The sequence below is a fragment of the Kribbella sp. NPDC003557 genome, assembly GCF_040610805.1.
Lineage (GTDB): Bacteria > Actinomycetota > Actinomycetes > Propionibacteriales > Kribbellaceae > Kribbella.
Map to the genome: position 1 here is coordinate 884,033 of NZ_JBEXMY010000002.1, position 55,240 is coordinate 939,272.

54 protein-coding genes and 1 riboswitch (1 of these 55 only partly in view) are annotated in these 55,240 nt (G+C 69.7%); of the genes, 26 read left to right on the forward strand and 28 right to left on the reverse strand.

Features of this window, described 5'->3' with window-relative positions:
* Window positions 1–382, reverse strand: partial view of a glycerophosphodiester phosphodiesterase family protein gene (locus ABZW60_RS10215; protein ID WP_355475426.1) — the start only. It extends 443 nt beyond the left edge of the window; 382 of the gene's 825 nt are visible here — the first part of the coding sequence; it begins with the start codon at window positions 380–382; the stop codon falls past the left edge of the window.
* Window positions 383–421: 39 nt separating this feature from the next.
* On the opposite strand from ABZW60_RS10215, the gene ABZW60_RS10220 reads away from it, so the two are divergent.
* The gene (locus tag ABZW60_RS10220; RefSeq protein WP_355475427.1) at window positions 422–1,399 is read left to right on the forward strand and encodes a zinc-binding alcohol dehydrogenase family protein; all 978 of its coding nucleotides are present in this window, start codon (window positions 422–424) and stop codon (window positions 1,397–1,399) included.
* A gap of 135 nt (window positions 1,400–1,534) precedes the next feature.
* On the opposite strand, the gene ABZW60_RS10225 is transcribed toward ABZW60_RS10220, so the two are convergent.
* Genes ABZW60_RS10225 through ABZW60_RS10245 form a run of 5 tightly spaced genes read right to left on the reverse strand, consistent with a single transcriptional unit; the run spans window position 1,535 to window position 6,017 of the window.
* Window positions 1,535–2,881 carry an LLM class flavin-dependent oxidoreductase gene (locus ABZW60_RS10225; protein ID WP_355475428.1) on the reverse strand — a complete coding sequence of 449 codons (1,347 nt, stop codon included), beginning with the start codon at window positions 2,879–2,881 and terminating at the stop codon, window positions 1,535–1,537.
* Window positions 2,878–3,588 (reverse strand): ABC transporter ATP-binding protein, encoded by a 711-nt coding sequence (locus ABZW60_RS10230; RefSeq protein ID WP_355475429.1) that lies wholly within the window; start codon window positions 3,586–3,588, stop codon window positions 2,878–2,880. Before ABZW60_RS10230 ends, ABZW60_RS10225 begins: the two co-directional genes overlap by 4 nt.
* Window positions 3,564–4,400 carry an ABC transporter permease gene (locus ABZW60_RS10235; RefSeq protein ID WP_355475430.1) on the reverse strand — a complete coding sequence of 279 codons (837 nt, stop codon included), beginning with the start codon at window positions 4,398–4,400 and terminating at the stop codon, window positions 3,564–3,566. The genes ABZW60_RS10230 and ABZW60_RS10235 overlap by 25 nt, the downstream gene beginning before the upstream one ends.
* Complete coding sequence (locus ABZW60_RS10240; RefSeq protein ID WP_355475431.1) at window positions 4,397–5,461, reverse strand: ABC transporter substrate-binding protein; 1,065 nt, start codon at window positions 5,459–5,461, stop codon at window positions 4,397–4,399. Before ABZW60_RS10240 ends, ABZW60_RS10235 begins: the two co-directional genes overlap by 4 nt.
* On the reverse strand, window positions 5,454–6,017 hold the full coding sequence (locus tag ABZW60_RS10245; protein WP_355475432.1) for a flavin reductase family protein: 564 nt from the start codon (window positions 6,015–6,017) through the stop codon (window positions 5,454–5,456). Before ABZW60_RS10245 ends, ABZW60_RS10240 begins: the two co-directional genes overlap by 8 nt.
* 253 nt (window positions 6,018–6,270) lie before the next feature.
* On the opposite strand from ABZW60_RS10245, the gene ABZW60_RS10250 reads away from it, so the two are divergent.
* Window positions 6,271–6,756 carry a sigma-70 family RNA polymerase sigma factor gene (locus ABZW60_RS10250; RefSeq protein ID WP_355475433.1) on the forward strand — a complete coding sequence of 162 codons (486 nt, stop codon included), beginning with the start codon at window positions 6,271–6,273 and terminating at the stop codon, window positions 6,754–6,756.
* Window positions 6,749–7,315, forward strand: a complete 567-nt coding sequence (locus tag ABZW60_RS10255) for a methylated-DNA--[protein]-cysteine S-methyltransferase (protein ID WP_355475434.1) — start codon at window positions 6,749–6,751, stop codon at window positions 7,313–7,315. Before ABZW60_RS10250 ends, ABZW60_RS10255 begins: the two co-directional genes overlap by 8 nt.
* Before the next feature lie 90 nt (window positions 7,316–7,405).
* Here the strand turns inward: ABZW60_RS10255 and ABZW60_RS10260 are convergent, their stop codons facing one another.
* Both ABZW60_RS10260 and ABZW60_RS10265 read right to left on the reverse strand, forming a co-directional pair.
* Window positions 7,406–8,089, reverse strand: coding sequence for a class I SAM-dependent methyltransferase (locus ABZW60_RS10260; RefSeq protein WP_355475435.1), 684 nt, complete (start codon window positions 8,087–8,089; stop codon window positions 7,406–7,408).
* A 26-nt stretch (window positions 8,090–8,115) separates the two neighbouring features.
* The gene (locus tag ABZW60_RS10265; protein ID WP_355475436.1) at window positions 8,116–8,724 is read right to left on the reverse strand and encodes a hypothetical protein; all 609 of its coding nucleotides are present in this window, start codon (window positions 8,722–8,724) and stop codon (window positions 8,116–8,118) included.
* Window positions 8,725–8,811: 87 nt separating this feature from the next.
* Here ABZW60_RS10265 and ABZW60_RS10270 point away from each other — a divergent pair, with 87 nt between their 5' ends.
* Genes ABZW60_RS10270 through ABZW60_RS10290 form a run of 5 tightly spaced genes read left to right on the forward strand, consistent with a single transcriptional unit; the run spans window position 8,812 to window position 13,606 of the window.
* Window positions 8,812–10,734 carry a thiamine pyrophosphate-binding protein gene (locus tag ABZW60_RS10270; RefSeq protein WP_355475437.1) on the forward strand — a complete coding sequence of 641 codons (1,923 nt, stop codon included), beginning with the start codon at window positions 8,812–8,814 and terminating at the stop codon, window positions 10,732–10,734.
* Between the two features lie 12 nt (window positions 10,735–10,746).
* Window positions 10,747–11,451 carry a flavodoxin family protein gene (locus ABZW60_RS10275; protein WP_355475438.1) on the forward strand — a complete coding sequence of 235 codons (705 nt, stop codon included), beginning with the start codon at window positions 10,747–10,749 and terminating at the stop codon, window positions 11,449–11,451.
* A gap of 29 nt (window positions 11,452–11,480) precedes the next feature.
* Window positions 11,481–12,119 carry a sigma-70 family RNA polymerase sigma factor gene (locus ABZW60_RS10280; protein WP_355475439.1) on the forward strand — a complete coding sequence of 213 codons (639 nt, stop codon included), beginning with the start codon at window positions 11,481–11,483 and terminating at the stop codon, window positions 12,117–12,119.
* The gene (locus tag ABZW60_RS10285) at window positions 12,116–12,346 is read left to right on the forward strand and encodes an anti-sigma factor (RefSeq protein ID WP_355475440.1); all 231 of its coding nucleotides are present in this window, start codon (window positions 12,116–12,118) and stop codon (window positions 12,344–12,346) included. Before ABZW60_RS10280 ends, ABZW60_RS10285 begins: the two co-directional genes overlap by 4 nt.
* Before the next feature lie 39 nt (window positions 12,347–12,385).
* Window positions 12,386–13,606: a cation:proton antiporter gene (locus tag ABZW60_RS10290; RefSeq protein ID WP_355475441.1), complete on the forward strand. Its 1,221-nt coding sequence runs from the start codon at window positions 12,386–12,388 to the stop codon at window positions 13,604–13,606.
* Here ABZW60_RS10290 and ABZW60_RS10295 read toward each other — a convergent pair.
* From ABZW60_RS10295 to ABZW60_RS10315, 5 genes are all read right to left on the reverse strand, one after another.
* Entirely contained in the window at window positions 13,545–14,870 is a 1,326-nt protein-coding gene (locus tag ABZW60_RS10295; protein WP_355475442.1) for a cytosine permease, read from the reverse strand. The two genes, ABZW60_RS10290 and ABZW60_RS10295, sit on opposite strands and share 62 nt — an antisense overlap.
* Window positions 14,866–14,983, reverse strand: a riboswitch (TPP riboswitch). It overlaps the preceding gene by 5 nt.
* Window positions 14,984–15,000: 17 nt before the next feature.
* Window positions 15,001–15,660: an alpha/beta hydrolase gene (locus ABZW60_RS10300; protein ID WP_355475443.1), complete on the reverse strand. Its 660-nt coding sequence runs from the start codon at window positions 15,658–15,660 to the stop codon at window positions 15,001–15,003.
* Entirely contained in the window at window positions 15,657–16,463 is an 807-nt protein-coding gene (locus ABZW60_RS10305; RefSeq protein ID WP_355475444.1) for a hypothetical protein, read from the reverse strand. The genes ABZW60_RS10300 and ABZW60_RS10305 overlap by 4 nt, the downstream gene beginning before the upstream one ends.
* Before the next feature lie 29 nt (window positions 16,464–16,492).
* Entirely contained in the window at window positions 16,493–17,350 is an 858-nt protein-coding gene (locus ABZW60_RS10310) for a DUF3152 domain-containing protein (protein WP_355475445.1), read from the reverse strand.
* Between the two features lie 843 nt (window positions 17,351–18,193).
* Window positions 18,194–19,387 (reverse strand): ATP-binding protein, encoded by a 1,194-nt coding sequence (locus ABZW60_RS10315; RefSeq protein ID WP_355475446.1) that lies wholly within the window; start codon window positions 19,385–19,387, stop codon window positions 18,194–18,196.
* Between the two features lie 149 nt (window positions 19,388–19,536).
* On the opposite strand from ABZW60_RS10315, the gene ABZW60_RS10320 reads away from it, so the two are divergent.
* Window positions 19,537–20,550, forward strand: coding sequence for a (p)ppGpp synthetase (locus ABZW60_RS10320; protein ID WP_355475447.1), 1,014 nt, complete (start codon window positions 19,537–19,539; stop codon window positions 20,548–20,550).
* Here the strand turns inward: ABZW60_RS10320 and ABZW60_RS10325 are convergent.
* The gene (locus tag ABZW60_RS10325) at window positions 20,537–21,946 is read right to left on the reverse strand and encodes an MFS transporter (protein WP_355475448.1); all 1,410 of its coding nucleotides are present in this window, start codon (window positions 21,944–21,946) and stop codon (window positions 20,537–20,539) included. The genes ABZW60_RS10320 and ABZW60_RS10325 overlap by 14 nt on opposite strands.
* Window positions 21,947–22,111: 165 nt before the next feature.
* Between ABZW60_RS10325 and ABZW60_RS10330 the strand changes: the two genes are divergently transcribed.
* From ABZW60_RS10330 to ABZW60_RS10340, 3 genes are all read left to right on the forward strand, one after another.
* Window positions 22,112–23,872 carry an ABC transporter ATP-binding protein gene (locus ABZW60_RS10330; RefSeq protein WP_355475449.1) on the forward strand — a complete coding sequence of 587 codons (1,761 nt, stop codon included), beginning with the start codon at window positions 22,112–22,114 and terminating at the stop codon, window positions 23,870–23,872.
* Window positions 23,869–25,647, forward strand: coding sequence for an ABC transporter ATP-binding protein (locus ABZW60_RS10335; RefSeq protein ID WP_355475450.1), 1,779 nt, complete (start codon window positions 23,869–23,871; stop codon window positions 25,645–25,647). The genes ABZW60_RS10330 and ABZW60_RS10335 overlap by 4 nt, the downstream gene beginning before the upstream one ends.
* Window positions 25,648–26,070: 423 nt before the next feature.
* Window positions 26,071–27,849, forward strand: a complete 1,779-nt coding sequence (locus tag ABZW60_RS10340; RefSeq protein ID WP_355475451.1) for a S9 family peptidase — start codon at window positions 26,071–26,073, stop codon at window positions 27,847–27,849.
* Here the strand turns inward: ABZW60_RS10340 and ABZW60_RS10345 are convergent.
* From ABZW60_RS10345 to ABZW60_RS10355, 3 genes are all read right to left on the reverse strand, one after another.
* Entirely contained in the window at window positions 27,821–28,729 is a 909-nt protein-coding gene (locus ABZW60_RS10345; protein ID WP_355475452.1) for an LD-carboxypeptidase, read from the reverse strand. The genes ABZW60_RS10340 and ABZW60_RS10345 overlap by 29 nt on opposite strands.
* 9 nt (window positions 28,730–28,738) lie before the next feature.
* Complete coding sequence (locus ABZW60_RS10350) at window positions 28,739–32,068, reverse strand: phosphodiester glycosidase family protein (RefSeq protein WP_355475453.1); 3,330 nt, start codon at window positions 32,066–32,068, stop codon at window positions 28,739–28,741.
* 143 nt (window positions 32,069–32,211) lie between these two features.
* Window positions 32,212–32,535 carry a rhodanese-like domain-containing protein gene (locus ABZW60_RS10355; RefSeq protein ID WP_355475454.1) on the reverse strand — a complete coding sequence of 108 codons (324 nt, stop codon included), beginning with the start codon at window positions 32,533–32,535 and terminating at the stop codon, window positions 32,212–32,214.
* A gap of 126 nt (window positions 32,536–32,661) precedes the next feature.
* Between ABZW60_RS10355 and ABZW60_RS10360 the strand changes: the two genes are divergently transcribed.
* On the forward strand, window positions 32,662–33,501 hold the full coding sequence (locus ABZW60_RS10360) for a hypothetical protein (protein WP_355475455.1): 840 nt from the start codon (window positions 32,662–32,664) through the stop codon (window positions 33,499–33,501).
* Between the two features lie 126 nt (window positions 33,502–33,627).
* Here ABZW60_RS10360 and ABZW60_RS10365 read toward each other — a convergent pair whose 3' ends face one another.
* Window positions 33,628–34,059, reverse strand: a complete 432-nt coding sequence (locus ABZW60_RS10365; protein WP_355475456.1) for a DUF2871 domain-containing protein — start codon at window positions 34,057–34,059, stop codon at window positions 33,628–33,630.
* Window positions 34,060–34,069: 10 nt separating this feature from the next.
* Window positions 34,070–34,927, reverse strand: coding sequence for a DNA-formamidopyrimidine glycosylase family protein (locus ABZW60_RS10370; protein WP_355475457.1), 858 nt, complete (start codon window positions 34,925–34,927; stop codon window positions 34,070–34,072).
* 102 nt (window positions 34,928–35,029) lie between these two features.
* Between ABZW60_RS10370 and ABZW60_RS10375 the strand changes: the two genes are divergently transcribed.
* Both ABZW60_RS10375 and ABZW60_RS10380 read left to right on the forward strand, forming a co-directional pair.
* The gene (locus ABZW60_RS10375) at window positions 35,030–35,170 is read left to right on the forward strand and encodes a hypothetical protein (RefSeq protein ID WP_355475458.1); all 141 of its coding nucleotides are present in this window, start codon (window positions 35,030–35,032) and stop codon (window positions 35,168–35,170) included.
* Between the two features lie 136 nt (window positions 35,171–35,306).
* Window positions 35,307–36,479 (forward strand): DUF418 domain-containing protein, encoded by a 1,173-nt coding sequence (locus ABZW60_RS10380; RefSeq protein WP_355475459.1) that lies wholly within the window; start codon window positions 35,307–35,309, stop codon window positions 36,477–36,479.
* Here the strand turns inward: ABZW60_RS10380 and ABZW60_RS10385 are convergent.
* Complete coding sequence (locus ABZW60_RS10385) at window positions 36,467–36,730, reverse strand: hypothetical protein (RefSeq protein ID WP_355475460.1); 264 nt, start codon at window positions 36,728–36,730, stop codon at window positions 36,467–36,469. The genes ABZW60_RS10380 and ABZW60_RS10385 overlap by 13 nt on opposite strands.
* Window positions 36,731–36,812: 82 nt before the next feature.
* On the opposite strand from ABZW60_RS10385, the gene ABZW60_RS10390 reads away from it, so the two are divergent.
* From ABZW60_RS10390 to ABZW60_RS10415, 6 genes are all read left to right on the forward strand, one after another.
* Entirely contained in the window at window positions 36,813–37,766 is a 954-nt protein-coding gene (locus ABZW60_RS10390; RefSeq protein WP_355475461.1) for a helix-turn-helix domain-containing protein, read from the forward strand.
* Window positions 37,766–38,197 carry a GNAT family N-acetyltransferase gene (locus ABZW60_RS10395; RefSeq protein WP_355475462.1) on the forward strand — a complete coding sequence of 144 codons (432 nt, stop codon included), beginning with the start codon at window positions 37,766–37,768 and terminating at the stop codon, window positions 38,195–38,197. Before ABZW60_RS10390 ends, ABZW60_RS10395 begins: the two co-directional genes overlap by 1 nt.
* An 89-nt stretch (window positions 38,198–38,286) precedes the next feature.
* Window positions 38,287–39,357: an acyltransferase gene (locus ABZW60_RS10400; protein WP_355475463.1), complete on the forward strand. Its 1,071-nt coding sequence runs from the start codon at window positions 38,287–38,289 to the stop codon at window positions 39,355–39,357.
* Between the two features lie 58 nt (window positions 39,358–39,415).
* Entirely contained in the window at window positions 39,416–40,111 is a 696-nt protein-coding gene (locus ABZW60_RS10405; protein ID WP_355475464.1) for a PadR family transcriptional regulator, read from the forward strand.
* Window positions 40,112–40,256: 145 nt separating this feature from the next.
* Entirely contained in the window at window positions 40,257–41,237 is a 981-nt protein-coding gene (locus ABZW60_RS10410; RefSeq protein WP_355475465.1) for an ATP-binding cassette domain-containing protein, read from the forward strand.
* Complete coding sequence (locus tag ABZW60_RS10415) at window positions 41,234–42,001, forward strand: ABC transporter permease (RefSeq protein WP_355475466.1); 768 nt, start codon at window positions 41,234–41,236, stop codon at window positions 41,999–42,001. The genes ABZW60_RS10410 and ABZW60_RS10415 overlap by 4 nt, the downstream gene beginning before the upstream one ends.
* On the opposite strand, the gene ABZW60_RS10420 is transcribed toward ABZW60_RS10415, so the two are convergent.
* Complete coding sequence (locus ABZW60_RS10420) at window positions 41,993–43,051, reverse strand: adenosine deaminase (RefSeq protein ID WP_355475467.1); 1,059 nt, start codon at window positions 43,049–43,051, stop codon at window positions 41,993–41,995. The two genes, ABZW60_RS10415 and ABZW60_RS10420, sit on opposite strands and share 9 nt — an antisense overlap.
* Window positions 43,052–43,116: 65 nt before the next feature.
* Between ABZW60_RS10420 and ABZW60_RS10425 the strand changes: the two genes are divergently transcribed.
* Window positions 43,117–44,913, forward strand: coding sequence for an ABC transporter ATP-binding protein (locus tag ABZW60_RS10425; RefSeq protein ID WP_355475468.1), 1,797 nt, complete (start codon window positions 43,117–43,119; stop codon window positions 44,911–44,913).
* Window positions 44,900–46,687, forward strand: a complete 1,788-nt coding sequence (locus ABZW60_RS10430) for an ABC transporter ATP-binding protein (protein ID WP_355475469.1) — start codon at window positions 44,900–44,902, stop codon at window positions 46,685–46,687. The genes ABZW60_RS10425 and ABZW60_RS10430 overlap by 14 nt, the downstream gene beginning before the upstream one ends.
* On the opposite strand, the gene ABZW60_RS10435 is transcribed toward ABZW60_RS10430, so the two are convergent.
* Window positions 46,684–47,151, reverse strand: coding sequence for a nitroreductase family deazaflavin-dependent oxidoreductase (locus ABZW60_RS10435; protein ID WP_355475470.1), 468 nt, complete (start codon window positions 47,149–47,151; stop codon window positions 46,684–46,686). The genes ABZW60_RS10430 and ABZW60_RS10435 overlap by 4 nt on opposite strands.
* 112 nt (window positions 47,152–47,263) lie before the next feature.
* Here ABZW60_RS10435 and ABZW60_RS10440 point away from each other — a divergent pair, with 112 nt between their 5' ends.
* Window positions 47,264–47,950 carry a TetR/AcrR family transcriptional regulator gene (locus tag ABZW60_RS10440; protein ID WP_355475471.1) on the forward strand — a complete coding sequence of 229 codons (687 nt, stop codon included), beginning with the start codon at window positions 47,264–47,266 and terminating at the stop codon, window positions 47,948–47,950.
* On the opposite strand, the gene aat is transcribed toward ABZW60_RS10440, so the two are convergent.
* A complete protein-coding gene (gene aat / locus ABZW60_RS10445; protein WP_355475472.1) occupies window positions 47,943–48,608 on the reverse strand; it encodes a leucyl/phenylalanyl-tRNA--protein transferase in 666 nt (221 codons plus the stop codon). The genes ABZW60_RS10440 and aat overlap by 8 nt on opposite strands.
* Window positions 48,609–48,890: 282 nt before the next feature.
* On the opposite strand from aat, the gene ABZW60_RS10450 reads away from it, so the two are divergent.
* Window positions 48,891–49,586: an EcsC family protein gene (locus tag ABZW60_RS10450; protein ID WP_355475473.1), complete on the forward strand. Its 696-nt coding sequence runs from the start codon at window positions 48,891–48,893 to the stop codon at window positions 49,584–49,586.
* Between the two features lie 30 nt (window positions 49,587–49,616).
* On the opposite strand, the gene ABZW60_RS10455 is transcribed toward ABZW60_RS10450, so the two are convergent.
* Window positions 49,617–50,462, reverse strand: a complete 846-nt coding sequence (locus ABZW60_RS10455; RefSeq protein WP_355475474.1) for a helix-turn-helix transcriptional regulator — start codon at window positions 50,460–50,462, stop codon at window positions 49,617–49,619.
* A 32-nt stretch (window positions 50,463–50,494) separates the two neighbouring features.
* Window positions 50,495–51,421, reverse strand: coding sequence for a hydroxymethylglutaryl-CoA lyase (locus ABZW60_RS10460; protein WP_355475475.1), 927 nt, complete (start codon window positions 51,419–51,421; stop codon window positions 50,495–50,497).
* Between the two features lie 64 nt (window positions 51,422–51,485).
* Here ABZW60_RS10460 and ABZW60_RS10465 point away from each other — a divergent pair, with 64 nt between their 5' ends.
* Entirely contained in the window at window positions 51,486–52,130 is a 645-nt protein-coding gene (locus ABZW60_RS10465) for a GNAT family N-acetyltransferase (protein ID WP_355475476.1), read from the forward strand.
* 72 nt (window positions 52,131–52,202) lie between these two features.
* Here ABZW60_RS10465 and ABZW60_RS10470 read toward each other — a convergent pair whose 3' ends face one another.
* From ABZW60_RS10470 to ABZW60_RS10480, 3 genes are read right to left on the reverse strand one after another with little or no spacing between them, the layout of a single operon-like run.
* Window positions 52,203–52,979 carry a metallophosphoesterase family protein gene (locus ABZW60_RS10470; protein ID WP_355475477.1) on the reverse strand — a complete coding sequence of 259 codons (777 nt, stop codon included), beginning with the start codon at window positions 52,977–52,979 and terminating at the stop codon, window positions 52,203–52,205.
* Between the two features lie 41 nt (window positions 52,980–53,020).
* Window positions 53,021–54,349: a type IV secretion system protein gene (locus tag ABZW60_RS10475; protein ID WP_355475478.1), complete on the reverse strand. Its 1,329-nt coding sequence runs from the start codon at window positions 54,347–54,349 to the stop codon at window positions 53,021–53,023.
* Window positions 54,350–54,378: 29 nt separating this feature from the next.
* On the reverse strand, window positions 54,379–55,167 hold the full coding sequence (locus ABZW60_RS10480; RefSeq protein ID WP_355475479.1) for a hypothetical protein: 789 nt from the start codon (window positions 55,165–55,167) through the stop codon (window positions 54,379–54,381).
* Between the last annotated feature and the right edge of the window lie 73 nt (window positions 55,168–55,240).

Sequence of the window (55,240 nt, forward strand, 5' to 3'; positions counted from 1 at the left end):
GCTTGGTCTCGATCGCCAGCTCGACCGGCCGGCCGGCGTCCCGGACGGTGGCGAGCAGCGTCTCGAGCGTGAGCACCTTCCGGACGTCGAGGCCGGGCAGCTCGGCCTCCTCGTCGAGGTCGGACCAGGGGTGCTTCCAGGAGCCCCAGTCGTAGGTCTCCAGCTCCTCGAGGCTCATCGTGGACAGCACGCCACGACCGTTCGAGGTGCGCTCGATGCGGCGGTCGTGGACGCACACCAGGTGCCCGTCGGCGGTCAGCCGGACGTCGCACTCGAGCCCGTCCGCGCCGACTTCGATCGCTCGCTGGTACGCCGCGAGAGTGTGCTCGGGATTGACGTCACTGGCGCCGCGATGAGCTACGACGCGCGGGAGCTTCCGCATGAAAGAAACTCTTTCACACCGTCGTGGAGGATTGGCGGCATGGACATGCGGGCGATCGTGGTGGACGGGCCGGTGGAGCCGGAGGGGCTGCGGGTGCGGCGGGTTCCGGTGCCCGAGCCGGGGGCCGGCTGGGTGCGGATCAAGGTGGAGGCGTTCGGGCTGAACCGCTCGGAGTACCACCTCCGCGCCGGCCTGGCGACGAACGCGCGGTTCCCGGTGATCCCCGGGATCGAGGCCGCGGGGACGGTCGACCTCGCGCCGGGTGGTGAATTCACCAGCGGGCAGCAGGTGGTCGCGATGATGGGCGGGATGGGCCGCGAGTACGACGGCGGGTACGCCGAGTACACCGTCGTGCCGGCGTCGTCGGTGATCCCGGTGGCGACCGATCTCGACTGGGCGACGCTCGGCGCGCTGCCGGAGATGCTGCAGACGGCGCACGGCTCGCTGTACACGGGCCTGGGGATCGAGCCGGGCCAGTCGCTGCTGGTCCGCGGCGGTACGTCGTCGGTCGGCGTCGCGGCGGCCGTGCTGGCGAAGGAGCACGGGCTGACCGTGTTCTCGACGACGCGGAATCCGCAGCGGGTCCAGGTGCTCCGGGATCTCGGCGTCGATCACCCGATTGTTGATGACGGCAACGTTGCGGGAAAGGTCCGGGAGATTCTGCCGGGCGGCGTTCATGCGGCCCTCGAACTGGTCGGGACGAATGTCCTTCCCGACACCCTGAAAGCCACGGCTCTGCACGGCACGGTGTGTTTCACCGGAATGCTCAGCGACACCTGGACGATCCCGGACTTCTACCCGATCGGCTATCTCCCGAACGGCGTCCGGCTGACGGCGTACGGCGGCGAGAGCTCGGACCTGCCCGCCGCGGCGTTCCAGCGGTACGTCGACCTGGTGGCGGCCGGCACGCTGCCGATCCGGATCGACCGGGTCTTCACGATGGACGAGATCGGCGAGGCCCACCGGATCATGCAGGACGGCAAGGCGGTCGGGAAACTCGTGGTGCGGGTCCATTGAGGATTCCCAGGCCATCACAATCAGCACTTTGCGACCGAGCCCCACGAGGGACCGCGGTTGCGGGGCAATTGTGATGGCCTGGGGATCCAGACCTGGTGCTGGGCCGGCCACCTGACGGGCCCAGCACCAGCCGGCTCAGGCGGTGGCTTCCTGCCGCTGTGCCGTCCGGCCGGCGGGACGGGGCAGGCCGTAGTGCTCGCGCAGGGTCGTGCCGGTGTACTCGGTCCGGAACAGGCCGCGAGCCTGCAGGATCGGGATCACCTCGTCAACGAACGTGCTGAGACCGGACGGGAGGACCGGCGGCATCACGTTGAAGCCGTCGGCCGCTCCTGCCTCGAACCAGTGCTGGATCGCGTCCGCGACCTGTTCCGGCGTGCCGGTGAACGTCCGGTGGCCGCGCCCGCCGCCGAGCCGGCCGATCAGCTCCCGAACGGTCAGCTTCTCGCGCCGCGCGAGCGTCACGATCAGCGTGTACCGGCTCTTCGCGCCCTCGATCTCGTCCTCGTCGGGCAGATCGGCCGGCAGCTGCTGGTCGAACGGCAGGTCCTCCGGGGCCAGCCGCAGCGTCTTCGCCAGCTGCAGCCGTGCGTACTCGGGCCGGATCAGCGAGTCCAGCTGGTGCTCCAGCCGCTCCGCCTCCGCGACCGTGGAGCCGATCACCGGGACGATGCCGGGCAGGATCTTCACCGACGACGGGTCCCGCCCGAGGGCCGCCGTCCGCGCCTTCAGATCCCGGTAGAACTCCTGCGCGTCCTCCAGCGTCTGCTGCGCGGTGAACACGGCCTCGGCGTACCGCGCCGCCAGACCCTTGCCGTCCTCCGACGATCCGGCCTGGACGATCAGCGGGTGCCCCTGCGGCGACCGCGGCAGGTTCAGCGGCCCACGGACCTGGAAGTGCCGCCCGACGTGGTCGATCGGCACCACGCGCTCGTTCAGCGCCCACACACCGGTCGACTTGTCGGCGATCGCCGCGTCGTCCTGCCACGAGTCCCACAGCTTGTACGCGACCTCGAGGAACTCGGCCGCCCGCTCGTACCGCTCCGCGTGGGCCGGCTGATCGGCGAGGTTGAAGTTGCGCGCCGCCTCCGGCCCGGCCGTGGTGACGACGTTCCACCCGGCCCGCCCGCCGCTCACATGGTCGACGCTGGCGAACCGCCGGGCCAGGTTGAACGGCTCGTTGTACGTCGTGGACGCCGTGGCGATCAGCCCGATCCGCGACGTCACGGCCGCGATCGCGGTGAGCAGCACGGTCGGCTCCAGCGAACCGGCCGGCCGCCGCCCGACGTTGCCGAACAGCACCGGCGAGTCCGCGAAGAAGATCGAGTCGAACTTGCCGCGCTCGGCCAGCTGCGCCAGCGCCTGGTAGTGCTGGATCGACGTGTTCGCGAACGGGTCGCTCTCCGGCAGCCGCCAGGACGCCTCATGGTGACCGGTGCTCATCAGGAACGCGTTCAGATGCAGTTGTCTACTAGGTCTGCTCATACCGATACTCCCAAGGCGTCGAGAAGCCGCGACCGGACCGCGGCGAATCCTGGATCGGCGGCGCTGCGCGGCGCCGCCAGCGTGATGGTCTCCTCGGCGACGATCCGGCCGGCGTCGAGCACGATCACCCGGTCGGCCAGCACGATCGCCTCGTCGACGTCGTGCGTCACCAGCAGTACGGCGGGCTGGTGCGCCGCGCACAGCTTCCGCAGCAACGCGTGCATCTTCAGCCGGGTGAGCGCGTCCAGCGCCCCGAACGGCTCGTCCGCGAGCAACAGCTCGGGCTCCCGCACCAACGACCGCGCCAACGCCACCCGCTGCTGCTCGCCGCCGGACAGCTCGTTCGGCCAGGCCTTCTCGCGACCCGCGAGCCCGACCTCCGCCAGGCTCTCGAGGCCGCGTTCGCCGGCAGCGCCCAGGCCGAGCACGACATTGTCGAGAACTCTTGCCCACGGCAACAGCCGGGAGTCCTGGAACACCACCGAGACGTTCGCCGGGACCGCGAGCTCCCCGGATCCCTCGACGTCGTGGTCCAGGCCGGCGAGGGCCCGCAGCAGCGTGCTCTTCCCGGATCCGCTCTTGCCCAGCAGTGCGACGAACTCGCCGGGCTCGATGTCCAGGTCCAGCCCGTCCAGGACCGCGCGATCGTCGTACCGGCGGACCAGGTCGCGGACCTGCACGGTCAGGAGGCCAACGTTCGTCGCCATGACAGCGCCCTCCTCTGGATCAGGCGGACGGCCGCGTCGGACAGCAGGCCGAGGATGCCGTAGACGACCAGGCCGACGATGATGATGTCGGTCTGCCCGTACGTGCGGGCCAGCTCCATCATGTAGCCGATACCGCTGGTGGAGTTGATCTGCTCGACGACGACCAGCGACAGCCAGGCGCCGGTGACGGCGAACCGCAGCCCGAGCAGGAAGCCGGGCAGCGCGCCCGGCAGCACGACGCGCCGGACGAACTCCCACTGCGACAGGCCGACGGTCTGCGCGAGCTCGACGTACCGGCTGTCGATGGTGCGCAGGCCGTTGTGGGTGTGGATGTAGATCGGCACGAACACCCCGAGCAGGATGGTGACGATCTTCATCGACTCGCCGATGCCCAGCCAGAGGATCAGCAGCGGCAGCAGCGCCAGCGACGGGATCGCGCGCTTGATCTGGATCGGGCCGTCGAGGACCGCCTCGCCTAGCCGGGACAGGCCCGAGATCAGCGCGAGGACCATGCCGAGCACGATGCCGAGCGCCAGGCCGATGAGCGCGCGCTGGGCGGACGTCCACAGGTTCGACTGCAGCCGGCCGTCGGCGATCAGGTCGCCGGCCGTGGTCACCACGGTCCACGGCGCGGACAGGACTCGTTGGTCGATCCAACCGGTCGCGGATCCGATGCTCCAGATCACCAGCAGCAGCACCGGCCCGATCGCGGCCCCGAACCGGATCGGCTTGCCCGGTCCCAGCCGGCGGCGCCGGACGACGGGAGCCGACGCCGTCCGCGACCGCAGTCCGGGCAGCGTGGTCGCACTCATCTGGCACCCGCCTTGATCGCGTCCGCGGCGACGGTCTGGAACCGCAGGTCGTACAGGTCCTTGGCCTGGATGACCTTGTTGTCGGTCTCCTTGGCGAGCAGCTCGATGGTCTGCTGCTGGCGCTCGATGGCGTCGCTCCAGTCGGCCGGGATGTCCGGGTGGCCGGCGTTGTCGACCAGCCACTGCCCGTCCGCCTCGGTCAGGCCCTGGTTGTCGACGTAGTACCCCTTGATCCATTCCTCGGGGTGCTTGTCGATCCACTCCTGGGCGACGGCCCAGGCAGCGACGTACGCACGGATCGCCGCGGCCTTTGCCGGGTCCTCGAGGGACTCGACCGGACCGTAGAGATGGCCGGCGTCGTCGCGCAGACCGTGGTCGATCGTGGCGGCGCCGTCCTTGCCGTACTTCGCCAGGTAGCGCTTGATCTGCACGCCGCCGATCGGGGCCACGTCGACCTGCTTGGACGCGAGCGACTGCGAGTACACGTCACCCGTGCTGGGCAGCTCGATCAGCTTGACGTCCTCCTTGGTCAGGCCGGCCTTCTTCAGCACCTTCAGAACCAGCGCACCCTGCGCCTGGCCCGGGCTGTAGGCGATCTTCTTGCCGCGCAGGTCGCCCAGCGTCTTCACCGACACGCCCGGCGCGATACCGAGCTTGTAGATCGGGTGGCCGAGCGGATCCTGACGGAACTTGGAGGCGACGATCTTCACGTGCAGGCCGGTCCAGGTTGCGTGGATCGGCGGGATCTCGGCGACCGAGCCGAGGTCCAGGGCGTGTGCCCGGAACGCCTCGGTGGTCTGCGGACCGCCGCTCAGGTTGGCGAACTGAACGAACTTCGAGACCTTGTCGATCTGCCCGGAGAGCTTCAGTGCGACCTCGGTGGCCGGGTCGCCGACGACGATCTTGGCGCCGTCCGGGACGGTGATCGGCAGCGCGGCGTCGAGCGAGAGCTTGCCGGCGGCATCGTCGCCACCGGCCTTGGCGTCACCGCCGCAGCCGGCGATCAGGGCAACGGCGGCGAGGGCTGCGGTCAGTACGGCGAACTTACGGATCTCAGGCATGGTGTGCTTTCGGGGTGGCGGTGGCGTAACGGCCGTCGTGGTAGAGCAGGGGCTCGTGCGCACGGCGTTCGGTGTGGGTGGCGAGGCGGGCGACGACCAGGTAGTGGTCGCCGACGGCGAAGCGGTGCGCGATCTGCGCCCGCAGGAAGCTCGGGGCGTCGTCGAGGACGGGTTCGCCGGAGTCCAGCCGCGACCAGCGGGTCGGTTCGGCGAACCGGTCGATCCCGCTGGTGGCGAACCGGCCGGCGATCGCGTGCTGGTCGGCGGACAGGAAGTTGATCACCACGCTGCTCGCCGTGCTCACGGTCGGCCAGCTGGACGCGCTGGTGGCGATCGCGAACGAGACGAGCGGCGGCAGCAGGCTGATCGAGACCAGCGAGGTCGCGGTGAAACCGACCGGGCCGTGCCCGGCGTCCGCGGTGATCACCACGACGCCGGCGGCGTGGCGACGGAAGACGGACTTGTAGACGTCGGCGTCCACGACCCGCTCGACGGTGAGCTCGGGACGGTCGGGCACGACGGACAGGGCAGGACGATTCAAGGCAGGTACAGACATGTCTCTCCCTCGGAACGGGGCAGGGACCACAGGTGACGAGAGGCGTGATCAGACAGGCCTCATGCGAGCAACAGCGTGTGAACGCGCTTCACCGACAGGTGGCGCTCGCCGTCCGCAGCAGGTCGATGACGCGACGGCGGGTGAGGTGTGTCGTCGTCATGTCAGCTATCTTCGCATCAATGTCCACCAAGTAACTAGACAATCTCGTGATCCGGACTCACACGCCCGAACCCCGATGCGTTCTACTTACGTGATGGCTCTGCGGTTACCCCCGTTCCAGGCGCTGATCGACGCGCACTGGCAGGACGTGGCCAGGCTGGCCCGCGCGATGGCGGGTCCGGACGACGGCGACGACGTCGCGCAGCGCGCCTGGGAGAAGGCGTACGCGGCGTACCCGGCGCTGACGTCGGCGAAGAACCTGCGCAGCTGGCTGCTGACGATCACCGCCCGGTGCGCGACCGACGTGCACCGGGCGCGGAAACCGCAGCGCCCGCTGGACGAGGCGCCGCCGGTCGCGGTCGACGGACCGGAGACCGCGGACTGGCCGGACCCCGACCTGTGGCGGGCGGTCAACGAACTCCCGGAGCGGCAACGCTTCGCGATCACGCTCAAGTACGTCGGCGACCTGGACCACCACGGCGTGGCCGCCGCCCTGGACACCACGCCCGCCGCGTCGCGCCGGCTCGTCAGCGACGCGCTGGCGACCCTGCGCACGAAACTCGGAGGACCCGATGACTGATCTCGAGAGCCGGCTGACCCGGCTCAGCACAGCAGGCCTGAGGCCGCCCGTCCTGCCGGACGCCGACGTGGCCTACACCCTGCACGACACCCCGATCGGCACGATGCTGCTGGCGATCTCGCACGGGCGGGTCGTCGCCAGCTCGTTCGACGACGAGGAGACGATGACCGACCGGCTCGCCCGGGCCGTGTCGCCGCGGGTACTCCGCCAGCCGGGCCCGCTGGACGACGTACGACGGCAACTCGACGAGTACCTCACCGGGCAGCGGCAGGCGTTCGAGCTGGACGTCGATCTGGTCCTGGCGTCACCGTTCCAGCGGCTGGTGCTCGAGGACCTGCCGACGCACACCAGCTACGGGCGGACCACGACGTACGGCGCTGTGGCCGGTGACATCGCCAGGCCGAAGGCGGCGCGCGCGGTCGGGACCGCGCTGGGCGCCAACCCGGTGTGCGTCGTCCTGCCCTGCCACCGGGTGATCGGCGCGAACGGCGCGCTCACCGGGTACGCCGGTGGCCTCGAGGCGAAGCGATTCTTGCTGAATCTCGAAGCAAAAAGCTGAGTTTTCCTGAATAGCCCGGAATGGATTTACACTCGAAATTCAAAGGAGCAGATCCCCAATGTGGAGTGGGGATCTGCTCCTCCTGACATGTCAGGAAGTTGCTGGTTGGTGGATCTCCAGGATGAGCCGGCGGCGCCCGCCCCACTCGCGTTTGTAGACCTTGTAGTCGTCGATTCCGGCGGCCGCGCAGAGCCGGCCGTAGCTGATCTCGTCGTGGATGAAGTGCACGCTGCTGCGGTCGTCGTCGTGCTCGGTGGTGACGATCCGGTGCTCCGGGCCCTGCCGCATCCCTCCTGCGATCTCGGCCGCGGTCGCAGGGCCCCAGACCGGGCCCTCGATGATCGCGATCCCGCCCGGCTTCAGCACCCGGGAGATCTCGCAGATGGTGGAGATCTGCTCGTCCTCGGCGAACAGCTCGTGGAACGCGGTCCACAGGCAGATCACCGCGTCGAACGAGTCCCACTTGTACGGCAGGTCGGTCATCGAGCCGATCGCCCAGTCGATCGCGAGGTCCTCGTCGGCGGCCGCGGTCCGGCCGGCCTCGATCAGGTTCGGCGAGATGTCCAGCGCCCGCACCACCTTGCCCGCGCGGCGCAGCGGCAGCGCGACCCGGCCGTACCCGCAGCACAGGTCGAGCACCGACTCGCGGCCGACCAGCAGCTCCTCGACCGCCTCGACGATCGCCGTGTCCCGCTCGGGCGTCGTCCGCGCGGCCAGTCCGTCGGCGCCGAGTTCGGCATATTCGGCCCGGCTACGCAGTGCGGAATTCAGCATGCGGCAAGTATTCCGGTCCCGGTGGGTCAGTTGTCCAGCAGGGATCTGCCGGCGGTGAAGAATTCCAGCACGTCGGCGAGTTCGGCCAACGTGCGCGAGGCGCCGAACGGGGCGTTCCAGAAAGCGCCGGTCCGCGGCGTCCAGGGGCCGACGTACGCGTACGGCTCGGGCAGGTGGTCGTCACCGGGCGAAACGCCGTAGTTGACCTCGCCGACGGTGACCCCGACGTCGAAGTGCTCGGGCCACAGGACCGGCGTCGCGTCCGGCGCGAGTGCCCGCAACGCGGCGTCACCGCGGGCGAAGGCGTCTGCGAGCAGCCGGGCGGCGGCCGGGTCGACCTCGAGGCGCTCGCCGGGCGCGATCCCGGGACCGCCGGAGTACACGTCGTCGAGCCGGCTCGGCTCGAGCCCGACGGCGGCGGCGAGTCCGGCGTACGTGCCGGTCAGCCGGACCGTCCCCGCCGGCGCGACGAGGACGTCCCCGTCGACCCGGAAGTCGCCGTCGGTGGTGCCGAACCCGCCCGGTACGACGCGCAGCCTGATACCCCCGCCGCGCCGGTGCTGCGGCCCGGCGAGGAGCAGCTCGGCGACGCCGTGCAGGGATCGACGGGTTACGGCGAGCGAACGTTCGTCCATGGCTGCGGTCTCCTCTGTAACGCCCAGGCCGTGCGTCGGCACTGATCACTTTGATCGATAGGTGCCGCGAAGGGTGGGAGACGTTACATGAACTGGCATCGGGTGGACGAGGTCGACGTCCCGGCGGACGGGCGGGTCCGCAGTGTGGTCGTGGACGGCCGGAGCATCGCGTTGGCGCGTTGCGGGGCGCGGCTCGGCGCACTGGACAACAAGTGCCCGCACCAGGGCGGCCCGCTCGGCGAGGGATCGATCGAGAAGGGTTTGCTGCGGTGTCCGTGGCACGGCTACGACTACGACCCGATCACCGGCCAACCGCCGGAAGGGTTCTCCGACAGCGTCCCGTCGTTCCCGGTGGACGAGCGGGCGGACGGGGTCTACGTACAATTGCCGGACCGGCAGGAAGCGGTCCGGACCGTCGCCGACGTGCTCGTGGAGACCTTGGTCGCCCATGGCGTCAGTCACGTGTTCGGGATGGTGGGGCACTCCAACCTAGGGTTCGCCGAGGCGATGCGACGGGCCGAGGACCGTGGTGAGCTCACCTACATCGGCATCCGGCACGAAGGCGCGGCCGCCTTCGCGGCAGGTGCCTACGGCAAGCTCACCGGCCGCCCGGCCGTCTGCTTCGCGATCGCCGGACCGGGATCGACCAACCTGCTCACCGGTCTGTACGACGCCAAGCTCGACGGCTCGCCCGTGCTGGCCGTCTCCGGTCAGGTGCCGTCCAAGTGGCTCGGCCGCGGCGCGTTCCAGGACCTCGACCTGACCGCGGTCTTCAAGGACGTCGCGGTCTCGAGTACGGCGGTGCAGGCCGGCAGCGATCACGCCGAGCTGGCCGCGCTGGCGGTCAAGCACGCGGTCGACGGTCGCGGAGTCGCGCACCTGGTTGTGCCCGACGAGGTGCAGGTCCAACCGTCCGACGCGGCGGCCAAGACCCCGGACGGACGGATGTCCGGCCGCCGGATCAGGCCGGACGAGGACACGCTGTCGCGGGCGGCGGCGGTCATCCGCGACGCCCGCCGGCCCGTGATGATCGTGGGGCACGGCGCCCGCGGCGCCGAGGCCGAGGTCCGAGCCCTGGCCGAGCGCCTGAACATGCCCGTCCTGACCACCTTCAAGGCCAAGGGACTGTTGCCGGACACGCATCCGCTCGGCGCGGGCGTGCTCGGCCGCAGCGGTACGCCGGTGGCGAGCTGGCTGATGAACGAGTCGGACCTGCTCGTCGTGGCCGGCGCCTCGTTCTCGAACCACACCGGGATCGCGGCGTACAAACCGATCGTCCAGATCGACGACGACCACACCGCGATCGGACGTTTCGACGCGGTCACCGTGGACGTGCTCGGCGACGCACGGCTCGCCCTGTCCGCGTTGACCGGCATGCTCTCCGACGCCAAGGCCGAGGACCAGCGACCCGATGTGGCCGAGCGCTGGGCGATCTGGCGCGCGGAGAAGCAGCGGCGCGTGAACGACGACCGGGGTCGCGGCGTGTCGGCGGCCGCGGTGTTCGACGCGCTGTCCAGGCACCTGCCCGCGGACGCCGTCGTGACCGTTGACGTCGGCAACCATGCGTACTCGCTCGGCCGCTACCTGGAGTCGAAAGGTCAACCGGTGCTGATGTCCGGCTACCTCGGCTCGATCGGCTTCGGGTACCCCGCGGCGCTCGGCGCGTGGGCCGCCGCGCCGGGCCGGCCGGTCGTCGCGGTGACCGGCGACGGCGGATTCGGGCAGTACGCCGCCGAGCTCACGACCGCGGTCAAGTACGGCATCCCGATCAAGCACGTGCTGCTCGACAACCATTCGCTCGGCAAGATCAGCAAGGAACAACTGGCCGCCGACTACCCGGTCTGGCACACCTCGCTGCACAACCCCGACTGGGCCGCCTACGCCGAGCTCTGCGGCGCGACCGGCCTGCGGGTCACCCGCCGTCAGGACCTGGACGACGCGATGACCGACCTGTTCACCGCCACCGGACCTGCCCTGCTCTGTGTCGAGCAGGACGCGGAACTGCTCTAAGGAGATCGACCGATGACCGAGTACGACGACCTGCGCGCCCTGTTCCTCAACTGCACGCTGAAGCGGTCGCCGGCCGTCAGCAACACCGAGGGACTCATCGACGTCAGCCGGAAGATCATGGAGAAGCAGGGCGTCCAGGTGGACGTGATCCGTGCGATCGACCACGACATCGCCACCGGGGTCTGGCCGGACATGACCGAGCACGGCTGGGCGACCGACGCCTGGCCGGCGATCCAGGAGCAGGTGATGGCCGCCGACGTCCTGGTGATCGCCGGGCCGATCTGGCTGGGCGACAACAGCTCGGTCACCAAGCAGGTGATCGAGCGTCTGTACGGCAACTCGTCGCTCCTGAACGAGCACGGGCAGTACGCGTACTACGGACGTGTCGCCGGCTGCCTGATCACCGGGAACGAGGACGGCGTGAAGCACTGCGCGATGAACGTCCTGTACTCGCTGCAGCACCTCGGGTACACGATCCCGCCGCAGGCCGACGCCGGGTGGATCGGCGAGGCCGGCCCGGGACCGTCGTACCTCGACGTCGGTTCCGGCGGGCCGGACAACGACTTCACCAACCGGAACACGACCTTCATGACCTGGAACCTGCTGCACCTCGCCCGGATGCTGAAGGACGCCGGCGGCGTGCCTGCGCACGGCAACCAGCGCTCCGAGTGGGACGCCGGCTGCCGGTTCGACTTCGAGAACCCGGAGTACCGCTGACGTCCGGGGTGCTGCTGTACCGTCGGCATGTGGGGGTGGTGCTGCCGACGGACGACGTACTCGTCGCCGGTCTGCGAACCGGGGACGAGGAGACGTTCGCGTGCCTGCTGAACGGCTGGTCCGGCTCGATGCTGCGGCTGGCCCGGTCGTTCGTGTCCACCTCGGCGAGTGCCGAGGAGGTCGTGCAGGACACCTGGCTGGCGGTCTTCGAGGGGATCGAGCGCTTCGAGGGCCGGTCCTCGCTGCGGACGTGGGTGTACCGGATCCTGGTGAACATCGCCCGCAAGCGCGCCACCCGCGAGCAGCGGACCGTACCGTGGACCAGCCTCGCGCCGGACCACGAGCCGACGGTCGACCCGCGGCGTTTCCGGGGCGCCGACGACCAGTACCCGGGCGGCTGGCGGGCGTTCCCGGAGCGCTGGCCGACCACCGAGAGCGAGGTCCTGGCCCACGAGGTCCGGTCCACCGTGGCCGCGGCGATCGAGGGCCTGCCGATCCGGCAGCAGGTGGTGCTGACGTTACGAGACATCGACGGACACGACGCGGAGGACGTGTGCGCGTTGCTGGAGATCTCGATGGCCAACCAACGGGTCCTGCTGCACCGCGCCCGAGCGGCCGTCCGCGGCCGGCTGGAGCGCTATTTCACGAGTGCCGGAGCTGACGCATGACGTGCGCCGAAGTGGTCGAGCTGGTCACCGCCTATCTCGACGGTGCGCTGGATCCGGCGACCGAGCAGCGGTTCGTCGAGCATCTGGAACTCTGCGACGGCTGCGAGATCTACGTCGAGCAGATCCGCCGGACGGCGGCCGAGGTCGGGCAGGTCGAGCCCGAGAACCTGTCCGAGGAGACCCGCGACCGGCTGCTCGACGCCTTCCGTTCGTTCCCCCGCGGCTGACCGCGTAACGTCCGGCCGCGTCGGCGGCACTGAAGCTCTATGCCGGATGTCGAGTTCACCAACCTGTTCGCGGTCGTCCTGATCGCGTTGCTCGCACCGCTGCTGCTCGGGCTCGCGCCGCGACTCCGGGTCCCGGCGGTCGTCGTCGAGATCGTGGCCGGGATCGTCCTCGGTCCGCACGGACTCGGCCTGATCGACGTCGACCTGCCGCTGCAGATCGTCTCCTTGCTCGGGCTGGGTTTCCTGCTGTTCCTGGCCGGGCTCGAGATCGACGTCCACCGGTTGCGTGGGCAGGTGCTGCGGCTGGCGGTGCTGGGCTACCTGGTGACGTTGCTGCTGGGTGGCCTCGCCGGCCTCGGGTTCTCCGCGGTCGGCTGGGTGGACAGCGCGCTCCTGCTTGCTGTCACGTTGTCAGCGACGTCCCTGGGTCTGGTCGTACCGGTGCTGAAGGACGCGGGCAAAGCGGAGGGCAGTGTCGGGCAGTTCACCATCGCGGCCGCTTCGGTTGCCGACTTCGCCGCCGTACTGGTGCTGTCGCTGGTCTTCTCGACCGAAGGCGGCAGTGCGGGCGAACGACTCGTCATGGTCGGGCTGTTCGCGCTGCTGGTCGTCGTCACGGGTCTCGTGGTCGCCACGGCAGGGCGGTCACAGCGGCTCGGTGGGGTGCTGTTGCGGTTGCAGGACACCACCGCAGAGATCAGGGTCCGGGCCGCTGTGGTGCTGTTGGTCGCCTTCGTCGCCTTGGCGGAGCAGTTCGGGTTGGAGACGATCCTTGGTGCGTTCCTGGCCGGGGCCGTCGTCGGGCTGGTGGACCGGGACGCCACGTCGCACCCACGGTTCCGGATCAAGCTGGAGGCGTTGGGCTACGGGTTCCTGATCCCGGTGTTCTTCGTGACGAGTGGACTCCGCCTCGATCTGCGCGGCCTGCTCGACGATCCGGCCGCGCTCGTCCGCGTGCCGTTGTTCCTGCTCGCGTTGCTGGTCGTCCGCGGCGTACCGGCGTACCTCACGGTGCGCACGCTCGGCCCGCGGGCCATGGGCGCGACGGCGCTGCTGCAGGCGACCTCGCTGCCGTTCATCGTGACGGCGACGCAGATCGGCGTGGAGACCGGGCTGATGGGCCCGGTCACCGCTGCCGCTCTCGTCTGCGCCGGGCTCCTGTCCGTGCTGGTGTTCCCGGCGGTCGCGCTGGTGCTGCTCAGGCGGCCTGCCGCCGACCGATCCGGCCGAGCAGTACCGCAGCCACCATCGAGACGATGATCGACGTGTACGTCGCGCCGAGCCAGCTCGGTACGGGCTGGTCGTTGAACAGGCCCTGCTGGAGCCTGGTCCAGAACGGCGACCAGCCCGCGACGGTGCCGGGGTTCACGAGCTGGTACGCGACGAAGCCGATCAGCCAGGCGACCGTGGGCTGCCAGCGGAACTTCGCCGTACTGGACACGTCCCACCGCATCTTGCTGACCACGAAGAAGTCGGCGATCGCCACCGCGAACAGCGGGACGAAGACCGAGCCGATCAGGTACAGGAACTGCGTGTAGTTGCCCAGGTCGATGAACAGCGCGATGCCGGTGGCGATCGCGCCGATCGCGACCGAGATCCACCGCCGGTCGATGTGGCCGATCAGGTTGTGCGCGGCCATCGTGGTCGAGTAGACGTTCGCGTACGCCTCGTCGACCTCGTCCACCAGCAACACGAGCAGCGCGATCGCGCCGGCCGGCAGCGTGACCAGTGCGGTGATGACGTCGTCGCTGTTCGTCCCCAGCGTCGCGACGGCGACCACGCCGAGGGCGTAGTACGCGATGGCGGCCAGGCCGTAGCCGAGCGTGGAGCCGGCGAACGCCGCCTTGTTGGTGCGCGAGTGCCGCGTGTAGTCCGCGGCCAGCGGAGCGAACGACACGACACCGGCCGCGGCGAGGTCGACCGCCGGCCAGAAGCCGAACACGCTGTCCTGCGGCAGGGCGTGCGTCGGCTTGCTCAGCACCTGCACGAACAGGTACACCGACGCGATCAGCACGAGCCAGACCATGAACTTGCGCAGGATCTTCACGCTGCCCAGCGGACGCACCGCCATCGCGGTCGCGATCACCCCGGCGAGTACGACGAACAGCCAGCGCCACCGCTCGCTCGTCACCGCGACCGCGGCCTGCGAGATGACGATGATCTCCATCGTCGCCCAGCCGACGTTCTGCGCGATGTTCAGGACGGTCGGCGCCATCGAGCCGCGGCGGCCGAACAGGCCGCGCAGGCTCGCCATCGCCGGCGCACCGGTCTGCGACCCGAACACGGCCGCGCCGCCGAGCACCAGCGCGCCGATGCCGCAGCCGACGAAGACCGCGAGCAGACCCTGCCACAGCGAGCCGGTGTACGCCGCGACGAGCGCGCCGGTCACCGGGCCGAACAGCGAGATGCCGAAGTTGCCCCAGAGGGTGAACTGGTCGAAGAAGCCGAGCGTGCGCGGCGCATCGGTGGTGAGGACGAGCGGCGCCTCGGTGGTGCTCGCAGGACGAACAGCTGTATCGGTCATGAGTGACCCCACTCCCTACGCCGGCATTACCCGGTCAGGTTCAGGCGGTCGGCGACCCAGCTGTCGCCCTCTCAGCCCGCGCATCCTCGGTGCGAGCTCCCGCATAGGTTGGTGCTGCGAGTTTAACGCGTCAGCTATTTTCCGGCAGCGCGGCTGCTCGTTCTATGAGCGCGGCCAGCTCCGGGCCGTTGGTGACGACCGGCATGTGCGCACCGGTGTCCAGCGTGCGCGCCTCACCGTGACTGAGCTCGGCGAGCTGCTCGAGCCACTCCTTCGTACACATCAGGTCGTGCTTGCCGCGGACCAGGACCACCGGCACCCGGACGTGCGGCATCACCGCGGCCAGGTCGTGGATCCGCGACGCCTCGCCGGCGCGGGCGATCGACGGCAGTGTCGTCCGCGCGTACTGCGGGCTGATCCGGACCAGCTTCGGTACGTCCGGGATGGCCGAGCCGACGAGGCGGACCGCCCGGTCGACCCAGCTCGACATCCGGATGTCACCCGTCGGCGCGGCGAGGACCAGCGCGTGCACGAGCTCGGGGTACCGGACCGCCGCCTCGACGACGATCTGGCAGCTTGCCGAGTGGCCGACCAGGACGGACCGCTCGCGGATCTTCCCGGCCAGCGCCACCGCGAGTGCCCGCGGGTGCAGGTCCTCCCGGGCGCCCGCCGGTTCGCCGTACCCGGGCAGCGTCACCACGTGGTACGGCGTGACGAGATGCTCGACGGTCCGCGCGTACGACTCCGGGCCGAGGCCCAGGCCGGGCACGAGGACGATCGGTGCGCTCACTCCCAGGGCGCCTTGGCCGGTGCACCCTTGACGACCGGGTTCGACACGTCGGGCTTCAGCTCGCGGTACCCGAGGAACAGGCCGACCGCGAGAAGCAGCAGGCCGACGCCACCCCAGCCGTACGCCGTGGGCAGCCGGTGGACCGCGTCGTCACTGCCACCCAGGCCGGTCGACAGCACCATCAGCAGCCAGACCAGGATCAGGACGACCGACACCGCGACCAGAAGCAACCCGGCGAGCTCAGCCGGCTCAGGTCGACGGCCGGCCTTACGACGGGCCAGCACGTCGCGGAGCCACATCACCAGCGCGCCGGTGCCGACGACCAGGAGCAGCAGCTGGCCGATCGCGTCGAGGACGTCGGTCCGCAGCGGGTGGTTCAGCGGCGAGCCCGGCGCCTGGGAGATCTCCCGGAGCGCGACCCGCTGGACGGAGACGACCAGCAGGCCGTAGATCGCGGCGATGAACGCCGCCAGACCGACGACCCGTGCAGCCCGCGGATCCCGCGACGGCTCGCCCCGGCCGTACGTCGGAAGCTCATGCGGCTCCGGACTCGCCTCGGCGCCGTACGGCGCGCCAGGACGATAGGCCGGGGGCTGGTGGTACGCCGGGTTGCTCTGCGGTGGCGGCTGGGTCCCGTAGGGCTGGGGCTGCGCGTAGGGGAACTGCTCAGGCGGAGCAGGCGGACCGCCGTACGTGCCACCGCCGTACGGCGTGGGCGGAGCGTAGTGATGCTCCTCACCAACGGGCTGCTGCTTGTCGGGCTCATCGCCCCGGCCATACGTCGGGAAGTCCTGTGACGACATCGGTAGCTCCCTCCGTCGTACCCAGTTTCTCAGGTGGCCTTGATGGTCGGCCAGGCGTTCGGCAGGCAGCCGGCCAGGCCCTTGGTCTGCTGCATCATCACCGGCGCGGGGGTCTTCGGAGTGGTGCAGGCCGAGTGCCCGTGACCGAGCGCGTGACCGACCTCGTGGTTGACCAGGTAGCTGCGGTACATCTCGACGTTGCCGTTGTACGCCGGGATCGCGTAGATCCAGCGCTTCGCGTTGAGCACGACCCGGTCCTCGACGCGGCAGGACACCTCACCGCCGGTGTCGAGCGGCAGGCACAACTTGTCGGTCAGCGTCGGCGTCGCGAGGATGATCCGCAGGTCGGCGTCGACACGGTCCGTCCGCTCGAAACTCACCGGGTGCACCGCCTGCCAGCCGCGCGGATCCGTCAGCGTCTTGTGAATCGCCGCCGCCACCGCGGCCCCGTTCACCGACACGCCTTGCTCGATCTCCACCCGGTACGTCAGCTTGTCGCGCACACCGGTCGCCTTGTTCGACCCCGGCACCACAGCGAGCTTCCCGGTCGAGACCAGCACGTTCGGCTTCGCGCCCTTCGGCTTCCGCGTCAGCGTCGGCGCCGGCCGCAGCGGCGTGGTGAACTTCTGCGTCGGCGTAGCGATCGGAGTAGGCGTCACCGTCGGCGCCACCGGCGCTTCCTCAGCCGCGACCTCGTTGACCCCCGCAACCGCCTGCGCCGCAAGACTGTTCCGGTGCGCCACATCCGGATGCGCCACCACCACAGTCCCCAGCACCGCCAGCGCAGTCACCACAAGCCACTGCCCCTTGTACGACTTCCGCCGACTGTGCCGCCCACCCCGACGCCGAGACACGTCGGCCCGCTGGCCGCTCCGCCGGGTGGTCATGACAAGTGACCCTACCGATACCTGCCAAAGCACGAAAGCCCGGTTGTGTTAAGCCGCGGTCAGATGCGTTGGCGGAACAGGAGGACGGGCTATCGGTTGGCGCATGGTGCGGCGGTCGTCAGTGGGTGCGGATGCTGCGCGTAGGGGTTGTGGGCGTGGGTTGTGGGCGTGGGTTGTGGGCGTGGGTTGTGGGCGTGGGTTGTGGGCGTGGGTTGTGGCGTGGGTTGTGGGCGTGGGTGTGGGTGTGGGTGTGGGTCGACCGTGGAGCACTGGTCGGCCGGCAGGGCGGCTCTGTTGCCAGCCGCACGTACCGGGGTCGGCTGCTGGAGACCACGGTGATGCTCGGCGGGGCGTTGGCTTGCAGTCGCCCCGCACAGCAGCGCGAACCAGCGGGCGCCAGCCGCAACACCCAGGCCAGACGGAAGCAGTACGACGGCACGAGCCGCACGACCGGGGTAGACCGTTCCCCTCGCCGACCACCGTCGTGCTCGGCAACGCGTCCGCCTGCAGTCACCCCGCGCGGCAGCGCGAACCGGCGGGCGCCAGCCCGCAACCGCCCGGCGCCAGCCGGAAACTGTACGACGGCACCAGCCGCAGGATCGTTGGAAGACCGGCCCGCTCGCCGGCCACGGTCACGCTCGCCACGACATCCGCCCGCAGTCGCACCGCGCGGCAGCGCGAACCAGCGGGCGCCAGCCCGCAACCGCCCGGCGCCAGCCGGAAACTATGCGCCGGCGCCAGCCGGAGGGTGGGTGGAGGCGCGCGTAGCTGACGCACCGAGGAGCGACGCGACGAGAGCGCGGCTGCGTAGCACGCGGGGGCGAGATCCTGCTCCAGCAGTTGTCAGGCTGTTCTTGTGCGGAGGAACTTGCCGAAGTGGGGGACGGTGAAAGCCACAGTGCCGCGTTCGGCGGAGAAGACCAGGCCTTTCTTGATCAGGCCGTCGCGGGCGGGAGACAGGGACTGGGGTTTGCGGTTGAGGGTGCTGGCGACCTCGGCGGTGGGGACGGAGCCGTCGTCGACGCCGATGCCGAGTTCGGCCATGGCGCGCATGTACTCGCGTTCGGCGGGCGTGGCGCGTTCGTAGCGGGAGCCGAAGAAGCCGACGGTCAGCTCGGCGGACGCTTCAGGCGCGGCGACGGCGACGTCCTTGATGGTGATGGGTGAGGTCGGCGCGTGGTCCCAGGTCGAGTGCGCGAAGGCCTGCACGAAGTAGGGGTAGCCGTCGGTCTGCGCGTACAGCTCGTCCAGCGCCTCCTCGTCGTACTGCACGCCTTCACTCTCGGCCGGCACCATCAGCGCCCGGTCGCACGCCTCGCGCGCCAGCCGGTCCACGCGGATGTAGCGGAACAACCGCTCGGAGTACGACTTGCTGGCCGACAGTACGGCAGGCAAGTGCGGCAACCCTGCACCAACGACGACCAGCGGAGCGCTCTGCTGCGAGATCTCGTGACAGGCGGCGCACAGCGCGGACAGGTCGTCAGCACTGATGTCCTGCATCTCGTCGATGAACAACCCGACCCCGACTGTCAGATCACCGGCCAGGTCCGCAGCGTCGGTGAAGAGCTCGATCAGATCCATCTCCAGGTCACCGGAGTCCGCCCGGCCCTTCGCAGCAGCGACGTCGACCGGCGGATGCCACCGGATGCCCTTCCGGTCGTTCGCCGCGGTCCGCAGCGCGAACGCCTTCAGTACGGCGCTGAACTGGTCGACCTTCTCGTCGTCGCGATGCCGGTGTCCCAGCTCCCGCATCGCGGTGTGCAGCGCCTGCGCGATCGGCAGCCGGATGCTCTGGTCCGGCCGGGCCTCGATCTTCCCGGTACCCCATGCTCGCTTGATGGCCTGTGAGCGCAGTGTGTTGAGCAGCACCGTCTTGCCCACACCCCGGAGTCCGCTGAGCACCAGGCTCCGCTCCGGTCTGCCTGCCGCGACCCGCTCGAGCACTACCTCGAACTGCCGCACCTCGGTGTCGCGTCCGGCCAGCTCAGGCGGCCGCTGACCGGCGCCGGGCGCATAGGGATTCCGGATCGGATCCATGCTTTCACTGTATGAGCGCGTCTAGCGTTTTCCGTAGATTGACCGATCGAGGACCAGAGCGTGTCGCGAGCGCTCTCTACGGCTTTCTAGTGAAATGACTAGAAAGCGATAGACACCGTGAGCGACCCGAAGACCACTATGGTTCCGCCATGGTGGAGTGGGCTCCGCAGGCAGGGGCGTTGTACGAGCGGGTGCACCAGCAGTACGTCGGGGGCGCGCGCAAGCTCGAGTCGCTGATCAACGAGCTGATCGGCGAAGAGGAAGGCATCAACTACCTGAGCGCGACGGCCCGCGCGAAGGATCCGGAGTCGTTCCTCGCGAAGGCGTCGAAGCCACACCCGGACGATCCCGGCAGGCCGAAGTACGACGACCCGCTGAACCAGATCACCGACCTGGTCGCGGCCCGGGTGATCACGTTCCTGGTCGAGGCGGTGGACCGGGTGTGCGAGGTGATCGAGGAAGAGTTCGAGATCGTCGAGCACACCGACATGGGCGCGCACACCCGCGCGCAGGGCGTCTTCGGGTACGCCAGCAAGCACTACCTGGTCCGGCTGAACGAGCACCGCCGCGAGCTGCCAGAGTACGCGGTGCTGAAGAACCTCGTGATGGAGATCCAGGTCCGTACGGCGGTCCAGCACGCCTGGGCCGAGTTCGAGCACGACATCCGGTACAAGCTGGACATCCCGCCGGGCCGCAAGCCCGAGTTCGACCGGCGGTTCCTGCTGGCGGCCGCGCTGATGGAGCTGGCCGACAACGAGTTCACCGAGATCGACCGGCTGTACCGCGAGCTGGCGGCGACCGCGGAGGACAAGGCGCCGCTGGACCTGACCACGGCCACGCTGACGACGTACCTGACACGTCGCTACCCGGATGCTCCGCACGCGAAGACCACCCACTACGCCTGGATCCTGGGCATCCTGCACCGCCTCGACATCACCACAGAGGAGCAGCTCACAGAACTGCTCACGGGGATCGACAGTGAAGCCGTGCAGGCCGCCATGACCCACCGAGCGCCGGCAGGCACGGTACGCCGTCTCGACGACGACCTGCTCGCCGCCAAGGGACCTGCCTACCTGGACCTGTTCCCTGACGAGGAGCGCCGCCAGAAGATCCTCCGCGGCCGACTCAAAGCCCTGGTCCGGGCCGAGATCATCCAGCCCTGACGAGGTCCTCCGCCGTACGACGGGCCCAGCGGGTCGTGGTGATGAGGCCGAGCACCAGTACGAGCGCACCGCAGCCCGCAATGATGTACCAGCACAGCTGAGCCGCGTCGACGAAGCCTGTCTCGAGAGAGCCGACCAGACGCGCAGTGAGGACAGTGCCCGCGACAGCAACACCGAGCGAGGCGCCCACCTGGCGGCTGGTCGAGGCGATCGCCGCGGCGACGCCGGCCTGGGACCGTGGCATCCCGGAGACCGCGGCGTTGGTAATGGGTGCGTTCAGCATCCCGAAGCCGAGCCCGAAGACCAGATAGCTGACAAGCAGATGCGCGGTGGAAGTTGTGGTGCTCAGCCGGGACAACAACAGACCGGACGCGGTCAGCATCGTGCCGGCGACGACCAGTGGCACCCGCGGGCCGCGGTGACCGACCAGCCACCCGGACACTGGTGCGAACACCACGGTCATCGCGGCCATCGGCAGCGTCAGAAGACCGGCATGTAGTGCGGTGAACCCGCGCACCGACTGCAGATAGAGCGAGTTGAGGAACAAGAACCCCGACAACGCCGAGAACCCGCACACCGCGATCAGTGTGGCTCCGGAGAACGGTGCACTGCGGAAGAACCGCGGCTCCAGCAGCGGCTCCTCCCGACGCTGCTCGTAGTAAACGAGCGTCACCAGGGCGACCGCGGCCACAGCGAAGCACCCGATGATCAGCGGCGACCCCCACCCGGCCGACCGGCCCTCGATGATCCCGTAGGTCAGACCGCCCAGCAGCAGTACGACGAGGACCTGCCCGACCGGATCGATCCGTCGCGGTACGGCGGCCCGCGACTCCGGCACGAACAGCGCGGTCATGACGACCGCGGCGACCGCGACCGGCACGTTGATCCAGAAGATGAACCGCCACCCGGCCGCATCCACGAGTGAACCGCCGACGACCGGACCGACCGCCATGCTCAGCCCGACGACACCGCCCCAGACCCCGATCGCCTGGGCGCGCTCACGCGGGTTCGTGAACGTGTTGGTGATGATCGACATCGCCACCGGGTTCAGCATCGACCCGCCGACGGCCTGCAGCACCCGGAACGCGATCAGCAGGTCGATGCTCGTCGCGACTCCGCACAGCAACGACCCGATCCCGAAGAGCACCAGCCCGGTCTGGAACGTCCGCCGGCGTCCGACCCGGTCCGCCGTCGACCCGGAGACCATCAGCAGGCTGGCCAGCACCAGCGTGTAGGCGTCGATCGTCCACTGCAGCTTCGTGACCGAGGCGTCGAACTCGGACCGGATCGCAGGGAGCGCCAGGTTCACGATCGTCGAGTCCAGCCCGACGATGAACAGGCTGGAGCAACAGATCGCGAGCACCAGCAGCCGCCGCCCGCGGGTCAGCTCCTCCACCCGGCTCCCTCCATCGATTGAAGACTGTACTACCTGGTCTGGAAACGGTTCCCGACTGTCCACGAAAACGGTTTGACGGACTGTCGGCGGGGCCGCCTAGGCTTGATGTATTCGCCTGGTCAGGTGCCTTCTTTCAACCCCTTCTATGCCTCTTTGTGAGACGTCATGTCCCTGCGCCTCATTCCGTTCGCCGATCCGGGTGTGCCGGACACCCGTTCCGGCCTCCGACTCATTCTCTGGCTGGAGCACCAGCAGCTGCGCGGGCAGGCCCCCGCAGTCTTCTGGGGTCTGGTCTATTTCGGCGGTATCGCCGCCGCTCCGGTCGCCGTCGGTCTCGCCGTCCAGGCGGCGATCGACCTGTCCTGGTCCAAGCTGATCCTGGCCGGCGCGCTGCTGCTGGCCTTCGGCGCGGCCAAGGCCGGCGCCGACTCGTTCTTCCACAAGGCCGTGGTGACGAACTGGATCAGCACCGCCTCACGCCTGCAGCAGCTGCTGTTCCGCAAGGCCGCGGAGCTGGGCTCGCTGCTGACCCGCCGGATCGCTGCCGGCGAGGTGGTCGCCGTGAGCAGCGGCGACGTCGAGAAGATCGGCTGGTTCGTCGAGGTCCTCGGCCGCTTCGTGGCCGCGCTGCTGACCTGCTTCGCGGTCGTGGTCGGTCTGCTGCTGTACGAACCGCAGCTCGGCCTGGTGGTCGCGATCGCCGTCCCGGTGCTCGCGTTCTCGATCGTGCCGCTGATGGGTCCCGCGGAGCGCCGCGCGGACGAGCAGCGGGCCAAGGGCGGCCGGGCGACCGAGCTGGCCGCCGACACCGTCGCCGGTCTGCGCGTGCTGCGCGGCATCGGCGGTGAGCAGCTGTTCCTGGAGCGCTACCGCGAGGCCTCCCAGCAGTACCGGAGCAGTGCGGTGCGCAGTGCCCGGATGTGGTCGCTGATCGCGGCGCTGCAGGTGCTGCTGTTCGGTCTGTTCCTGGTGCTCATCGTCTGGATGGGTGTGCGGCTGGTGACCCAGGGCCGGATCTCGGTCGGCGAGCTGGTCACGACGTACGGGTTCATCACGTTCATGCTGGTTCCGCTGCACACGTTCGAGGAGACGGCGAGCGCGTTCATCTTCTCGAAGGTGTCGGCGCGCCGGGCTGCTCGCGTGCTGGCGCTGCAGCGGACCGACGAGACCAAGGGGACCGCCGCGGCCCAGCTGCCGGAGGGTGACCTGCTCGACCCGGTCACCGGGCTGCACGTCCCGGCCGGCAGCTTCACCGCGGTGGTCTGTGGCAACCCGGACGCCGGCGGCTTACTGGCCGACCGGCTGGGTGGCCACAGCCCGTCAGCTACCGACGAGGCCTCAGTGCTGCTCGACGGTGTCGCACTGGACGACATCCCGCTGGAGTCCGCGCGCACCGTCGCCCTGGTGCAGGACAAGGACCCGGTGCTGCTGTCGGGGACGGTGCGCGACCTGTTCGACGTGCCGGCGAGTGGTGCGGTCTCACCCGAGACCGCGCTGGACGCAGCACAGTGCCAGGACATCCTCGACGTGCTGCGGCAGACGCTGCCCTCCGGTGAGTCCGACGCCATGAAGGCGGTGCTGACCGAGCGCGGCAGGTCCCTGTCCGGTGGTCAGCGGCAGCGGGTGGCGCTGGCGCGTTCGCTGTACGTCGACCCGCAGGTGCTGGTGCTCGACGAGCCGACCAGTGCGGTCGACGCGCACACCGAGGCGCGGATCGCGGACGGTCTGCAGCTGCTGCGGGCCGGCCGGACCACCGTGGTGTTCACGTCCAGTCCGTTGATGCTGGACCGTGCGGAGCGGGTCGTGTTCGTGCCGGAAGGCCGTGTCGACGCGGTCGGCACGCACCACGAGCTGCTGCACACCAACGCGCGGTACAGGGCCGTTGTGACCCGTGAAGAAGAGCCAACGTTCGAGGAGTCAGCGTGAAGCGCCCGGAGTACGACCCGGCAGCCCCGCAGGAGATGGTGCGGCTGCCGGTAGCGAGTGGCGCGACCGTCCGTGCCTACATCAAGACGCTGTTCCGACGGCACCGGCGTCAGTTCCTCTGGCTGACGCTGGTGAACGCGGTGGCCGCGCTGAGCGGCATGGTCGGTCCGTGGCTGCTCGGCAACGTCGTGCAGAAGCTGTCCGAGGGCCACACCGACGTCAACCTGCCGTCTGTCGTGATCGGCTTCGTCATCGCCCTGGCGGTGCAGACCGTGTTCGTGCGGCTGACCCGGCTGCGCGGTGCGGTGCTCGGCGAGGAGATGCTCGCGGACCTGCGCGAGGACTTCCTGGTCCGTTCGGTCGGGCTGCCGCCCGGCGTGCTCGAGCGCGCCGGCACCGGTGACCTGCTGTCCCGGATCACCACCGACATCGACCGGCTGTCGCACGCGATGCGGGACGCCGTACCGCAGCTGACGATCGCGATCATCTGGGCGTCCCTGCTGATCGGGGCGCTGATCGTGACCGCGCCGGCGCTGGCCGTCGCGGTGGTGATCGCGGCGCCGATCCTGATCGTCGGCGGCCGCTGGTACTTCAAGCGGGCCCCGAAGGCGTACCGGTCGGAGGCAGCCGGGTACGCCGCGGTCGCCTCGGCGCTGGCCGAGACGGTCGACGCCGGCCGCACCGTCGAGTCGCACCGGCTCGGCGCCCGCCGGATCGACCTGGGTGACACCCGGATCGGGCAATGGGTCGCCTGGGAGCGGTACACGCTGTTCCTGCGGATGATCCTGTTCCCGGTGATCAACATGACCCACACAGTCGCGCTGGCTGCCGTGCTGGTCATCGGCGGCGGCTTCGCGATCCAGGGCTGGCTGACGGTCGGCGCACTGACCACAGGTGCGCTGTACATCCAGATGCTCGTCGAGCCGGTCAACATGATGATCCGCTGGTACGACGAGCTCCAGGTGGCGCAGGTCTCGCTGGCGCGGCTGGTCGGCGTCCGTGAGGTCGAGACCGCCGCGGCGGCGAGCGAGGCCGAGCCGGACGGGCGGACCGTGCTGGCCGACGACGTCCGGTTCGGGTACCTGGAGGGTCGCGACGTTCTGCACGGTGTCACGCTGACGGTCGAGCCGGGCGCCCGGGTGGCGCTCGTCGGGCCGTCCGGTGCGGGCAAGTCGACGCTGGGCCGGTTGCTGGCCGGCATCTACTCGCCGCGCGTCGGTGACATCACCTTGGGCGGTGCAGCGCTTGGCCGGATGTCTGCGGAGCAGGTGCGTAGTCATGTTGCCCTGGTCAACCAGGAGCACCACGTGTTCGTGGGCAGTGTGCGCGACAACCTGCGCCTCGCCCGGCAGGATGCGTCCGACGCGGACCTCTGGGCGGCGCTGCGGTCGGTGGACGCCGACGGCTGGGTCGCAGGGTTCGACGACGGGCTGGACACCGAGGTGGGCTCCGGTGGGGTCTCGCTGACGCCGGCCCAGGCGCAGCAGGTCGCACTGGCCCGGCTGGTGCTCGCCGACCCGCACACGCTGGTCCTCGACGAGGCGACCTCGCTGATGGATCCGCGGGCGGCCCGGCACCTGGAGCGGTCGCTGGCGACCGTGCTGGAGGGCCGGACGGTGGTGGCGATCGCCCACCGGCTGCACACCGCGCACGATGCGGACGTGATCGCGGTCGTCGAGGACGGCAGGATCGTCGAGCTCGGCGGCCACGACGAGCTGGTCGACGCCCAGGGAGCGTACGCCGCACTCTGGCACTCCTGGCACGGCGACCGCTGACGAGTGGGGTGTCCGACGGAAGACCCGTCGGACACCCTCGCCCGCGTTGAGAGAGGGCTATTCGGAAGCCCCTCAAAGGAAAGAGCAAGAAAAAAGAGATAGAGCGGGAGTTGGGTTCCTGGCTGGCCTCGGCGGTCCGGTGACAGTCGGCATGCCAAGAGCCGACCCTCACCCACGAACCCAGCAGACATCCAGGTCAGCTGCCGGCTCGAACTCAGGGCACTCGGCTGGCGATGCTCATGGGTCGAGGCACCTGTCGTACCGACTGTCAGCGGACCTACGAACCCAGCCAGGCACCCCTACTGCGACTATATCTCCCGTCTTTCTATGCCTTTTGTGTTCTTCTTTCTCTTGAAGACTTTCTGATTAGTTCCTTTGCCTCTCTAACCCTGTCGGACACCCCAGCCGTGTGAGGATGAAGGCGTGCTGCTGACGACGCTCTTCTCTCTGCCCACGTCCATGGCTCTCGACATCGACGACGAGGGCCGGATGCTGGTGCTGTACGACGGCACCGGCACCCGCCAGGTCAACGAGGTCGCCCCGGACGGGACCTGGCGTGCGCTGACCGATCTCGACGACACCTGCCGCGGCGCCCGGTTCGTGCCCGGCAGCAGTCGTGTCGTCGTCGAGCACGACACGGGCGGCGACGAGCGCGGTCAGCTCTCCCTGCTCGACCTCGACGAGCCCGGCCTGCCCGCACTGACCCCGCTGGTGCACGACAGCGAGTACATCCATCACCTGGTCGCAGCCCGGCCGGACCGCGTGCTCTACACCACGAACCGTCGCAACGGCGTGGACTTCGACCTGGTCACCCGCGACCTGCTCACCGGCCGCGACACCGTCCTGTACGACGGCGGCGGCTGGGTGATGGCCGTCGACCCGTCGCCGGACGACAAGTGGGTCGTGCTCTCGAAGGCGAGCAGCCCCGCGAATTCGATGCAACTGCTCCTCGTCGACACCTCCAGCCGAACCGTCGTCGAGCTCACCGCGGAAGACGCGCACAACGACCAGGGCCCGGTCGCGTGGCTGCCCGACTCGTCCGCGTTCCTGGTGTCGAGCAACGCCGACCGCGACCGGATGGCGATCCGCCGGTACGACGTGAGCGATGCGGCGTGGAGCGACCTGCTGGTCGACGAGGCCCGTGACCTCGCCGGGTGGCCGTCACCGGACGGCGAGCACCTGCTGGTCGGCGTACTGGAAGACGGCGAGGTCGCTCTCGCTCTGCACCGGCTGGAGGACGGGGCGGCGGTCGCGTCGCTCGACCTGCCCGCGGGTGGCTGCGCGGCTTTGACGATGGCCACGCCGGACCCGATCTGGTCGCCGGACGGCTCGTTCGCCGCCATCACCTACAACTCCCCGGTGACGCCGCCGACCGTGTTCAGATTCGTGCCCGGCGGTGAGCTGACCGCGATCCGTCCGGTGGAGGTTCCGGTCGAACTGCAGCACCCGGAGAGCCTGCGCGTTCCGTCGTTCGACGGCGAACAGGTGCCGGTGTTCGTGTTCCGCCCGACCGGCGAGAACCTGGGCTCCACGGTGGTCCATGTGCACGGCGGCCCGGAAGGTGCCGCGATGCGGATCTGGAGCCCGATCATCTCGGCGCTGGCCGGCGAAGGCCACACGGTCGTCGTCCCGAACGTGCGCGGCTCGGCCGGCTACGGCAAGCGCTGGTACTCGCTGGACGACCGCCAGCTGCGGCTGGACTCGGTGAAGGACCTGGCCGCGATCAACGCCTGGCTGCCGACGATCGACGCCGACCCGCAGCGCGCGGCGCTCTGGGGTGGTTCGTACGGCGGCTACATGGTGCTGGCCGGTGTCGCGTTCCAGCCGGACCTGTGGGCGGCCGGCGTGGACATCGTCGGAATCGCTTCGCTCGTCACGTTCCTGGAGAACACGTCGGACTACCGGCGGTCGATGCGGGAGCGCGAGTACGGCTATCTGGCGACGGACCGCGAGTTCCTCCAGGAGGCGAGTCCGCTCAGCCGTGTCGACGACATCCGGGCGCCGCTGTTCGTGATCCACGGCGCCAACGACCCCCGCGTCCCGTTGTCGGAGGCGGAGCAGATCACCGACGCCCTGACGAAGCGGGGCGTGCCGTGCCGGCTGCTGGTCTACCCGGACGAGGGGCACGGCCTGGCCAAGCTCACGAACCGCCTGGACGCGTACCCGCAGGCCTTCAGCTTCCTGCGGGACCATCTGGGGTGAGAACGCCGGCGGTCGCGTCCAGCCGCACCGGAAGCCCCAGCGGTACGGCGAGGTTGAGCGCCTCGTGCCCGATCGCCGCACCCGCCACCGTCGGTACGCCGAGCGGCTCGAGTCGCTCGGCGATCACCTCGACGGGGTCCTGGGTGCCGCTGAAGTCGCCGACGACCAGGCCGGTGACCTGGTCGAACCATCCGGCCCGCAGCAGCTGCGTGAGCAGCCGGTCGACGCGGTAGCCGGCTTCGTCGACGTCCTCCAGTACGACGACACCCGCCGGCGGCGCGTACGTCGGTGTGCCGACGCTGGCAGCCAGCATGGCCAGGTTGCCACCGCGCAGCACACCCTCAGCGACACCACCCACCACAGTGCGCGCTCCGATCGGCGCAAGCAGGTCAGTCACTGTGGATGGTTCGAACAGCAACGCCCGCAGCCGCTCACGTCCCACAGCATCGTTCAGCTGCTCCACAGCAGCAGCCATCGGCCCGTGGATCGTCACGAGACCGCGGGCGTTCAGCGGCTCGTGCAGCGCGGTGATGTCGCTGAACCCGACGAACCACTTCGGTAGGGCGACCAGCTCGTCGAGGTCGACGTACTCGACCATGCGCTGCACGCCGTACCCACCACGGGCGCAGAACACCGCGGCGTACTGCGGGTCCAGCCAGGCGTTGCGCAGGTCGAGCGCCCGGGCCTTGTCGTCCGCAGCCAGGTACGCGAACTGCCCGTGCCCGGCCAGCACCGACGGCATCACGTCCACCTCGAGGCCCCACGACCTGAGGTGGACCACGCCGGCGTCGAGCCGCGCCGCGTCCACCCGTCCCGACGGCGCCACCACAGCAACCCGGTCCCCGCTCCGCAGTCGCTGCGGCACCACCACGTCAGTCACGCCGCGACGCTACCAACCGACCTGCAGCGTCGTGCTCTTGGAGACCCCGTTCACCGTGACACCCAGCTGGGCCGTGCCGGGGCGCAGCGCAGTCAGTTGACCGGTAGACGGGTCGTAGGAAGCGACTGCCCAGAACGGAGCGGTCTTCGCGGGGCCGACGTGCAGTGTGGACGACCCCCACCAATCTGCCGACACAGGGAAGGACACCGGCACCCGGCGGCTGTCCTGGACGACCGTGGCAGACGCAGGCGCCGACTGACCGCGGCGGAGGCTCTCAGGAGCAGTCAGCTCGAGCGCGTCGACATGCGGTCGCAGCTCGACCTGGAACCACGGCTGGGCCGACGGGTTGGCCGCGATGCCGACCAGCGCCCAGCCGGTGAAGCCACCGGCGTCCGGCGCCGCGGCCGGGCTCTTGCCGGAGTTGCCGGTCAGCGGGAGCAGGACGCCGTCCGTCCGGGTCGCGGCGAACGTGCCCGCGTGCGCCGCCATGTAGGCCGCGCCCTTCCCGGTCGAGGCCCGGAAGTCGGCCAGCCACTTCACGATCATCGCAGCTTCCTTGCGGTCGCCGAGCTGTGAGTTCTGCGTCGGCGACGGGTCGTCGATCGGGTGGTGCGCCATCACCACCACGTTCTTGATCGACCGGTCCGAGGCGGCGGAGTCGAGCTGCTTGCGCAGGTCGAGGATCTGGTCGAACCCGCCCGCCCGCAGCGATCCGAGCGACGAGTCCCGCAGGACGAACCGGGTGCCCTTGTGGTCGAACGTGCTGGTCGCGTCCCCGAAGACCTTCTTCCATTCGGACAGGTCGCCCGGCCCGTACGTCTCGTGGTTGCCGGGCACGTAGTGCAGCGGCACCTTGCCGGCCACTTCCTCGTCGATGATCTGCTTGGCCAGCGCGATGTCCGGGCCGAACGCACGATCGACGAAGTCGCCGTTGATCACCAGGAAGTCCGGCTTCTGCGCGAGCACCTCGCGGATCGTCCGGCGGGCCTGCTTCACGTAGTCCGAGTTCGGGTCGTCGGAGGTGAACTGCGCGTCCGACATCACCGCGAACCGCCAGCGTCCGGCCGTCGTCACGGTCCCGTCGGTGACGACCATCGGGTCGATCACCTTCGCCGGCGGGTCCATCGTGACCGGCGGCGCGCTGCGGACGGTCAGGTCGTCGACGACGATCCGGCCCGAGTACTGCCGGGTCGGCGAGGTCTCGACGACGTAGATCCGCCAGAAGCGCAGCGGCATCGTCAGCCCGGGCGGGATGTCCGCCTCGACGTATTTCCAGCCGGTCCAGTCGACCGTAGCGGCCAGGTTGAGCGTCTGCGCCGTACCGCCGGCCGCGTCGTACGCGTTGGCCCGCAGCCACGCGCCCTTGCCGTCGCCGTACACCCAGGCTCCCAGCTTCTGCGGCTGGCCCGGCAGGGTCTGCTGCGGGTTCTGCGAGAGGTACGCCGCACGCGTCGCCGTGCTGCCCGTCAGTGAGTAGTCGAGCGCGATCGCCTGCCCGCCGTCGTGCCCTTCCGCGGCGGACAGCGTTGCCGTCGCCTTGCCGGCCGGTACGGCGTTGGCCGCCCACTTGGTCACGTCGTCGAGCTCGTCGACCACCGTGGCGGCCAGACCGGCCGTGATGCTGAGCTGGGTGCTGAGCGTGCCGACGGTCGCAGTGACCACGGCCGAGACCGCCTGGTCGCCCAGCGCGTCGACCTCGAAGCCATTGCCCTTCGCAACGATCTTCACGAGCGCCGGGTCGTAGCTGAGCTTGACGTCGCGCGGCTCGATCCAGGTGGAGAACCCGTCGGCGTCGTACCCGTCGACCTCGAAGAATCCCTTGGCGGCGGAGTCGGCGAGCGAGACCTGCCGGGTCGAGGGCGCCAGGCGGGTCGGCGTACCGAGCACTGTCATCGGGAACCTTCCGTTGGCCGCGCCGCGGGTGGCGGTGACGATCGCGTCGCCGGCGCGGCGGCCGGTGACCACGCCGTGCTGGTCGACGCGGACGTTGCTGCCGGCGTACCAGAACGGCGTCCCGGCCGCGGGCGCGTAGGTCTCGTCGTGGCCGGTCGCGCTCAGGACGCGGCTGAGCCCGGCGAGCACACGGGAGCTGCGGGAGATGTCGGTGTCGGGACTCGCCTCGGACGTGCCGACAGCCTCGACGCGGAAGCCCTTGAGCCGGCCGGAGCCCTTGACCGGGACCAGGCCGAGTCCGTTCGGGACGAGCCGCTCGCCGCCGTCGGACGGGTCGTTGACGACCTCTGGCGCGGCCTCGCCCGGGGTGCGGGCCAGCATCGTCGACGAGCCGCCGCCGTCCAGGTTGAGCGCGTCGTCGGCACCCAGGCTGACCATCAGCTGACCCATTTCCTTCAGCGACAGGCCACGCGATCCGGTGGCCCGGCCGTCGACGGTGAGCAGGATCATCCGGCTGCCGTCGGCGTCGAACCCGATCGCGGTCCGCGGCGCGAGGTCGGCGTCCGGCACCGTGTCCGGGACCTGGCCGTCCTTCGCGAGCTGGTAGTTGCCGCTGACGGCGGCCGCGACCTGACCGGCGTCCGGGCGCAGGCCGTACGTGACGTCGACCTTGTCGCCGACCGCGAACGCGGTCAGGGACTCGGCGCCGGCCTCGCGGCCGATCAGCGCCTGCTCGCCGGCGGCCAGCGGGGTGGTGGCCGGAGTGGTGGCGGTGGAGACGACCACACCGTCGCGAAGGATCACCTCGCGCACGGTAGGCAGGCCGTCCACGGTCCTGGTCCGGGCCGCATCGCCCCACTCCGGGGTGTAGAGGCCGATCCCGCCGGTGTTGACGGTCGGCGAATTGAGGTTGGTCAGCTCGAGCGTGGTGGCGCCGTCGGTCGCCGTTCCCTGCAGGAACAGCTGGGCGATCTTGCCGAGACCGTCCTTGCCGATCACCGCGGTGTCGTTGTGGCCCGCGGCGGGCGCGTTCAGCAGCTTGCCGGACTCGACCCCGACCCCCAGCGGCGCGGTCGTGTCGTTGATGTCGAAGAAGTCGCCGTTGACACCCGCGATCGCGCCCTTGCTCGCCAGCTGCCGGCTGAGCGGCTGCCCGCCGGAGACCTTGCCGGTGTTGACCAGGTCGACGGTGACGCCGTGCTGGTCCAGGTCGGTGTCGAGGATGTCCCCGCGCTGCCAGCCCTTCGGGTCGAGCCGCTCGAACGACGTGTAGTTCACGCCGGGCGCGACCGGACCGTCGACGCGCGACGTGAGAACGCCGTTCTCGGCGATCGCGGCGTCCGGGATCCCCGCGGCCGTGGTCTTGCCGAGCGCCGGGCTGACGAGCACCCCGGCGAGCAGGCCTCCCACGCCGATCGCTGTGGTCAAGGGACGGATGAGCGACACAGGAGCCTCCCCACGGTGGACGGACGCGGTCATCCGACGCCGCGCACCCGACCGCCTCGTAAGCCGCAGGTGTACGCCGGTCAACCGACCGGTGACAAAGTAACGCCTACGGTCACCGTGTGGAAGGTTTTCTTCTCAAAGTGTCAGCTGGTGGCCACCGGGCGGCCCGAGATCTGCCAGGCGTGCATGCCGCCGTCGAGGTTGATCGCCTCGCGGCCGAGCTGGTTCAGGAACTGGGTGGCCATGCCGGAGCGGCCGCCGACCGCGCACACGCAGAGCACCTTCTGGTCCAGCGGCACCTCGCCGACGCGCTCCTGCAGCTCGCCGAGCGGGATGTGCGTGGCGCCCTCGATGTGGCCGCGGTCCCACTCGTCCGGCTCCCGGACGTCGAGGACGAACGCCTCCGCGAGCAGGTCGTCGTCGAGCTCGGCCACCACGACGGAAGGAATCTCCTGGTTCCGGAACATGCGCCCCAGCATGTCAGACCCGCGGGGCCCATCCGGTGGCCGGATCCGGAAGGCGGTTGCCCGCAGTCCGGATAAAACGTTGACACCGGGCACCGGATTTCGGACCGTGGCTCGAGGGAGGCTGCGGTGGCACTGATTCAGGGCATCCCGGGGGAGTTCGAGCCGCAACCCTGGGGAGAGGCGATCCTGCGGAGTCGTGAGCTTCTGCTGCTCCGGATCGCCTGCCGTCCACCCGACCACGAGGTGCGCCTCCCGGGCCTGGCCACCACCCCGCGGCACGTCGTCGAGGACCACAGCGGCAAGGCGCTGACCTGGCGGCGCGACGGCGACGACCTGGTCGTCCGCCTGCCGGAGGCCGGTGAGCCGCCGGTCGTCCGCGTCGCACTGCAGGGCAAGCTGCGGATCGTCCCGCCGGACACCGTCACCGCGAACGCGGACGGCGTCTGGGACCTGACCCCGACCGGTACGCCGGCGCACCTCGTCGCCCGCCGCGCCACCGATGTCGCCGTCCGGTTCCTCGGCCTGGCCGAACCGGACAGCCGGCACCAGATCCGGCTCGCCGGCCGGCGGTACGGCGTGACCGGGCACCAGCTGACCCGGACCACGATCGGCCCGTTCCCGATGCCCGAGCGCCGCGTCGTCGCGCTGACGGTGCCGGCCGGCGTACGGCGGGTGCTCGTGGCGCCGGTCGGAACGGTGCTGGCCTCGATCCACCCCGGCCGCGACGAGCTCACCGTCGTGGTGACGAACTTCGGCCGGACGCCGGCGCGCGGCGAGGTCGAACTCCCGCTGCCGGCGGGCTGGTCGGCGACCGAGCAGGCCTGGACGTTCGACGGACTCGATCCGGGCCGGTCGGTCGGCTGGATGACGCGGGTCGCGGGTCCCGCGGGTGCACACGAACTCCTGGTTCGCCTGGACGCGGGCCGCCGCTCGGCGTCGTCGCCGTACCTCGTCGCCCTGGGTTGACCCGCGCCGCGCCCGATCCTCGGATGCTGGACCTGAGACAAGAAACGGCGTCCTGAGACAAGTAATACCCTGTCCCCGCCTACCGTTTCCTGTCTCAGCCCATCCGAGTACGCCGGGCGGGCGGTGCTAGCTGACCTCGACCTCTTCCGCCTGCTGCTTGGCGGGCAGGCACTTGCCGAGGTTCACGAAGAAGAAGATCAGGCCGAGGGTGATGGTGATGTGGCCGAGGCCGGAGATGCCGTCGAGGGCGGCGCCGGCCTGGTGCCCGAGCACGGTCATCGTGCCGCGGACGAGCATCAGCCCGATGGTGAGCGCGAGGCCCGCGTTGTAGACCCAGAAGAACGCGGTGAAGAGCTTGCCCGCGGTCAGCGTGAACAGCTTCTCCAGCGCCAGCACGACCAGGAAGAACAGCATGCCCAACGCCAGGATGTGGGTGTGGACGACGCTGAGCTGGGTGTCGCCGGTGAAGTCGTTCAGCTTGGTGAGCTCGCGGTAGTACAGCCCGCTGATCAGCCCCAGAATCATGTAGACGTGCGCTGCCACGTAGATCTTCCGCATGGCCGGGAACCTATTTGAGCAGCTTCGACAGCCTTCGGTCGGCCAGCGGTTTGCCGCCGGTCTGGCAGGTCGCGCAGTACTGCAGGGAGGAGTCGGCGAAGCTCACCTCGCGGACGATGTCGCCGCAGACCGGGCACTTCTGGCCCTTGCGGCCGTGCACCCGCAGGCCGGACTTCTTCTCGCCCTTCAGGTCCTGCACGGCGAGGCCGGCGGACCGGTCGACGGCGTCCTGGAGCGTTTCGCGCATCGCGTCGTACAGCGTCTTCAGCTCGTCGTCGGACAGGTTCGACGCCGGTTTGAAGGGGGACATCTTGGCGACGTGCAGGATCTCGTCGGAGTAGGCGTTGCCGATCCCGGCGATCACCGACTGGTTCCGCAGGACGCCCTTGAGCTGGACCCGGCCGGCCTTCTTCAGGATGCCGCCGAAATCGTCGAGCGAGAGCGTGAACGGGTCCGGCCCGAGGCGGGCGATGCCGGGCACGTCGTCGACGTCGCGGACGACGTACACCGCGAGCTTCTTCTGGGTGCCGGCCTCGGTCAGGTCGAACCCCGAACCGTCGTCCAGGACCGTCCGGAGCGCGATCGGGCCCTTCCCCGGCCGGACGAGGCCGGTGTTCTGCTCCTCTTTCCAGCGCAGCCAGCCCGCCCGGGCCAGGTGGATCACCAGGTGCACGCCCTGCGCGGAGATGTCCAGGAACTTCCCGTGCCGCCGCACGTCGTCGATCAGCAGCCCCACCATCGCCGAGATCGGCGGGTCGTAGGTCTTCAGCGCGCTGATCGCCGTGATGTCGGCCCGCACGAAGGCATGGCCGACCGCCCGCTCCCGCAAGAACACGGCCAGCGACTCGACCTCCGGCAACTCTGGCATTCTCCTAGTGTGCCCGACGCCAGGGACAGTTCCGGAGAATCACCCATGGAGGACGGTTGCGGGAGCCGGTAGTTTCGGTGGCAACCGAGTTGGGAGGCCCTGATGGGGTTCGTGAAGACAATGCTCAAGGGTGCTGTGGTGGCCAAGCTGATGCAGGTTGCCCAGCGGGAGCTGAGCAAGCCGGAGAACCAGCAGAAGATCAAGCAGGCGGTTCAGAAGGTCCAGCAGCGCCGGGCGCACTGAGCAGGCTTGTGGGGCGTCCTCGGTCATCAGGCCGGGGAGGCCGTTCCACGGCGGCACGGGGGTAGAGCTAGCTCCACCCCCGTGGAGGATTCAGCGTGACTGCGCACCCAGGGTTTCCCCTGATGTGCTGGAGCGCATGAGCCAGGTACTCGATCGGACGCGCATCCAGGACATCGACGCGCTGCGTGGTTTCGCCCTTCTGGGCATCGTGATCGTGAACATCACCTTCGCCGCCTCGGGTTTCCCGATCCACCTGGCGAAGGACCCGGCGTACGACTCGTGGCTCGACCACTCGGTCCACTGGCTGTCGTCGGCGTTCGTGGACATGAAGTTCTACCTGCTGTTCTCGTTCCTGTTCGGCTACAGCTTCCAGCTGCAGATGCAGGCGGCACAGCGCGCCGGAGCAGCGTTCAGACCGCGGATGCTGCGGCGGCTCGGCGGCCTGTTCGTGCTGGGTGTCCTGCACGGCGTCTTCCTGACCACCGGCGACATCCTGAGCGTCTACGCGATCATCGGCCTGGTCCTGCTCGGCATGCGCCGGGTGAAGGACCGTACGGCGCTCCTGGTCGCGGCCGGCATCTACGCGTACCTGTTCCTCAGCCTGGCGATCGCCGCGCTCTTCGTGGACAGCACCCAGTTCATCGACCCGACCACGGCGGTCGCGGCCGCCCAGCAGACGACCGCGAGCCTGGCGGGCTCCTTCAGCGACGTCATCGGCGAGCACGTCCGTGCCCTACCGACGTACGGCTTGTCCCTGCTGACTGTCCAAGGCCCGACCACACTGGCTGCGTTCTTGATCGGCATGGTGGTCGGCCGGCACCGGATGCTCCAGGATCTCTCCGGCAACGAGGCGGTCCTGCGACTGATGCAACTGGTCGGCTTCACCGTCGGCATCTCCGGCGGTGCGTACTACGCCTCCGTCGGCGGTAACGGCGACACCGGCGCCGTACTGATCAGCGTGCTCACCGCACCGTTCCTGACGACTGCGTACGTCGCGACCCTGCTCCGGTTCATGCACTCGGACCGCGGGGACGACGTCCGTCAGCTCCTGGCTCCGGCCGGACGCATGGCCCTGTCGAACTACCTCGGACAGTCTGTGGCCACCATGCTGATCTTCACCGGCGTCGGCTTCGGTCTGGCGGGTCAGGTGTCTCCGCTGGAGACAGTCGGCCTAGCGGTCGGCATCTTCGTCCTGCAGGTGCTGCTGAGCCATGTCTGGCTCAGCAGCTTCCGCTACGGCCCCGTCGAAGGGGCACTGCGGGCGGTCACCAACGGGACCGCCCCCAGGTGGCGCGTTCAGGCCGCGTGACGGCCGTGGTGCAGGCGGGCAGTGCGGATGTTGTGCACGGTCCCGGTGGTCGAAGCAGGCTTGTGGTTGAAGGGCTTGGCCGCTGCGCCGAGGGCGAGCAGGTCGAGCTTGGTCCGGGCCAGGTCACGGTCGTCAGCGACCCAGGTGCCCCGCGGTCCGGCGGACGGACCGGTCGAGTGGCGCCTGTTGCTGAGCTCCAGAGCCGCGATCACGGCCAGCACGAGGACTACGAGAACGATGTATCCGGTCATGGCAGTAATGATTCTATCAATCAGATTCTGCCACCAGTGGCACTATTGACATAGTCCGACAAATTACTGCCATACTGGCTGCATGCTGCAGAAGATCGCTGTCGTCCTGATGGAGGACGTCGCCCTGTTCGAGTTCGGGGTGCTTGCCGAGGTCTTCGGCATCGACCGCACCGACGACGGAGTGCCGCCGTTCGACTTCAAGGTGTGCTCGACCACGCCGGGCGTCCCGATGGAGACCAGCAGCCACTCGCAGGTGGTCGCGCCGTACGGACTGGAGGAGCTCGAGGACGCCGACCTGATCGGCATCCCGGCCACCACCTGGCGGCACGCGTACGACGAGCGGATCCTGGAGGCGCTGCGGCGGGCCGAGGCGCGCGGGGCGATCCTGCTGACGGTGTGCTCGGGCGCGTTCGTGCTCGGCGCCGCCGGCCTGCTCGAGGACCGGGCCTGCACGACACACTGGCGCTACATCGACAAGTTCCACGACCAGTTCCCGTCCGCGAAGCTGGACCCGGACGTGCTGTTCGTCGACGACGGCAACATCATCACCAGCGCCGGCACCGCGGCCGGGATCGACGCCGCCCTGCACCTGGTGCGCCGCGAGCTCGGCAGCGCGGTCGCGACCCGGATCGCCCGCCGGATGGTGGTCCCGCCGCAGCGCGACGGCGGCCAGCGGCAGTACGTCGACGTGCCGGTGCCGGAGTCGTCCGGGGAGAGCCTGCAGCCCGTTCTCGACTGGATGGTCGACAACCTGACCGTCGACCACACCGTGCCCGCACTGGCGCGCCGGGCGCAGATGTCCGAGCGCACGTTCGCGCGCCGCTTCGTCGCCGAGACCGGGACGACACCGCTCAAGTGGGTCACCACCCAGCGCGTGCTGCGCGCCCGGACACTGCTCGAGCAGACCCGGATGGGCATCGAGCAGATCGCCGCCGAGTCAGGATTCGGAACGGCCGCCCTGCTGCGGCACCACTTCCGTAGGGTGGTGGGCGTGCCACCACAGGACTACCGCCGCACCTTCCGGACCGCGGGCTGATGGTTGCCTACCGCAACGCAACGGCCGCTGACATCGACCGCGTCCTGACCTTCTGGGCGACCGCCGCCGAGGATGCGCACCGACCACCGGACTCGGCCGACGCCGTCCGCCGGCTGGTCGAGCGCGACCCGGAGGCGTTGATGCTCGCGACCGACGCCGAGACGGTGGTCGGCTCGGTCATCGTCGGCTGGGACGGCTGGCGCTGCCACCTGTACCGGCTGGCCGTCGCGCCGACCCATCGCCGCCAGGGGATCGGCCGCGAGCTGGTCGCTCGCGCCGAGGCCCGCTTCGCGTCGTACGGCGGCACGCGCGCCGACGCGATGGTGCTGGACGACAACGCCCCGGCGCACCGCGTCTGGTCGACCGCCGGCTACGCACCGCAGCCGGAATGGTCGCGCTGGGTCAAGCCGCTCCGACCCCGCCCGGTGTGAGGAAGGCATCACCAGGAGGATTTGCATCGCCACCCCCTGCTCTGCGTAAGGTCACAGGGGGGTAACAGCGATGGACAGATGGAGTGGTTGTGACGACGCCGGACCGCCCCCCGGGCAGGACCGCACGCCGGCTGAGCTGGGACGTGATGCGCGTCCTGGCGGTGCTGGCGGTGATGTTCACCCACACGACGTACATGGGTCCGTTCCTGCACCCTGAGCTCGGCCGGCCGCTCGGGCCGTACCCGTTCCAGGTCGGCGCCAGCATCCTGCTGGTGATCAGCGCGTACTTCGTCTGCGTGACGATCCGGAAGGGCTCGACGTACCGGTGGCTGTGGCGGCGGGCGTGCCGCGTGCTCCCGCCGTACCTGATCGCCGTCGTTTTCACCTATCTGGTCGTAGTGCTGCTCGCGCCTAGGAACTGGATCCTGCCGACACCGCGCGACCTGTGGAGCAACCTGACTCTGGCCGCGTCGTTCGACCCGGGCGTCAAGCTCATCGACGGCTCGTACTGGACGCTGCCGCTGCAGTTGATGGCGTTCGCCGCCGCGGCGCTGCTCTGGCCGCGCGGCCTCGGGCAGCGGATCAGCACGCTGCTCTGGATCATGATCATCGCGCCGGTCGTCCTGCAGTGGAACGACCGCATCGGCCACAGCCCGCTCTGGGTGCAGCAGGCGTGGAACGGGCTCGGCCTGCACCGCCTGCAACTGTTCGCGATCGGCATCGCGATCTGGCTGTGGGCGCAGCGACGGATCGGCGTCGTCCACCTCGCCGCGCTGCTCGTGGCGACCGTCTTCGCGCAGCACGCGCACACCGCCGACCTCCCGTCGTCACTCGGCATCGGGGTCCTACTGGTGCTGGTCGCCCTGGCCGCGCGCGGTCCGGACTGGACGGTGTTCGCCCGGCTCCGGCGGCCGATCCAGTTCCTGGCCCGGATCTCGTTCGGGCTCTACCTGCTCAATCAGGTGGTCGGGTACCTGATCGCGTACCGCCTGATGGAGCTCGGCGCGGGCCGGCTGCTGCAGGTCGCCGGCGCGGCGACCGGCGTGATCGGGCTCGCCTGGCTGCTGACGAAGTACGTCGAGGAGCCGGCCTACCGGGCGCTGGCGGCACTCCGGATCCGCAGCCTGGGAGCGCGCGCGTTCGCCTGGCTGACTACTTGACATCGGATACTCGTGAGCTAATACTCGATTTCGAGTAATCGAGATCGAGGAGGCCGCTATGGCGCGACGCAAGGTGGCGAACCCGCTCGCGTTCGCGGTGCTCGGCAGCCTCAGCGAGCGACCCATGCATCCATACGAGATCTCGACGATGCTGCGCGCTCGCGGCAAGGACCAGAGCATAAAGGTGAACTACGGCTCGCTGTACTCGGTGGTCGCGGCGCTCGAGAAGCACGGCTTCATCGAGGCCCGGGAGACGGTCCGCGAAGGCAACCGGCCGGAGCGAACCGTGTACCAGATCACCGACGCCGGCCAGGCCGAGTTCACCGACTGGCTGTCCGAGCTGCTCGGTTCGCCGACGCGGGAGTTCCACCCGCTGGAGGCCGGCCTGTCCTACCTCCCCGGTCTGCAGCCCGACCGCGCCGTGGAGCTGCTCGAGCAGCGGCTCAAGGCGCTCGACACCGACATCGAGCAGACGATCGCGGCCCACGAGCACATGGACTCGATGGACTTCCCGCGGATCTTCTGGGTCGAGTCGGAGTTCCGGCTGGCGCTGCAGCGGGCGGAGTCGTCGTACCTCCACCAGCTCGTGGACGAGATCCGCACGGACGAGCTCGGCGGTGCGCACTTCTGGCGCCAGGCGTGGAAGCACTATCTGGAGGAGGGCATCAGCCCGGCCGAGCAACTGAAGGATCCCGTCAAGTACTTCGGATCGGACTTCGCCTGGATGCAGGCGGTGCCGCCGGACGCAAGATAAGTGAGACGGCCCTCGACCCACGGTGCGGCAACACCAGGGTCAAGGGCCGCGGTTCCTCGAGTCGGTCCGAAGACCTGGCACCCAAGGCCACAACCATCAGGATAGCCAGCCAGGACCGGCTCCCCATCCACAAGGGAGTCACCTGATGGCTACGCATGCCCTCGAAGCGGTCGACCTGGTCAAGACGTATCCGGCCGCCCGCAAGAAACCCCGCCTCCGCGCGCTCGACGGTCTCACCGTCAGCGTCCCGGAGGGTGTCGTCCTCGGTCTGCTCGGACCGAACGGCGCCGGGAAGTCCACCACCGTCAAGATCCTCACCACGCTGTCCCGGGCGGACTCCGGCAGCGCCCGGATCGCCGGGTACGACGTGAACCGCGAGCCGGACCAGGTGCGGCACGCGATCGGGTACGTCCCGCAGAAGCCCAGCTCGGATCCGATGGCGACCGGCCTCGAGAATCTGGTGCTGAGCGGACGCATCTTCGGCCTGTCCCGCCAGGAATCCGTGCAGCGCGCCCATGACCTGCTGGAGCGGTTCGGGCTGTCCGACCACGCCGGCCGCCCGGTGCGGACGTACTCCGGCGGCATGCAGCGCAAGCTGGACGTCGCGCTCGGCCTGGTCCACCGGCCGAAGGTGCTGTTCCTCGACGAGCCGACGACCGGTCTCGACCCCGAGGCCCGCACCGACCTGTGGAACGAGGTGCTCCGGCTGTCCGGACAGGAAGGCCTGACCGTGCTGCTGACCACGCACTACCTGGAGGAAGCTGACCGGCTGGCGGGCCAGCTGGCGATCGTCGACCACGGCCGGATCGTCGCCGAGGGCACGCCCGAGGAGCTGAAGGCCGGGCTGCGTGGCGACTCCGTGCAGGTCGAGCTGGTCGATCCGGACCTCGACGGTACGGTCCGTTCGCTGCTCGCACAGCTGCGCGGCGTCGGCGAGGTCCTTGTCGAGGGCAACACTCTGCGTGCCCGGGTCGATCGCGGCGCGACCGCCGTACCGGAAGTCCTGGGAGCCCTTGAGGACAAGGCGATTCCGGTGGTCGCGGTCACGGTGTCACGGCCGTCGCTCGACGACGTGTACCTGCAGCTCACCGGTCGCTCCTTCCGGGTCGAGGAGGAGGCGGCATGATCACGCACACCGGACTCGTTCTCGGGCGCTTCATGCGGGCGTCGTACCGGCAACCGGCGTTGATCGCGTTCACGTTGGTGCAGCCCGCGATCTGGCTGCTGCTGTTCGGGCAGTTGTTCCAGGGCGTCGTCGACCTCCCGGGCTTCAGCGACTCGTCGTACATCGCGTTCCTGACCCCTGGGATCGTGATGATGACGGCGCTGATGACGAGCGGCTGGAGCGGTACGTCGTTCATCCAGGACATGGAGCGCGGCGTCATGGACCGGCTGCTCGCGTCACCGGTCAGCCGCGGCGGACTGATGGCGGGGCAGCTGCTCAGCAACGCGACCACCACGTTCATCCAGACGATCCTGGTGTTCGCGATCGGCATCGCCGCGGGCGCCCGGTACGACGGCGGGCCCGCCGGTTACCTCGTCACGATCGTCGCATCGGTCCTGGTCGGCCTCGCGTTCGGATCACTGTCGAACGCGGTCGCGCTGCTCACCCGTCAGCAGGAGGCGCTGATCGGCATCTTCCAGTTCGTGTCGCTGCCGCTGACGTTCCTGTCGTCGATCATGATCGACCCGACGGTGGCGCCGCACTGGGTGAATGTCGCGGCCCGCTTCAACCCGGTCGACTGGGCCACGATCGCCGCTCGCCAGTCGCTGGCCGCCGACCCGGACTGGTCGTCGGTGGGCCGGCACAGCCTGTACCTGCTGGCTTTCACGCTGATCGTCGGCTGGCTGTCGACGCGGGCGTTCCGCACCTACCAGCGGTCAGTGTGAGGCGTACCAGGGCTTGATGACGTCGTCGATCAGCGCGAGTCGTTCGTCGAAGGGCAGGAACGCGGACTTCATCGCGTTGATCGCGAACCAGCGCAGGTCGTGCAGGCCGTAGCCGAAGGCCTCCGCGAGCAGGGCGAGTTCGCGGCTCATCGACGTGCCGCTCATCAAGCGGTTGTCGGTGTTGACCGTGACCCGGAAGCGGAGCTTGGCGAGCAGGCCGATCGGGTGGTCGGCGATCGACTCGGCCGCGCCGGTCTGCAGGTTGGAGCTAGGGCACATCTCCAGCGGGATCCGCCGGTCCCGGACGTACGCCGCGAGCCGCCCGAGCTCCACCTTGTCGCCGTCGTGGGTGATGTCGTCGATGATCCGGACGCCGTGCCCGAGCCGGTCGGCGCCGCACCACTGGATCGCCTGCCAGATCGACGGCAGGCCGAACGCCTCGCCGGCGTGAATGGTGAAGTGCGCGTTCTCGCGCTGCAGGTACTCGAACGCGTCCAGGTGCCGGGTGGGCGGGAAGCCCGCCTCGGCGCCGGCGATGTCGAAGCCGACCACGCCGGCGTCGCGGTACGCGACCGACAGCTCGGCGATCTCCCGCGAGCGCGCCTTGTGCCGCATCGCGGTCAGCAGTTGCCGCGCGACGATCGGCCGCTCGGCCACCGACATCCCATGCTCGAAACCTTCGCGGACCGCGTCCACGACCTGCTCGAGGGTCAGGCCGCGCGTCAGGTGCTGCTCAGGCGCGTAGCGGACCTCGGCGTACACGACTCCGTCCGCCGCGAGGTCCTGCACGCACTCACTGGCGACCCGCGTGATCGCCTCGGCGGTCTGCATCACCGCGACCGTGTGGTCGAACGTCTCCAGGTACCGCTCCAGCGACCCCGAGTCCGCCGACTCCACGAACCACGCGCCGAGCTCCGCCGCGTCCGTCCGCGGCAGCTGATGCCCGATCTCCCGCGCCAGCTCCAGCACCGTCCCGGGCCGCAGCCCACCGTCCAGATGGTCGTGCAGCAGGACCTTCGGCGCAGCGTTCAACTCCTCAGGCGTGATCATGCGGCCATAGTGCCACCCGGCAAACGTTCAAGACTTGTGTCGGCGGGTGGTGTCATCGTGGAGAAATGGTCCGCCGACTGCGTAACCGTCCCGAGTGGCAGTTCTTCGGAGTTCTGCCGCGGGCCGATCGACGCCTGGCCGCGGCCTGGTGGGTGCTGCTGATCGCCCGTGGTGCGCTGCCGGCGGTCTTCGCGGTCGCCATGGGCCAGGTGGTCGGCGCGGTTCAGCACGGCGCCGCGCTGGGCGGGCCGTTGGCGCTGATGGGTACGACGTTCATCCTGATGCAGGTGCTGACGCCGGTCCACCAGGCCGTCAGCGCCAATCTCGGCAGTCGCGTCGCGGCGTACCTGAACGATGTCCTCGCCAAGGCCTGTGTCGGGCCGCCGGGGATCGGGCATCTCGAGGATCCGGAGCTGAGCGAGGACCTGACCGTCGCGCGCGAGTTCGACCACGGCCAGACCGGTCCGCCGATGTACCTGAACGTCGAGTTCGTCGCGGGCAGCCTGGTCGAGCTCGTCGGCGGCGTCGCGTCGGCGGTGGTGCTGTTCGGGTTCAGTTGGTGGGCGCCGCTGGTGCTGGTCGTCGCCTGGTCCGCGACGCATTGGCTGCTCCGGGAGAGCGGCGTCTGGAAGGACCGCAACACCGCCGAGGTCCGCTCGGCGCAGCGGCACGCCAACTACGCGTACGAGTTGGCGGTCGAACCCGACGCGGCGAAGGAGCTGCGGCTGTTCGGCCTGGCCGACTGGACGGTGCGGCGCTTCACCGAGCGCCGCCGTCGCCTCTTCGAGCTGCAGTACGCCGCGACGCGCCTGCGGGAGCGCCCGATGATCTGGAGCCTGCTGATCATCGCGGTGGCCAACGGTCTGGTGTTCTGGGCGCTCGGGTCGGCGGCGATCGGCGGAAGTCTGCCCGTCGACCGGCTGGTGGTCTACGCGCAGGTCGCGATCGGCGTCGGCATGATCGCGTTCGGCGGGCTGAACTGGGCGCTGGACGGTGCGGCCGCGCCGGTCGCCGCGGTCCACCGGCTGGAGCCCGCGATGGCACCGGCCGGAGCACTGACGCCTGGTACGAAGACGAGCGGACACGGCGCGGTCGGGATCGAGCTGCGCGGCCTCGGATTCGGTTATCCACAGAGCGATCGGCAGGTGTTCGACGGGCTCGACCTGACCGTCCCGCCCGGATCGTCGCTCGCCGTCGTCGGTCAGAACGGCGCCGGCAAGACGACGCTCGCGAAGCTGCTGTGCCGGCTGTACGACCCGGATGCCGGGACGATCCGGATCGACGGCACCGACCTGCGGGACCTCGACGTCGACGCCTGGCGGACGCGGGTGGCCGCGGTCTTCCAGGACTTCCTCCGACTCGAGCTGCCGCTGCGGGACAACGTCGCACCCGCCGGAGCGCCCGAAGCCGACATCCGGGCCGCCCTCGCGGACGCCGGCGCCGCCGATCTGGCCGACCTCGACACCCGGCTGGCGACCGGGTACGGCGACGGCACCGACCTCTCCGGCGGGCAGTGGCAACGCGTCGCGCTGGCGCGAGCCCTGTGCGCGGTCCGGCAGGGCGCGGGACTCGTACTGCTCGACGAACCGACCGCCCAGCTGGACGTTCGCGGCGAGGCGGCGATCTTCGACCGGATCCTGACCGCGACCCGCGACGTCACCACGATCCTCATCTCGCACCGGTTCTCGACGGTGCGGCACGCGGACCGGATCTGCGTCCTGGAGCACGGCCGCGTCGTCGAGCTCGGCAGTCACGACGAGCTGATGGCGCTCGGCGGGCGGTACCGGACGATGTTCGACCTGCAGGCTCAACGCTTCACAGCCGAGGTGGACGAGGAAGGGCTCAGCTATGACACGCTCTGACGATCTCCCTCGTGCGCTGCCGGCGATGTGGCGGCTCTGCAAGCTGGGCTACCAGCACGAGCCGTGGCTGCTGGTCGCCGCCTTCGTGATGACGTTGCTGGCCGCGATACCCGATGCCTTGCTGGCCTTGTGGCTGAAGATCCTCGTGGACGGCGTCCTGGACGGGGACCGAAGCGCCACGCTGCTGGCCTCGACCGGCCTGGCGGTGTCGGTGACCGCGACCTGGTTCCTGCGGACGTTGTCGACGCGGATCTCGCGCCGGTTCCGCGACCGCGTGACGATCATGCTCGAGGCGCATGTCGCCCGGCTGCAGGCGTCCGTCGCGACCGTCGAGCACCACGAGCGGCGTGACTACCTGGACCGGCTGTCCGTGCTGCGCAAGCAGGTCTTCGTGCTCGACCACATGTACATGTCGCTGTTCTCCACCTGCGGCTGGATCCTGCGGCTCGGGGTGACGGTCGCCCTGCTCATGTCGATCCATCCCTCCCTCGCGCTGCTGCTGGTGTTCGCGTTGCCGACGGTTGTCAGCTCCAGCTGGCGTCCGGGCGTCGAGCGCGAGGTCGAGGAGCGGTACTCCGCGCACTACCGGCTCGCCCAGCACCTGTTCAAGACCGCGACCACGGCCACCCCGGGCAAGGAGGTCCGCGTCACCGGGATCGGCGCCGATCTCGTCGCGGGACGCCGCCGCGAATGGGAGCAGTGGTACGCGCCGATGGCCGCCGCACGCTGGGCCAGCGCCGTCTGGCACGGAATCGCGTGGGCGATCTTCGGTGCGGCGTACGTCGGCGCCGTGCTGTTCGTCGCGTCGGGTTTGCAGGGCTCGGTCGGTGACGTGTTGCTGATCCTCGCGGCCGGGGCGCGCCTGTCGGCGTACGTCGGCGCGACCGTCGGCGAGATCGGCTTCCTGCGCGGCATCTGGCTGGACGGCTCGCGAAGGCTCGTCTGGCTGGAGAACTACGCCGCCTCGTTCGACAGCACCGCGGATCAGCCCGCGCCCGACCGGCTCGTCGACGGCATCCGGCTGGACCACGTCTCGTTCTCGTACGCCGGTGCCACGCGTCCCGCGCTCGAAGATGTCGACCTCGACCTCCCGGCCGGCAAGGTGATCGCGGTCGTCGGCGAGAACGGCGCCGGCAAGTCCACGTTGGTGAAGCTGATCTGCAAGCTGTACGAGCCGAGTAGTGGTCAGGTGCTGCTGGACGGCCGGCCGCTGGCCCGGATCCCGGCCGAGGCGTGGCGGTCGAAGATCGCGGGAGCGTTCCAGGACTTCTTCCGGTTCGAGTTCCGCGCCGTGCAGAGCGTCGGCCTCGGAGACCTGCCGCGGCTGGACGACGTACCGGCGGTCACCACCGCGGTCGGCCGGGCCGGCGCGGAGGACGTGCTGGAGCGGCTCGAGTCGGGCTTGGACACCCAGCTCGGGTCGACCTGGCCGGACGGCGCGGAGATCAGCTTCGGTCAGTGGCAGAAGCTGGCGCTCGCCCGCGGGTTCATGCGGGACCGTCCGCTGCTGCTCGTGCTCGACGAGCCGACCGCCGCGTTGGACGCCGAGACCGAGCACGCGCTCTTCGAGCGGTACGCCGCGGCGGCGCGTGACGGCCAGGACGGACGGATCACGATCCTGGTCTCACACCGGTTCTCCACGGTGCGGATGGCCGATCTGATCGTCGTCCTGGACGGCGCTCACGTGGTCGAGACCGGCGACCACGAGGAGCTGATGGCCCTCGACGGTCAGTACGCCGACTTGTACCGGATCCAGGCGGCCGCCTACCACTAGTTGATCTTGAAGACCGGGACGCCCGGCGCGATGTGGCGCAGGACCTCGTCGGGGGAGTTCTTCGAGACGTCGCCGCTGAAGAACATGCCGACCTCCCAGGCCCACTTCTTCAGGTACAGCCGCAGGGCCGGGATCTTGTCGGCGTCCGCGACCTCCTCGGCATGGAACGTCTCCACCTTGCGGCCGAGCTGCAGCCGGCCGGTGCCGCTGGCGCGCAGGTTCTTCACCCACTGGGTGTGGCCGCGCGGGGCGACCAGGTAGCGCTGGCCGTCGATCACCAGCAGGTTCACCGGCGTGCTGCGCCACTCGCCGGACTTGCGGCCCTGGACCGACAGCACCCGGCTGCCCATCAGGCTGAGACCGAGCTTCGTCAGCCGCCCGACGATCCGGTTGAAGACCCGCATGCTGCCCTCGGAGGCGGTGATCACGCGCTTGCTGTCGTAGGTCTGCTGGTACTCGGTCATGGCGGTTCCTTCGGAAGTCTGCGAGAGCGGTGCTCTCTGTTGTGATCAGTGAACATCAGATCGCCGCTCACTGTCAAGAGCACTGCTCTCGATTCTGTGGCACACTGGCCCCATGAACGCCGGACGTACCGCCCGTGAACGTGCCCGGGCCGAGCTGACCGAGGAGATCAAGACGGCGGCCCGGCAGCAGTTGGCGACCGTCGGCGCCGAGGCGCTGTCGCTCCGGGCGGTCTCACGTGAGCTCGGGATGGTGTCGTCGGCGCTCTACCGGTACTTCGCGAGCCGCGACGAGCTGCTGACCGCGCTGATCATCGACGCGTACAACGCGCTCGGCGAGGCGGCCGAGGCGGCGGCCGGCGGGGACGACCTGGTCGAGGAGTGGGTCGCGATCTACACCGCCGTCCGGGAGTGGGCGCGGGCGCATCCGTACGAGTACGCCCTGATCTACGGGTCACCGATCAGCGGGTACCAGGCTCCACAAACCACCGTCCAACCGGCGAGCCGGGTCCCGCTGCTGTTGCTCGGGTTGTTGCAGCGCGCGCACGCGTCCGGCCACCTCGTCGCGCCGCCGGACGCACCGGATCCCAGCGGAGTCCTGGATGATCAGGTGGGGGTGCTGGCCGACTTGGCGCCGGACGTCCCGCGGCCGGTGCTGCTCCGGACCGTGATCGTGTGGACCCAGCTGTTCGGCATGATCAGCTTCGAGCTGTTCGGCCAGCTCGTCGGATCGATGGACCCGGCGGACGAGTTCTTCGCGTCGACGTCGCGGCAGATGGCGGCCTTCGTCGGGCTCAGGTGAAGGCCTTCGGCAGCGGTACGTCGAGCGCCCGCGAGACCCGGCGTACGTAGGTCTCGCGCGGGATCGACACCGCGCCGAGCGTGGCCAGATGGTCGGTGACCCACTGGATGTCGAAGACCCGCTCGGCGGCGTACTCGTCGTTCAGCAGCTCGATCGTGCCCGCGACGGCCGCCTTCGAGCCGTCGGTCTTGTGGTGGAACATCGACTCGCCCGCGAACAGCCCGCCGATCGCGACGCCGTACAGCCCGCCGGCCAGCTCGTCGCCGTCCCAGGCCTCGACCGAGTGCACCCAGCCGAGCCGGTGCAGCTCGGTGTACGAGGCGATGATGTCGCGGTCGATCCACGAGCCTGGCCGGCGCGGATCCGCACACGCGCGGATCACCTGGTCGAACGCGGTGTCGACCCGGATCTCGAACTTGGCGCGCGCCCGCCGCAGCGACCGCGACGGCTGGTAGCCGCCGACCTCGATCACCCCGCGATCGACCGGCGACCACCACAGCACCGATCCGCGATGGTCCGGCATCGGGAACAATCCCCGCCGGTACGCCGCGAGCACGGTCCCCGGCGCGAGGTCGGCCCCACCCGCGACCACGTCACTCCCCCCGGCCACCCCGACCGGCGGAAACTCCCACAACGAAGGCGCAGGTTCGATCGGCACGCGACCATTCTCGCTTAGGGGTGTCTCCCGGTCCGACGCCGTCGCGAGCAGGTGCTCGGCGGAGTGCCTCGGCGAGCTGGAGCGGAGGGGTCGATGTGGTTCATCGTTCCCTTCGCTCCAGCTCGGCGAGGTGCCCGCCGAGTGCCGCGCAGTAGGCGTGGGACCGGGAGACACCCCCTAGGGGACACCAAGGGTTTGTCCCGAGTGGCGAGGGACGGGGAGCCACGTACAGTTGAAGCACGTCCGGGTTCTGACGCGTGGGGCCGGGCGGGAAGGAGCACCGTGGCCGGAGTAGCCAGGTTCGTCGCCAGTAGTCTCGCGCCCGCCGCCCAGCGGTTCGCCCCGACGGCAGCGGGCGGTGTGTTACGCCAGATCCTCGAGGTCGCGATCGACGGGTACCAGCGGTTCCCGGGCGCGGAGCGGATCGCGGACACCAAGCTGGAGCGCTGCGGCGGCGACGTCACCGACGCGATCGAGGCGGTGATCGACCAGCACATCCGGCTGGCCGGCGTGCAGGGTTTCGCGACCAGCATCGGCGGTCTCGTCACGCTGCCGGTCGCGCTGCCCGCCAACCTGACCGGGCTCGCGGTCGTCCAGTGCCGGATGGTCGCGGCGATCGCCCACCTGCGCGGATACGACCTCGACGACCCGCGGGTCCGGACGGCGGTGATCACCTGCCTGCTCGGCGAGGAAGGCGTCACGGACCGGCTCCGCAAGTCGAGCCTGGTCTCGTCCCCGCTGGCGATCGCGACCGCTCCGGTCTTCGACCCGCAGCTGGATCGGCAGATCTCCGGCGAGGTCGTCGCGGAGCTGATCGGCCGGATCAGCGGCAAGCGGATGGCGCTGACCGTCACCCGCCGGGTGCCGCTGCTCGGCGGTGCCGTGGGCGCCGGCGTCGACGGCTGGTCGACGTACCGGGTCGGTCAGTTCGCCGACAAGAGCCTGGTCCGCCGCATCCGCCGCCCGATCGAGCAGTGACGCGCCGTCCTGCCTGACGCCGAGCGGGGGTCAGGCTGACTGGTCGGCGCGCTCCCGGCGGGTGAGCGGGAGCCTGGCGCGGGTGACCTCGTCCGCCGGCGTCTCGACGTACAGGATCAGGTCGGGATGCGCGGACACGGCGAGCTCGGTGATCGTGAAGTGCAGCTCGCCAGCCACCGGGTTCAGGATCCGGCGCAGCCGCGGCGTACAAGCGGCGACCTCGTGGCGTGACCACAGCTGGGCGAACTCGGGGCAGATCGACCGCAGCCGCTCGAGGTCGGTCTCCCAGTCCGGGTCACCGACGTGCTCGCCGTACGCCGACCGCAGCCGGCCGACCAGATACGGGACCTCGGTGTCGTAGTTGAGCAACTGCTGACGGGCCGCGGGCTCGGTGATGATGCACCACAGCAGGTTCTTGTGGATGCAGGGCAGCTGGTGCCAGTCGTGGAACAGGTCGTTGTACGCCCGGTTCGCGCGCACGATGTCGAAGCGCGTGTTGGTGATCACCGCGGGCAGCGGGTCGAGCGCCTCCACGATCTCCTCGAACACCGCCTCGCTCGCACCGTCCGTCGTCCGCGGCAACCGCATCGGCGTGGCCTCGGCCAGCCGGTACAGATGCTCGCGCTCAACCGCCGTCAACCTCAGCGTCGTCGCGACCGCATCCAGCACCTGCCCACTCACATTGATAGGCCGCCCCTGCTCGAGCCAGGTATACCAAGTCACCCCCACCCCGGCCAGCTGCGCCAACTCCTCCCGCCGCAACCCAGGCGTCCGCCGCCTCCCCCCACCCGGCAAGCCGACCTCCTCCGGCGCCACCCGCCCCCGCCGCGCCTTCAAAAACTCCCCAAGCTCAACCCGCTGCCGCTGCCCGCTCACCCAAGCATCCTCACGCCCACCACCGACAGTTCTCAGCCGGCGAGGGCCTGTACTACGCGGCTGGGGGATGGTTTGGCCAGTTGGGTGGCCATCCAGGTGCTGGTGGTGACAAGTTTTTCGAGGTTGACGCCGGTTTCGATGCCGAGGCCGTTGAGTTGCCAGAGGAGGTCTTCGGTGGCGAGGTTGCCGGTCGCGCTCTCGGCGTACGGGCAGCCGCCCAGTCCGCCGGCGGAACTGTCGACCGTGGTCACGCCCTCGCGGAGGGCGGTGAGCGTGTTGGCGAGCGCCTGACCGTACGTGTCGTGGAAGTGGACCGCGAGCTTGTCCGTTCCGACCCCGGCCGCACCGAGCGCGCCGATCAGCGCGACGACCTGACCGGGCGTGGCCACGCCGATCGTGTCGCCCAGCGACAGCTCGTGGCAGCCGAGGTCGATCAGCCGTGCGCCGACCTTGACCACCTGGTCGATCGGTACGTCGCCCTCCCACGGATCGCCGTAACACATCGACACGTACCCGCGCACCGCCAGGCCCTCGGCGAGCGCCCGCTGGATCGTCGGCGTGAACATCGCGAACTGGTCGTCGAGCGTGGAGTTGAGGTTCTTCGCCGCGAACGTCTCGGTCGCGCTCGCGAAGATCGCGATCTCCCGGACCCCGGCGGCGAGCGCACGGTCGAGGCCGCGCTCGTTCGGCACCAGGACAGGGGCGCGGACACCCTCCGGCAGCTCCAGCTGGTCGAGCAGCTCGGCGGCGTCGGCCAGCTGGGGGACCCATTTCGGATGGACGAAACTGGTCGTCTCGACCGTCGTCAGCCCCGCGTCGACCAGTCGCCGGATGAACTCGGCCTTGACCGCGACGTCGACGACCGCCGACTCGTTCTGCAACCCGTCCCGCGGTCCGACCTCGTAGATCGTGACCCGATCCGGCAGTCCCTCGGCCTTCACCAGCTGCGGTTCGCGCATCCTGCTGCCTCCTCGGAGGGCGTCGTCGAGCGTGCCCGCGGGGTCTCCGCGACAATGCTCGGTGATGACATCTCTTGCTGCCATTCTGCGGGGCGTCGAGCGCGGCGTGTTCCCGCCCCCGGATCTCGGGCTCACCGTCGTCCCCGCGCCGTCCGGCCGGGAGTCGTGCGTGGTCGCGTTCACCGGCCACATCGTCATCGCCGCGGACGTCGATCCGGCCTGGGTCACGGAGCGGATCCCGGACGGCGACCTGTGTGCGCCGACGAACCCGCCGTTCCTCGCCGCGCTGGAGGAGTTCAGCGGCCGCCGGGTCAGCTCGATCGACGCGATGCTGCTCGCCCCGGCCCTCGCCGACCCGGCCGAGCGTGCCGCCGCGACCACAGGACTGACCGAACTCGCGGATCACGACCACCCCCGGGTCGAACGCGCCCTGCGGTACCGCGACGACGTCCGGGTGTACGCCGACATGCACGGCGGGCTCGTGGTGATCGGCCGCGGCCTGGCCGGGCGACTGGAATGCGCGATCGAGGTCCCGCCGGACGCCCGCGGACACGGGTACGGCCGACGGCTGGCCTCGGCGGCCCGGGCGTTGATCGCGCCGGACGCGTCGATCTGGGCCCAGGTCACGCCGGGCAATGCGGCGTCGCTGCGCACCTTCCTCGCGGCCGGCTACCAGCCCGTGGGATCCGAGGCCCTGCTGCTGAAGTGACCACTGGGTGAACAGATCGTTGCTACCAGCACCCAATCCACACCTGTGGACAACTCTGTGGACAAGCCCGATTCAGGCCGGCCGGCGGTGATATCGGGGATCCCGGCCGGCGTAGAAGGTCGTGCGGTAGATGCCGCGGATGATCTCCGCCTCGTACCCGTCGAGCTCGGGCATCCCCAGCTCGCGGGCGATCGCCAGCTCGGCCTGCGCGTCGTACGGGACGCGGACGAACTGGATCGAGAACGGCGCCGGCTCGGGTGAGTCCAGGACGCCCTCGAGGATCACGTATCCGGGTGTCGGATCACCGAGGCTGTTGCCGACCGAGCCGGTGTTGAACAGGATCCGCCCGCGGTCCTCCTCGTAGAACGGGTCGTGAATGTCGGCGTACCCAACGATCGCCGGCACCGGCCCGTCGCCGGTCGCCGGGGTGTTCTCGAAGAAGCTCGCGTACTGCGTTTCGTCATGATCGAACACGATCCGGTGGTGAACACTCGTCGACGAGGCGTGGAACAGCCGCACCTGCCGCCCACTCAGCAGGAAGTCATGGCAGAACGGCAGCCCACGCAGCCACCCCCACTGGTCTTCCCGGAGCTCGTTCTTCCACCACCGCAGACCTTCGCTGTCCTCGGACCGCTCGGGATCCGGCAGGAAGTCGTCCCAGTTCCCCAGGATGTTCACCTCGCACACCTCCCGGCACCGGTCGACCACCGCCTGCCCGCGCGGCCCCTTCCCCACGTAGTCCCCGAGATTGAACACCCGCCCGATCCCGCGCTCCCCGAGATCCGCCAGCACCGCCTCCAGCGCCGTCAGGTTCCCGTGCACATCGGAGATCAGCGCAATTCGATCCATACGCGCCATGCTTTCATCCCGGTGGACCGCGGGGGGTGGCGTCACCAACCGCCGGAGGGACCTGCGTCTCCGGTCGTGGAACCGGCTGGGACTTTCTGGCCGGCGTGCGGCCCGGACGGGCTTGTCCGGCCGCCTGAGCTTCGGCTGTTCCCACGGCCGCCGGACGGTCGGCTGCCACTTGACCGCGGCATGGACGCCCCGGAACTACCACCGCCGGCTTCACCTGCGGAGTGCGCGGCCGCCCCGGCGAACGCTCCAGCAGCCTTGCGAGCCGCGGCCGCACCGACCCCGGCCGGCCCCAACGCCGCCCCACCCGCAGCCTTGGCACCCGCGGTCGCCGCACCGCTGGCCCCCGCACCCGACGCGCCGGCCCCCGACGCCCCGGCACTGCCCCCGCCGGATGCCCCTGCGCGGCCACCGCCACGCGAGGTCGGGCCGACGGTGATCGCGCCCGACGCGAGCGAGCCCATGTCGGGCCCGACGCTTCCCATCCCTGCTGATCCGCCCGAGACCGCCGCCGTCAGCGGCACCGCGAAGCGCAGCAACGCCGGCAGAGCGAGGATCGCAAGCATCATCATCATGACGCCGGTGAGGGACTGCAGCAGCCCGGAACTGTCCGGACCGAGCATCTTCTCCTGCTTGAGCTTGATCGCTGCCGCGTAGATCAGCGCCGCGGCCGGTTTGTAAGCGATGAAACCGAGCGTCCACGCGCAGTACTTCTTGAACCACGCCTTGCCGGCCTCGGTGTTGGTCGCCGCGGCGGCGAGCGGCAGCGTCGAGCCGAGAAGCACCAGCATCGCCGACCGGATCAGCATCAACACGATCTGGATCAGCGAGGCCCACGCCGACAATTGGCCGAGAAGCAACAGCATCAGCACGGACTTGAGCACGTTCCCCTGACCGCCTCCGGTATCGGACGGCTCGGTGACCATGGCCTTCATGGCGTCCACGAAGGTGTCCTTCCCGATCGCGTCGCCGACGACGCTCAGCGCGAACTGATCCGACCAGGCGATCAGGAGCTGCATCGCCGCCGTGCCCGCGCCGCAGACGACCACGAACGTCAGCATCGCCTTCAGAAGGTCCTGCACCGGCTTGGCCCGTTGCTCCCACGCCATCCGGATGCCGGCGATGACGATCGCGAGCGCGAAGATCGTCAAGGTCAGGCCGAGCGTCTTCTCATGGACGAACGCGACCGTCTTGCTGTCGGTCCATGTCTGGCCGTCGGCAGAAGGAGTCGCCAGCGTGACCGGAGTCTTCGGCTTGACCCAGAACGTCGCCAGCGAGTTCAGGACCGTCGAGAAGAAGTCCGTCGTGATGCGCTCGGCATTCGCGATGCCGTTGCTGGCGACGGACTGGACCGCATCCGTCACGTGGCACTTCATGTCCATCGGTGAGCACATCAGATACCACTCCACTTCACGAAGTCGCCGAGGTCGCGGTGCTGGGAGAAGGGGGCGCCGACGGCTTCGCCGGGCGGTGGGGGCTGGAGGCGCCAGTCGCCCTGGTGCCAGACCAGGGTCAGGTTGGCGCTCATGTAGACGGACTCGACCGGCATCGCGAGCATGACGGTCACACGATCCTGGCCGGCGTCGATGATTCGGTAGCCGACGACCTGGACGGTTGAGGGGTCGCCGGAGGGGGCTGCGGTCGCGACCTGGCGGAGCAGACTGTCGGTCGCCGGCCCGGGCACCATCAGCTTCGTCACCGTCGGGACGAGCTTGCTCTGGTCCGCGATGGCGGCGATCGCGCTGTACGCCGCGTAGACCGCGCCCGTCGGCGAGTGGGCGAAGCAGTGCCGGAAGCCGTCGGTGTCGGTCTTGCCAGGCCCATAGGTCGACGAGTGCGGCACGACGACCCGCCGGCTGACGTCCCAACTGTCGGCCGCGGGCGCCGTCGACGGAACAGCCTGGTCGCCGGCGGGAAGGCCGCAAGCGCTCGTCTGCCTCTTGTCTGTGCCGTTGGTCTCTGCCGCTCCCGCGCTGGATGTGGCGGGGGCCGGCGCTGGCTCGTCGGTGGGCTGTGCCGAGGTCGAGGCGGCCGGCGGCTGGGCCGCGGCACTCGCCGGGGTGGCCCCGTGCCCGCTCGCGAAGATGATGACGACGCCGCAGATCAGCACAGCACCGACGACGATGCAGGCCGCGATGAAACCGGCGCCGTACGGCGACTTCTGGTCCTGGTCCTTGCTCATCCGACTCCCCGCTCCGTTTGGTTCACAACCTCACGGATCAAGGCTCGCAAAAATCGCCGGACCGCCGCGGAAG

Excerpts from the sequence above, each read along its gene's own strand:
- ABZW60_RS10260 (WP_355475435.1), bottom strand. The coding sequence starts at position 8,089 with ATGCTGAATTCCGCACTGCGTAGCCGGGCCGAATATGCCGAACTCGGC.
- ABZW60_RS10305 (WP_355475444.1), bottom strand. The coding sequence starts at position 16,463 with ATGTCGTCACAGGACTTCCCGACGTATGGCCGGGGCGATGAGCCCGAC.
- ABZW60_RS10230 (WP_355475429.1), bottom strand. The coding sequence starts at position 3,588 with ATGGCGACGAACGTTGGCCTCCTGACCGTGCAGGTCCGCGACCTGGTC.
- ABZW60_RS10425 (WP_355475468.1), top strand. The coding sequence starts at position 43,117 with ATGGTCCGCCGACTGCGTAACCGTCCCGAGTGGCAGTTCTTCGGAGTT.
- ABZW60_RS10255 (WP_355475434.1), top strand. The coding sequence starts at position 6,749 with ATGACTGATCTCGAGAGCCGGCTGACCCGGCTCAGCACAGCAGGCCTG.
- ABZW60_RS10470 (WP_355475477.1), bottom strand. The coding sequence starts at position 52,979 with ATGGATCGAATTGCGCTGATCTCCGATGTGCACGGGAACCTGACGGCG.
- ABZW60_RS10365 (WP_355475456.1), bottom strand. The coding sequence starts at position 34,059 with ATGCGGAAGATCTACGTGGCAGCGCACGTCTACATGATTCTGGGGCTG.
- ABZW60_RS10330 (WP_355475449.1), top strand. The coding sequence starts at position 22,112 with ATGTCCCTGCGCCTCATTCCGTTCGCCGATCCGGGTGTGCCGGACACC.
- ABZW60_RS10375 (WP_355475458.1), top strand. The coding sequence starts at position 35,030 with ATGGGGTTCGTGAAGACAATGCTCAAGGGTGCTGTGGTGGCCAAGCTG.
- ABZW60_RS10265 (WP_355475436.1), bottom strand. The coding sequence starts at position 8,724 with ATGGACGAACGTTCGCTCGCCGTAACCCGTCGATCCCTGCACGGCGTC.
- ABZW60_RS10420 (WP_355475467.1), bottom strand. The coding sequence starts at position 43,051 with ATGATCACGCCTGAGGAGTTGAACGCTGCGCCGAAGGTCCTGCTGCAC.
- ABZW60_RS10415 (WP_355475466.1), top strand. The coding sequence starts at position 41,234 with ATGATCACGCACACCGGACTCGTTCTCGGGCGCTTCATGCGGGCGTCG.
- ABZW60_RS10405 (WP_355475464.1), top strand. The coding sequence starts at position 39,416 with ATGGCGCGACGCAAGGTGGCGAACCCGCTCGCGTTCGCGGTGCTCGGC.
- ABZW60_RS10295 (WP_355475442.1), bottom strand. The coding sequence starts at position 14,870 with ATGACCGATACAGCTGTTCGTCCTGCGAGCACCACCGAGGCGCCGCTC.
- ABZW60_RS10250 (WP_355475433.1), top strand. The coding sequence starts at position 6,271 with ATGGCTCTGCGGTTACCCCCGTTCCAGGCGCTGATCGACGCGCACTGG.
- ABZW60_RS10290 (WP_355475441.1), top strand. The coding sequence starts at position 12,386 with ATGCCGGATGTCGAGTTCACCAACCTGTTCGCGGTCGTCCTGATCGCG.
- ABZW60_RS10460 (WP_355475475.1), bottom strand. The coding sequence starts at position 51,421 with ATGCGCGAACCGCAGCTGGTGAAGGCCGAGGGACTGCCGGATCGGGTC.
- ABZW60_RS10220 (WP_355475427.1), top strand. The coding sequence starts at position 422 with ATGGACATGCGGGCGATCGTGGTGGACGGGCCGGTGGAGCCGGAGGGG.
- ABZW60_RS10440 (WP_355475471.1), top strand. The coding sequence starts at position 47,264 with ATGAACGCCGGACGTACCGCCCGTGAACGTGCCCGGGCCGAGCTGACC.
- ABZW60_RS10380 (WP_355475459.1), top strand. The coding sequence starts at position 35,307 with ATGAGCCAGGTACTCGATCGGACGCGCATCCAGGACATCGACGCGCTG.
- ABZW60_RS10465 (WP_355475476.1), top strand. The coding sequence starts at position 51,486 with ATGACATCTCTTGCTGCCATTCTGCGGGGCGTCGAGCGCGGCGTGTTC.
- ABZW60_RS10395 (WP_355475462.1), top strand. The coding sequence starts at position 37,766 with ATGGTTGCCTACCGCAACGCAACGGCCGCTGACATCGACCGCGTCCTG.
- ABZW60_RS10355 (WP_355475454.1), bottom strand. The coding sequence starts at position 32,535 with ATGTTCCGGAACCAGGAGATTCCTTCCGTCGTGGTGGCCGAGCTCGAC.
- ABZW60_RS10285 (WP_355475440.1), top strand. The coding sequence starts at position 12,116 with ATGACGTGCGCCGAAGTGGTCGAGCTGGTCACCGCCTATCTCGACGGT.
- ABZW60_RS10245 (WP_355475432.1), bottom strand. The coding sequence starts at position 6,017 with ATGTCTGTACCTGCCTTGAATCGTCCTGCCCTGTCCGTCGTGCCCGAC.
- ABZW60_RS10225 (WP_355475428.1), bottom strand. The coding sequence starts at position 2,881 with ATGAGCAGACCTAGTAGACAACTGCATCTGAACGCGTTCCTGATGAGC.
- ABZW60_RS10315 (WP_355475446.1), bottom strand. The coding sequence starts at position 19,387 with ATGGATCCGATCCGGAATCCCTATGCGCCCGGCGCCGGTCAGCGGCCG.
- ABZW60_RS10390 (WP_355475461.1), top strand. The coding sequence starts at position 36,813 with ATGCTGCAGAAGATCGCTGTCGTCCTGATGGAGGACGTCGCCCTGTTC.
- ABZW60_RS10275 (WP_355475438.1), top strand. The coding sequence starts at position 10,747 with ATGACCGAGTACGACGACCTGCGCGCCCTGTTCCTCAACTGCACGCTG.
- ABZW60_RS10430 (WP_355475469.1), top strand. The coding sequence starts at position 44,900 with ATGACACGCTCTGACGATCTCCCTCGTGCGCTGCCGGCGATGTGGCGG.
- ABZW60_RS10435 (WP_355475470.1), bottom strand. The coding sequence starts at position 47,151 with ATGACCGAGTACCAGCAGACCTACGACAGCAAGCGCGTGATCACCGCC.
- ABZW60_RS10320 (WP_355475447.1), top strand. The coding sequence starts at position 19,537 with ATGGTGGAGTGGGCTCCGCAGGCAGGGGCGTTGTACGAGCGGGTGCAC.
- ABZW60_RS10480 (WP_355475479.1), bottom strand. The coding sequence starts at position 55,167 with ATGAGCAAGGACCAGGACCAGAAGTCGCCGTACGGCGCCGGTTTCATC.
- ABZW60_RS10235 (WP_355475430.1), bottom strand. The coding sequence starts at position 4,400 with ATGAGTGCGACCACGCTGCCCGGACTGCGGTCGCGGACGGCGTCGGCT.
- ABZW60_RS10240 (WP_355475431.1), bottom strand. The coding sequence starts at position 5,461 with ATGCCTGAGATCCGTAAGTTCGCCGTACTGACCGCAGCCCTCGCCGCC.
- ABZW60_RS10385 (WP_355475460.1), bottom strand. The coding sequence starts at position 36,730 with ATGACCGGATACATCGTTCTCGTAGTCCTCGTGCTGGCCGTGATCGCG.
- ABZW60_RS10310 (WP_355475445.1), bottom strand. The coding sequence starts at position 17,350 with ATGACCACCCGGCGGAGCGGCCAGCGGGCCGACGTGTCTCGGCGTCGG.
- ABZW60_RS10410 (WP_355475465.1), top strand. The coding sequence starts at position 40,257 with ATGGCTACGCATGCCCTCGAAGCGGTCGACCTGGTCAAGACGTATCCG.
- ABZW60_RS10370 (WP_355475457.1), bottom strand. The coding sequence starts at position 34,927 with ATGCCAGAGTTGCCGGAGGTCGAGTCGCTGGCCGTGTTCTTGCGGGAG.
- ABZW60_RS10270 (WP_355475437.1), top strand. The coding sequence starts at position 8,812 with ATGAACTGGCATCGGGTGGACGAGGTCGACGTCCCGGCGGACGGGCGG.